General features: G+C 48.5%; 55 protein-coding genes and 2 riboswitches (2 of these 57 running past the window's edge). Of the genes, 19 read left to right on the top strand and 36 right to left on the bottom strand.

The window, feature by feature from the left end; all coding sequences use genetic code 11:
• A riboswitch (purine riboswitch) is annotated at window positions 1–2 on the bottom strand (it extends 100 nt beyond the left edge of the window).
• Between the two features lie 35 nt (window positions 3–37).
• The 16 genes from QMA39_RS13920 to QMA39_RS13845 form a co-directional block, all read right to left on the bottom strand.
• Window positions 38–2,233 (bottom strand): transglutaminase domain-containing protein, encoded by a 2,196-nt coding sequence (locus QMA39_RS13920; protein WP_281659079.1) that lies wholly within the window; start codon window positions 2,231–2,233, stop codon window positions 38–40.
• Complete coding sequence (locus tag QMA39_RS13915) at window positions 2,233–3,498, bottom strand: DUF58 domain-containing protein (RefSeq protein ID WP_281659078.1); 1,266 nt, start codon at window positions 3,496–3,498, stop codon at window positions 2,233–2,235. The genes QMA39_RS13920 and QMA39_RS13915 overlap by 1 nt, the downstream gene beginning before the upstream one ends.
• Window positions 3,495–4,460, bottom strand: coding sequence for a MoxR family ATPase (locus QMA39_RS13910; RefSeq protein ID WP_206933873.1), 966 nt, complete (start codon window positions 4,458–4,460; stop codon window positions 3,495–3,497). Before QMA39_RS13910 ends, QMA39_RS13915 begins: the two co-directional genes overlap by 4 nt.
• Before the next feature lie 392 nt (window positions 4,461–4,852).
• Window positions 4,853–5,578 carry an SDR family oxidoreductase gene (locus QMA39_RS13905; protein WP_281659077.1) on the bottom strand — a complete coding sequence of 242 codons (726 nt, stop codon included), beginning with the start codon at window positions 5,576–5,578 and terminating at the stop codon, window positions 4,853–4,855.
• Window positions 5,575–6,819, bottom strand: a complete 1,245-nt coding sequence (locus QMA39_RS13900; protein ID WP_281659076.1) for a fatty acid--CoA ligase family protein — start codon at window positions 6,817–6,819, stop codon at window positions 5,575–5,577. The genes QMA39_RS13905 and QMA39_RS13900 overlap by 4 nt, the downstream gene beginning before the upstream one ends.
• Window positions 6,816–7,052, bottom strand: a complete 237-nt coding sequence (locus QMA39_RS13895) for an acyl carrier protein (protein WP_027955704.1) — start codon at window positions 7,050–7,052, stop codon at window positions 6,816–6,818. The genes QMA39_RS13900 and QMA39_RS13895 overlap by 4 nt, the downstream gene beginning before the upstream one ends.
• 15 nt (window positions 7,053–7,067) lie before the next feature.
• Window positions 7,068–7,604 carry a UDP-4-amino-4,6-dideoxy-N-acetyl-beta-L-altrosamine N-acetyltransferase gene (gene pseH, locus QMA39_RS13890; RefSeq protein WP_206933865.1) on the bottom strand — a complete coding sequence of 179 codons (537 nt, stop codon included), beginning with the start codon at window positions 7,602–7,604 and terminating at the stop codon, window positions 7,068–7,070.
• On the bottom strand, window positions 7,604–8,341 hold the full coding sequence (locus QMA39_RS13885) for a glycosyltransferase family protein (RefSeq protein ID WP_281659075.1): 738 nt from the start codon (window positions 8,339–8,341) through the stop codon (window positions 7,604–7,606). Before QMA39_RS13885 ends, pseH begins: the two co-directional genes overlap by 1 nt.
• Complete coding sequence (pseI, locus tag QMA39_RS13880) at window positions 8,338–9,405, bottom strand: pseudaminic acid synthase (RefSeq protein ID WP_281659074.1); 1,068 nt, start codon at window positions 9,403–9,405, stop codon at window positions 8,338–8,340. The genes QMA39_RS13885 and pseI overlap by 4 nt, the downstream gene beginning before the upstream one ends.
• A 9-nt stretch (window positions 9,406–9,414) precedes the next feature.
• A complete protein-coding gene (gene pseG, locus QMA39_RS13875; RefSeq protein WP_281659073.1) occupies window positions 9,415–10,476 on the bottom strand; it encodes a UDP-2,4-diacetamido-2,4,6-trideoxy-beta-L-altropyranose hydrolase in 1,062 nt (353 codons plus the stop codon).
• A complete protein-coding gene (gene pseC / locus QMA39_RS13870) occupies window positions 10,473–11,675 on the bottom strand; it encodes a UDP-4-amino-4,6-dideoxy-N-acetyl-beta-L-altrosamine transaminase (protein ID WP_281659072.1) in 1,203 nt (400 codons plus the stop codon). Before pseC ends, pseG begins: the two co-directional genes overlap by 4 nt.
• 13 nt (window positions 11,676–11,688) lie before the next feature.
• The gene (locus tag QMA39_RS13865) at window positions 11,689–12,630 is read right to left on the bottom strand and encodes a GDP-mannose 4,6-dehydratase (RefSeq protein WP_281659245.1); all 942 of its coding nucleotides are present in this window, start codon (window positions 12,628–12,630) and stop codon (window positions 11,689–11,691) included.
• 82 nt (window positions 12,631–12,712) lie between these two features.
• Window positions 12,713–14,194 carry a hypothetical protein gene (locus tag QMA39_RS13860; protein WP_281659071.1) on the bottom strand — a complete coding sequence of 494 codons (1,482 nt, stop codon included), beginning with the start codon at window positions 14,192–14,194 and terminating at the stop codon, window positions 12,713–12,715.
• A 15-nt stretch (window positions 14,195–14,209) separates the two neighbouring features.
• Complete coding sequence (locus tag QMA39_RS13855; protein WP_206933853.1) at window positions 14,210–15,208, bottom strand: SDR family NAD(P)-dependent oxidoreductase; 999 nt, start codon at window positions 15,206–15,208, stop codon at window positions 14,210–14,212.
• Between the two features lie 122 nt (window positions 15,209–15,330).
• Window positions 15,331–16,572 (bottom strand): surface carbohydrate biosynthesis protein, encoded by a 1,242-nt coding sequence (locus tag QMA39_RS13850; RefSeq protein ID WP_281659070.1) that lies wholly within the window; start codon window positions 16,570–16,572, stop codon window positions 15,331–15,333.
• Window positions 16,573–16,678: 106 nt separating this feature from the next.
• Complete coding sequence (locus QMA39_RS13845) at window positions 16,679–17,662, bottom strand: ring-cleaving dioxygenase (protein ID WP_281659069.1); 984 nt, start codon at window positions 17,660–17,662, stop codon at window positions 16,679–16,681.
• 237 nt (window positions 17,663–17,899) lie between these two features.
• Here QMA39_RS13845 and QMA39_RS13840 point away from each other — a divergent pair, with 237 nt between their 5' ends.
• The 3 genes from QMA39_RS13840 to QMA39_RS13830 all read left to right on the top strand — a co-directional run bounded on the left by QMA39_RS13840 (window position 17,900) and on the right by QMA39_RS13830 (window position 22,381).
• A complete protein-coding gene (locus QMA39_RS13840) occupies window positions 17,900–19,294 on the top strand; it encodes an L-cystine transporter (RefSeq protein WP_027955694.1) in 1,395 nt (464 codons plus the stop codon).
• A 717-nt stretch (window positions 19,295–20,011) separates the two neighbouring features.
• On the top strand, window positions 20,012–21,340 hold the full coding sequence (locus QMA39_RS13835; protein ID WP_206933847.1) for a copper amine oxidase: 1,329 nt from the start codon (window positions 20,012–20,014) through the stop codon (window positions 21,338–21,340).
• Between the two features lie 63 nt (window positions 21,341–21,403).
• Window positions 21,404–22,381: a class F sortase gene (locus tag QMA39_RS13830; protein ID WP_206933845.1), complete on the top strand. Its 978-nt coding sequence runs from the start codon at window positions 21,404–21,406 to the stop codon at window positions 22,379–22,381.
• A 191-nt stretch (window positions 22,382–22,572) separates the two neighbouring features.
• Here the strand turns inward: QMA39_RS13830 and QMA39_RS13825 are convergent, their stop codons facing one another.
• The 17 genes from QMA39_RS13825 to QMA39_RS13745 form a co-directional block, all read right to left on the bottom strand.
• A complete protein-coding gene (locus tag QMA39_RS13825; protein WP_281659068.1) occupies window positions 22,573–24,552 on the bottom strand; it encodes a penicillin-binding transpeptidase domain-containing protein in 1,980 nt (659 codons plus the stop codon).
• A 444-nt stretch (window positions 24,553–24,996) separates the two neighbouring features.
• Window positions 24,997–25,611: a sulfite exporter TauE/SafE family protein gene (locus QMA39_RS13820; protein ID WP_281659067.1), complete on the bottom strand. Its 615-nt coding sequence runs from the start codon at window positions 25,609–25,611 to the stop codon at window positions 24,997–24,999.
• Window positions 25,612–25,623: 12 nt separating this feature from the next.
• Window positions 25,624–26,436, bottom strand: coding sequence for an urease accessory protein UreD (locus tag QMA39_RS13815; RefSeq protein WP_281659066.1), 813 nt, complete (start codon window positions 26,434–26,436; stop codon window positions 25,624–25,626).
• Window positions 26,433–27,047, bottom strand: coding sequence for an urease accessory protein UreG (ureG, locus tag QMA39_RS13810; protein WP_281659244.1), 615 nt, complete (start codon window positions 27,045–27,047; stop codon window positions 26,433–26,435). Before ureG ends, QMA39_RS13815 begins: the two co-directional genes overlap by 4 nt.
• A gap of 24 nt (window positions 27,048–27,071) precedes the next feature.
• Window positions 27,072–27,743: an urease accessory protein UreF gene (locus QMA39_RS13805; protein ID WP_281659065.1), complete on the bottom strand. Its 672-nt coding sequence runs from the start codon at window positions 27,741–27,743 to the stop codon at window positions 27,072–27,074.
• A 4-nt stretch (window positions 27,744–27,747) separates the two neighbouring features.
• Entirely contained in the window at window positions 27,748–28,197 is a 450-nt protein-coding gene (gene ureE, locus QMA39_RS13800; RefSeq protein WP_027955687.1) for an urease accessory protein UreE, read from the bottom strand.
• A 9-nt stretch (window positions 28,198–28,206) separates the two neighbouring features.
• Window positions 28,207–29,916 (bottom strand): urease subunit alpha, encoded by a 1,710-nt coding sequence (ureC, locus tag QMA39_RS13795; protein WP_281659064.1) that lies wholly within the window; start codon window positions 29,914–29,916, stop codon window positions 28,207–28,209.
• Entirely contained in the window at window positions 29,906–30,223 is a 318-nt protein-coding gene (locus QMA39_RS13790) for an urease subunit beta (RefSeq protein ID WP_027955685.1), read from the bottom strand. Before QMA39_RS13790 ends, ureC begins: the two co-directional genes overlap by 11 nt.
• Before the next feature lie 12 nt (window positions 30,224–30,235).
• A complete protein-coding gene (locus tag QMA39_RS13785) occupies window positions 30,236–30,538 on the bottom strand; it encodes an urease subunit gamma (RefSeq protein WP_027955684.1) in 303 nt (100 codons plus the stop codon).
• A 24-nt stretch (window positions 30,539–30,562) separates the two neighbouring features.
• Window positions 30,563–30,802 (bottom strand): hypothetical protein, encoded by a 240-nt coding sequence (locus QMA39_RS13780; protein WP_027955683.1) that lies wholly within the window; start codon window positions 30,800–30,802, stop codon window positions 30,563–30,565.
• Entirely contained in the window at window positions 30,774–32,330 is a 1,557-nt protein-coding gene (locus QMA39_RS13775; RefSeq protein ID WP_027955682.1) for a sodium:solute symporter family protein, read from the bottom strand. The genes QMA39_RS13780 and QMA39_RS13775 overlap by 29 nt, the downstream gene beginning before the upstream one ends.
• Window positions 32,331–32,520: 190 nt before the next feature.
• Window positions 32,521–32,892, bottom strand: a complete 372-nt coding sequence (locus tag QMA39_RS13770; protein WP_281659063.1) for a VOC family protein — start codon at window positions 32,890–32,892, stop codon at window positions 32,521–32,523.
• 55 nt (window positions 32,893–32,947) lie between these two features.
• Complete coding sequence (locus tag QMA39_RS13765; protein WP_281659062.1) at window positions 32,948–34,525, bottom strand: BCCT family transporter; 1,578 nt, start codon at window positions 34,523–34,525, stop codon at window positions 32,948–32,950.
• A gap of 164 nt (window positions 34,526–34,689) precedes the next feature.
• A complete protein-coding gene (locus QMA39_RS13760) occupies window positions 34,690–35,421 on the bottom strand; it encodes a ZIP family metal transporter (RefSeq protein ID WP_206933831.1) in 732 nt (243 codons plus the stop codon).
• A gap of 417 nt (window positions 35,422–35,838) precedes the next feature.
• Window positions 35,839–37,074: a hypothetical protein gene (locus tag QMA39_RS13755; protein ID WP_206933829.1), complete on the bottom strand. Its 1,236-nt coding sequence runs from the start codon at window positions 37,072–37,074 to the stop codon at window positions 35,839–35,841.
• A 43-nt stretch (window positions 37,075–37,117) separates the two neighbouring features.
• Window positions 37,118–37,843, bottom strand: a complete 726-nt coding sequence (locus QMA39_RS13750; protein ID WP_051254711.1) for a CsxC family protein — start codon at window positions 37,841–37,843, stop codon at window positions 37,118–37,120.
• 137 nt (window positions 37,844–37,980) lie between these two features.
• The gene (locus QMA39_RS13745) at window positions 37,981–38,742 is read right to left on the bottom strand and encodes a CsxC family protein (RefSeq protein WP_281659061.1); all 762 of its coding nucleotides are present in this window, start codon (window positions 38,740–38,742) and stop codon (window positions 37,981–37,983) included.
• A gap of 214 nt (window positions 38,743–38,956) precedes the next feature.
• Here QMA39_RS13745 and QMA39_RS13740 point away from each other — a divergent pair, with 214 nt between their 5' ends.
• The gene (locus QMA39_RS13740) at window positions 38,957–40,129 is read left to right on the top strand and encodes a ParM/StbA family protein (RefSeq protein ID WP_027955674.1); all 1,173 of its coding nucleotides are present in this window, start codon (window positions 38,957–38,959) and stop codon (window positions 40,127–40,129) included.
• An 18-nt stretch (window positions 40,130–40,147) separates the two neighbouring features.
• Entirely contained in the window at window positions 40,148–40,519 is a 372-nt protein-coding gene (locus tag QMA39_RS13735; protein ID WP_281659060.1) for a hypothetical protein, read from the top strand.
• 76 nt (window positions 40,520–40,595) lie between these two features.
• Here the strand turns inward: QMA39_RS13735 and QMA39_RS13730 are convergent, their stop codons facing one another.
• Window positions 40,596–41,135, bottom strand: coding sequence for a CotY/CotZ family spore coat protein (locus tag QMA39_RS13730; RefSeq protein ID WP_242520364.1), 540 nt, complete (start codon window positions 41,133–41,135; stop codon window positions 40,596–40,598).
• A 155-nt stretch (window positions 41,136–41,290) separates the two neighbouring features.
• Window positions 41,291–41,485, top strand: a riboswitch (cobalamin riboswitch).
• Window positions 41,486–41,643: 158 nt separating this feature from the next.
• On the opposite strand from QMA39_RS13730, the gene QMA39_RS13725 reads away from it, so the two are divergent.
• The 9 genes from QMA39_RS13725 to QMA39_RS13685 all read left to right on the top strand — a co-directional run bounded on the left by QMA39_RS13725 (window position 41,644) and on the right by QMA39_RS13685 (window position 49,916).
• On the top strand, window positions 41,644–41,832 hold the full coding sequence (locus tag QMA39_RS13725; protein ID WP_027955671.1) for a hypothetical protein: 189 nt from the start codon (window positions 41,644–41,646) through the stop codon (window positions 41,830–41,832).
• Between the two features lie 45 nt (window positions 41,833–41,877).
• The gene (gene mmgD / locus QMA39_RS13720; protein ID WP_206933822.1) at window positions 41,878–42,987 is read left to right on the top strand and encodes a citrate synthase; all 1,110 of its coding nucleotides are present in this window, start codon (window positions 41,878–41,880) and stop codon (window positions 42,985–42,987) included.
• Window positions 42,988–43,035: 48 nt separating this feature from the next.
• On the top strand, window positions 43,036–44,475 hold the full coding sequence (locus QMA39_RS13715; protein ID WP_281659059.1) for a bifunctional 2-methylcitrate dehydratase/aconitate hydratase: 1,440 nt from the start codon (window positions 43,036–43,038) through the stop codon (window positions 44,473–44,475).
• 17 nt (window positions 44,476–44,492) lie between these two features.
• Window positions 44,493–45,413, top strand: coding sequence for a methylisocitrate lyase (prpB, locus tag QMA39_RS13710; protein ID WP_206933818.1), 921 nt, complete (start codon window positions 44,493–44,495; stop codon window positions 45,411–45,413).
• A 394-nt stretch (window positions 45,414–45,807) separates the two neighbouring features.
• Complete coding sequence (locus QMA39_RS13705; protein ID WP_281659058.1) at window positions 45,808–47,181, top strand: M28 family peptidase; 1,374 nt, start codon at window positions 45,808–45,810, stop codon at window positions 47,179–47,181.
• Between the two features lie 129 nt (window positions 47,182–47,310).
• The gene (locus QMA39_RS13700; protein ID WP_206933815.1) at window positions 47,311–47,733 is read left to right on the top strand and encodes a hypothetical protein; all 423 of its coding nucleotides are present in this window, start codon (window positions 47,311–47,313) and stop codon (window positions 47,731–47,733) included.
• A gap of 197 nt (window positions 47,734–47,930) precedes the next feature.
• Complete coding sequence (locus tag QMA39_RS13695; RefSeq protein WP_027955665.1) at window positions 47,931–48,434, top strand: hypothetical protein; 504 nt, start codon at window positions 47,931–47,933, stop codon at window positions 48,432–48,434.
• Between the two features lie 295 nt (window positions 48,435–48,729).
• A complete protein-coding gene (locus tag QMA39_RS13690) occupies window positions 48,730–49,083 on the top strand; it encodes a hypothetical protein (protein ID WP_281659057.1) in 354 nt (117 codons plus the stop codon).
• A gap of 113 nt (window positions 49,084–49,196) precedes the next feature.
• Window positions 49,197–49,916, top strand: a complete 720-nt coding sequence (locus QMA39_RS13685; RefSeq protein ID WP_281659056.1) for a YheC/YheD family protein — start codon at window positions 49,197–49,199, stop codon at window positions 49,914–49,916.
• On the opposite strand, the gene QMA39_RS13680 is transcribed toward QMA39_RS13685, so the two are convergent.
• Window positions 49,913–51,244 carry a YheC/YheD family protein gene (locus QMA39_RS13680; RefSeq protein WP_281659055.1) on the bottom strand — a complete coding sequence of 444 codons (1,332 nt, stop codon included), beginning with the start codon at window positions 51,242–51,244 and terminating at the stop codon, window positions 49,913–49,915. The genes QMA39_RS13685 and QMA39_RS13680 overlap by 4 nt on opposite strands.
• Before the next feature lie 108 nt (window positions 51,245–51,352).
• Between QMA39_RS13680 and QMA39_RS13675 the strand changes: the two genes are divergently transcribed.
• The 5 genes from QMA39_RS13675 to murF are packed head-to-tail and all read left to right on the top strand — an operon-like array spanning window position 51,353 to window position 56,841.
• Window positions 51,353–52,702, top strand: coding sequence for a YheC/YheD family protein (locus QMA39_RS13675; RefSeq protein ID WP_281659054.1), 1,350 nt, complete (start codon window positions 51,353–51,355; stop codon window positions 52,700–52,702).
• An 18-nt stretch (window positions 52,703–52,720) separates the two neighbouring features.
• A complete protein-coding gene (locus tag QMA39_RS13670; protein WP_281659053.1) occupies window positions 52,721–53,944 on the top strand; it encodes an ATP-grasp domain-containing protein in 1,224 nt (407 codons plus the stop codon).
• A gap of 10 nt (window positions 53,945–53,954) precedes the next feature.
• Complete coding sequence (locus tag QMA39_RS13665; protein ID WP_281659052.1) at window positions 53,955–54,977, top strand: YheC/YheD family protein; 1,023 nt, start codon at window positions 53,955–53,957, stop codon at window positions 54,975–54,977.
• A 25-nt stretch (window positions 54,978–55,002) separates the two neighbouring features.
• Window positions 55,003–55,431, top strand: a complete 429-nt coding sequence (locus tag QMA39_RS13660) for a hypothetical protein (RefSeq protein ID WP_206933803.1) — start codon at window positions 55,003–55,005, stop codon at window positions 55,429–55,431.
• 30 nt (window positions 55,432–55,461) lie between these two features.
• Complete coding sequence (gene murF / locus QMA39_RS13655) at window positions 55,462–56,841, top strand: UDP-N-acetylmuramoyl-tripeptide--D-alanyl-D-alanine ligase (protein WP_281659051.1); 1,380 nt, start codon at window positions 55,462–55,464, stop codon at window positions 56,839–56,841.
• 656 nt (window positions 56,842–57,497) lie between these two features.
• Here murF and QMA39_RS13650 read toward each other — a convergent pair.
• Window positions 57,498–57,671, bottom strand: partial view of a YheC/YheD family protein gene (locus QMA39_RS13650; protein WP_281659050.1) — the 3' end only. The gene runs 1,143 nt beyond the window's last position; only the last 174 of its 1,317 coding nucleotides appear in the window; its start codon lies beyond the right edge, outside the window — the gene reads right to left on this strand; the stop codon is at window positions 57,498–57,500.

The following is a 57,671-nucleotide window of genomic DNA, read 5'->3' as shown; positions in this document are numbered from 1 at the left end:
TAATTTTCACTTATTCTATCAACCGTCTTGCAAGGAATCAAGACAATGTCTTTTTAATTAAATTTTCCCATAATTCCGTTACTTTCTGCCACTGGGCCTTCTGGGATTCATTCCCATAAATCACTCGCTCATAATTACTCGTCAACCGCCGCATTTCATTGGATTGAAAATGCTGGTCCACTTTCAAGGCGTAATCACGGAGTGTTTGATCAGGCTTCCGTTTCAGCCCTTTATGATTCAGTACTTTCAAAAGGAAGTGGTAGGCCTTTTCATACGTCTCTTCGTCTTCACTACGGCGGTAGCGGCGGATCAGAAGCGCGGCCATCCAGCGGTAGCGGGTGACATAAAGCAGAATCCCAGCGGCCAAAAGAACGGTACCTGTCAGGACTGCCGTAAAGGTCGTCGATCCAGAAGAAGAGGCTGCATCCGCATTTCCGGAGGCTTCATCTTCCTCCTCCACCTGCTGAGGATTCCCCATCGTTTCATCCTGCGTATCATCTGCAGCACCTGCTGCCGGATCTTCTTCGGTCTCCTCCACATCGACATCCGTGTAAAAATCAGCGTTGTTACTGAAGCCCTGTGTCGGTTCAAAAGGAACCCAGCCTACGTCGGGAAAGTACACTTCCACCCAGGAGTGCGCATTTCCACTCGTAACTTCATACACGTTCTGGACACCGTCTCCTTCTTCATTTTCCACGGAATCGATCCGCTCACCGCCTGTAAAGCCTTTGACCCAGCGGGCCGGGATCCCTTCTGAGCGGAGAAGGACAACCATGGACGTCGAGTAGTTGTCACAGTATCCAATCTGCGATTCAAACAAAAATTGATCCACATAGTCTTCGTCATCGCCTGGAACCGGGACATCCGTCGTTGAATATTCAAAGCCGTTGGCTGAAAAATAACGCTCCACGGCCTTTGCCTGATCATACCGGTTGTCCTCTCCCTCGACAATCTGGGAAGCCAGATTACGGACGCGCTCCGGCAGATTCTCCGGAAGCTGCAGGTATTGATCCCTGATTTCCTGTGGATCATTATTCCCGGATTCACGGAGCTGGCTGTACTCAAAAGAAGGAAACTCATACGTCAATTCAGCTGTACTGATTTTCGCAGGAGCATCCCCCTGGTACGTATCCATCTCCCCCGTGTTATTGTGGACGCGGAGGTTGAACTCCCCTTCTAAATTCCCGACGGAGGTAAGACCGTAGGGATAAACCAGTTTTCTAAACGAAGCGAACCTTGTCATTTCAATCTGCGCTGTCTGCGTTTCCGTTTCCACTTCTTCAGTGAACGTGGAGAATGGAATATCAAAAGGGTCTGTAGTCATGACCGGCTGCTCCAGCGTATCCGTCCAGCCTTTTCCTGTATACGTATCCTTTGATTCAATCCGCCAGTAGCGGTCCCCATCAACGGTCGCCGTGAAGATCGGCGTATCATCCTGCACAAACGATCCGCCGAGCTGGCTGTCATCCTCGCCATACCCGACCTTCTGGATTGTCCGCCCCCCTCCGGACCCTGTTCCTCCTGCGGCACTTTCCAAATATGGAACCGGATCCGGCCACTGTGGAGCAAACTTGGGAGACGCATAAGCCGCTGCGGAAGAAAACAAAATGACTCCAATCAAGGGGAAAAGCCAGACCTTGGCTTTATGAAGCCCTTTGAATACAATGGATTCCTTATCCATTTCTTTCGCAAAGCTCGACAGTCCGAGCGCCGCCATCCCGATCACGAAGGTCCGTATAATCGCCCAGCTGCCATCATAAACCGTAAATGTATCAACAACGGCAACGAAAAGAATCGTCAGAAGCACGAAAAAGAACATGCGGCGCGCAACTACGAACCAGTAATAAAGAAGGTAGCTCATAAGCCACAGTAAAATCAGGAACAGCAGGCTGCGGAAAAGCGGCGTCATCTGCCACCATTCCTGACCACTGATCATCTGAATATTAAAAGTGACCTGCTCGGTAAGAACGGCGAACCACCCCGGGGAAAAGATCAGTTCCCCGATGTACAGTCCGTCCAGAATAAATGCCACACCCAGTCCTTTTAACGGCATCGATAGATACCAGGGGACTTGTAAAAAAGAAACAAAAAAACAGAACGCCGCAAAGATAAAGAAAATCCGGACGTCATCCGTCTGGGAAATCATTTCAAGCGGCCGGAGCCATTCACAAAACAAAAGAAAACCGATGCCGTAGAGAATCATCCGGTAAACGGTTGAATGACGGTCCTGCATTACGTGTTCACCTCAAATTCCTTTTGTGTCATCTGCTCTTCGGACAAGAGATTGACCACCACACCACGGCTTTTCAGCTGCTTGATCAGCTGGTGGTCCTGAAAGGTCATCCGTTCATGCGGGCGTACATAAAAAAAGACGAGCCGCTTGCTTTTCTTCGCCAATTTCGAAAGCGCTGCCTGGACATCCCGGTCCAGCTCATGGCTGACAACCATCAAGAGAACACCGCTCGGCACAGAGGGGCGTTCGCGCTCAAGCTGACTGGCAAACGGCTGCATCCCCACCGGCCTTACCCGGGCCAGATGCCCCTGGATCTGCTGCTGGCGGGCCGGATCCTGGTGATAAGGGAAATACCGGCGGTCCTCACCAAGCGTCATGAATGACAGCGGGGAAGACTGCTGGTGAAACTCCTTCACAAGCGACGCTGAAAATTCGACCGCTCCTTCAAAGCTCAAAATGTCCATATCCGAATGGGCGCCCGTATTTAAGATCATCAGCATCTCCACGCTTTTTTCCTGTTCGAACTCTTTTGTCATCATTTCGTTTTTCTTCGCCGTCGTTTTCCAATCCACCCAGGCAAAGCGGTCACCCGGCATGTATTCCCGGACACCGGTGACGATATTGGTATTTTTCTCATTGAGTTTAAAAGAAGGACTTGTTCCCTGCTCAAAGCTGTAGACCCGGTCCTTCATTTTTACCGGCCGTACGTATGGGAACACGAGAAGTTCATTCGTATGCTTGTACACCTGTTCTTTTTTTACAAATCCGAAGAAGTCACCCGTTTTCACACGGATTGCCTTGAAAGCATGGGCACCGCGCGGGACCTTTTGAAGTTCGTAACGGTACGAAATCCGCCGGCTGAACCACGGAAAGACGACTTTCTTGATATTCCGATGTTCATGATACATTTCTGTTTTCGTCATATCCTTGTATTTCTCCAAGTGTTCATCCACCTTTTTCAAGGATGGCGGAAGATATTCTTCAATGACACAGTAATAAACCGGGAATGGGAACCGCCGCTTCAGCGTCACCTCCACTTCCACCGTTTCCCCGCCAAGGGCATAACGCCTGGACAACTGGTGCTCAACCTCCCATTTCCGGATCGGGTATACGAGAACACCGATCATATAAAGAAGGAACGGGAGAAACGCATAAAAAAGAAACCAGCTGACAAATCCGCCTTGAAACATCGCATACGAGAACAGGGCCGTAAACAACAGAACGACGACAGCCCCTTTGCCGGCAAGGCTGAACGTCTGCTTCATTCCCCGGTCGTCCTTTTCACCGGAATCGAAGTAGCCGTGAGAAGCTCCTCAATGATAGAGGCGGACGTCTTCCCTTCAAACCTCGCTTCGGACGTTAAAATCATCCGGTGGCCGAGCACATACGGAGCCATGAACTGCACATCGTCCGGAAGCACATAATCGCGATCATGGACAAACGCATAGGCTTTGGCCGCTTTCATCAAAGAAATCGATCCCCTCGGACTCACGCCTAAGTAGACTCCTTCATGGTTACGTGTTCCTGTAACAAGGTCTACGATATAACGATGGACGGAGCGGTCCACATAGACCTGGGCCGTTTCCTTTTGAAGCCCCACCAGTTCTTCTCTTGATATTACAGCTGAGATTTCTTCAATCGGATGACTGTTTGACGTACGGGCAAGCATTTCCATCTCCTGCTTCGGTGTAGGATAGCCCATTTCCATTTTCAAAAGAAAACGATCCAGCTGCGCTTCCGGCAGCGGGTAGGTTCCTTCATATTCGATAGGGTTCTGGGTTGCCATGACAAAGAAAGGCTCTCCGAGCTGGACTGTACTCCCATCCACGGTAATGCTCGTCTCCTCCATCCCTTCCAACAGGGCGGACTGCGTCTTCGGCGACGTCCGGTTGATTTCATCGGCCAGAACGATATTTCCGAGAATGGGGCCTGGACGGAACTCGAACTCCAATGTCTTCGGGTTATAAATGGAAACACCAGTCACATCTGACGGCAGCAGATCCGGTGTAAATTGAATTCTCTTAAAATCACAATCCAAGGATTTCGCAAGCGTTTTGACAAGCATCGTCTTCCCTACTCCAGGAACATCCTCAAGCAGAACATGCCCCTTTGCCAGAAGGGCCACAACGCTCAAAAGCGCTGCTTCTTCCTTTCCAATCATCACTTTTCTAATATTGTTAAGTACCTCGGTTACTTTCGGCTGATAGAGAAACGTTTGCTGAGACATTTGATGTACCCCTTCCTCCCTGACGCACTATTTTTCAGAATTATCACGCTCATTTCCACTATACTATATCCCTATCTATGGAACAAAGAAAGAAGCCGATGGGTATATCAGGAATTGAAGGGTCTTCTCCCTTTTCAACAAAAGTTAAAAAAGATTATATAAGTAATAAAATGAACCTAAAGACCTATGATTTTTTCCGACAATTTAGTTAACTTATCCCCCTTTATATGGTATCTTTAGTTTGAGCCATCTGAAGTAGAGATATAAAAGAACATAAGAGACGAACGTTTGTATAGGTATAGGTGGCGGAGGCTCCAGCATTCAGCTGGAGCTTACTTATGGGTTTAGCAGCCCCAGCCAAAAAACCGCAGATCCAGGGGATCTGCGGTTTTTTATATCGTTCCATTATCTACATGTATACCTGTTCCCGTGATCGAAGAGGACTGATCGGATAAAAGAAAAAGAACGGTGCGTACGACACTGGCCATCGCGGTTTCTTTCTTCATCGCATTTCTTCTGTAAATTCTCTCCTTCTGTTCGTCCGTTAAGGAAGCACTCATGGCTGTATTCATAAACCCGGGGATCACGCAGTTGGAACGGATGCCCCGTGCCCCCCATTCCCGCGCCGTATTTTTCGAGAACGCTTCGATGGCCCCTTTTGTAGACGCGTACATGCTTAATCCTTTGTATCCGGTGTGGGCACTGATGGAAGAGATGTGCACGATCGATCCTTCCGTTTTGTTCAAAAGCATATCCCGAATCACATATTTGGTCAGGTGCATGGGACTCAGGACGTTGATTCGGAACATCTTCTCAAGCGGATCGACGCGAAGGTTGGAAATAATGTCATCATAGGCCCATGCGGAATTGTTCACAAACCCATGAATGACCCCGATCTGTTTCAGCTGCTGCAGGTATAACGATTTGATCCCTTCCACGTTTTCTAAATCGTAGGTAAGGTGGACAAAGTGTTCCCCTCCCAGCTGCTTCAGATCTTCGACTTCGGCACCTTTCGATCGGCTGATGCCGATGACCCCATACGTTCCTTCCATTAGGATTTCTCTGGCAATGGCCTTTCCCACTCCTCTGGATTCACCAGTGACAATGACCCACTTCATTCTCTGACCTTCTTTCCTGTGCGCGTTTTCGGAATGTCTTCGACAAACGCCAGGATCCTCGGTACTTTCCACGGCTGCAGGGTGCGTGAGGCGTGCTCCCGGACCGCTTTCTTCACTTCATCCTCTTCAGCGTCTGCCTCCTTCACGATATCAGCGGTAAGGAGGTTTCCTGTTACACTATTTGTCTTCCCTTTCACCAACGCATCCTCCACTCCCGGGACCGCTGTCAGCACAGCTTCGACTTCCAACGGATTCACCCTGTACCCCCCGACATTAATAAAATCAGAATTTCTGGATACAAAAGCGAATTCATCTGCCCCGACTTTCTGTACAACATCTCCGGTATTCAGCCATTCGCTGCCGACCTCTGCGTTTTCCATTGTACCGACCAGCGACTGATGGATGAGCAGTTCCTGGTTTTCATTGATTTTCACCAAGTCTTTTATGGAGGAGGGTATGGTAAAGGTGCGGCCGTTTCCAGCAAATACACTACCTGCTTCTGTCGAGGCATACACATTCCTGATCTGGGCATGGGGGAAAACCTGCTTCATCTTCTCCGACAATCGTTCATCAAAGCCTTCGCCGCCAAATGTGATCCGCCTGACGCACGGATAGGTCTTCGACTGAAGCCTGGGAAAAATATTGCGATAGTAGGTAGCGGTAGCGGACAGATGCGTCATTTGATATGGCTCAATCAAATCAGGCAGCCGTTTCTGCTCTTCATTGAACACATAGATCATTGGATTTTTATTGCAGAAGGCTTGAAAGAAGACTTGCAGACCGGCCATGTGTGTAGGGTTATAGGCAAACCCCCACACATGGTCCTTCCATTGGCTGCCGGTTTTCACCTGCCGTGTTAACGATTCATACCGATGAGTGACTTTTTTCGGACGTCCGGTTGTTCCTGACGTATATAGGGACAAGGTCCAGTTTTTTGGATGAAGACGGGCCGTTACTTCCTCATGAGACGGGGGATGCTCAGGAAGACCGTCCAACAAAGCCGGCTGGAGGTCAGAGGCTTGGATCCCCATCCTTTTTAATTCTTCATCAGAGAAATCTCCGTCCAACAGCTCTACCGGATAATCGAGCCACAGACTATGGACGATCGCTGCGAAAATCTGATACGGGTCGTTCCCTTTCACAAAAATCCTGGAACACGCCATTTTCCTGCTGCCCACATCCCTAAAGAGCTCCTCGTACGTATACTGATGTCCTTTGGAAGCGAGGAAAAGATTCTTCATGGACCCTGATGCCCTTCGATTTTCCTGATGACGTCTCCCATCGTTTCAACAAGGCCATCCTCAAAGATATCCACGCCGAATTCACTCTCCACCCGGACCGTCAGTTCAGCGAGCATCAAGGAGTCCATGTTTAAATCATCCCTGAGATGCTGGTCGGCATCCAGCCGCTTCAAGGGTGGCAGGCCATTATCTTTACACATGTCGTTAACAATCACGATCAATTTATCCTGCACGTCTCCTCCTCCTTCTTAGCAAAAAGGTGCGGTATATTTTTTAAAGAGACTGCTTTTCTTCTCCCAGTCGGATTTCAGAAGCTCCATCAGGTGGACGTCATGACTTTTTCCATGCTTGATCACATGATCTTTACGAGTACCGACCATACGAAATCCATGGAAGGTATTGAGCTTCACAACCTTGTCGTTCCCCTCCATCACCTCTGCTGTCAGCTTATTCAAAGAAAGATTGCTGAAAACGTGGTTATATAGATAGAGAGGAAGGATTCCACCATAGATCCGGTATTTTTCCTCACCTATGTAATAACCGAAAACGGCCCGTTTATGGACAGCATGGATGTCACTTAGAGAAAGCACACCGACAGGCACCGCATCGATCGCAGCCACCCAGTAGAGGTCCGTGTCGGATTGGGAGACCGATTCGAACCAGGCCTGGTGTCTGCCTCGGTCCGGCTGTATATCTGTATACATGTACCGTGTTACAAATGAGGAGGTTCTCCACTGTAACACCAGATCGAGATGGGATTCTTTCAATCTCTCGAATTCAATCATCATCCTCCTCCTTTTTTCTGCTGGATATGATGGTTGATTTCCGCCCATTCGGGGTGGGCGTCCAACAAAGCGAGCGCGTCCTCCAAAGTAAAACGGGGATTCTGTGGGTAGAGATGTTCCAGGATCTTTGCAACCAGCTGGAAATCTTCTATAGTGTCCACCGTCCATCGGTGTCTGCTTTCATCCCTCTTATACAAGAGATGATTGTGTTTGAACAGGCGGGTATCGCGGATCATTTTTGCTGTCACATGCTCACGTGTGTAGCTGTCATCTGCAATCAAGTGAGAATGATAGAGAGCTTCGAATGTAAATACTTCGATGTCCATTCCTCTTGGATACGTACGAATTTTTGTATTGGATACATACGGATATTTCGGATAGTGATGGAGAAAGAGAGCGGTAACCTCATCAACAACGGCAGGGTCCATCAGAGGACAGTCCCCGGTAAGCCGGATCACAACGTCTGCCTGATAGTGGGAGGCCGTCAAGTAAAAGCGTTCCAATACATCCTTTTCCGATCCTCTGAAACAGGCCGTTCCAAGCTGGCTGCACAAGTGTTCAATCGCATCATCACCAGATTGAACAGTCGTACTCACGACAAGCTGATCGATACAGGACGCCCGTTGGACACGTTCAATCTGGTACTGCAGGAGAGGTTTTCCCGCTGCCATTTTCAGCACTTTCCCAGGCAGGCGCGTGGAGCCCATTCTCGCTTGGATGACAGCCACAACCTTCATACATCATTCCGCCTTCCCGTAAGCATATTCCAGCTCAGCGGGGTGCCTTTGGAGATGGCAAACGGCGCCCGCTTCCCAAGGAAGACGCTTTTGTATTTCGGGAGCAGGCCGTAGCCCGGGCGGACCGCTCGAATATTCTCGTCTGTAAATGTCTCCCCTTTCTTTACATCCTTCGAAATATAAAGAGACCTCCGGTAATTTCTCGCTCTTTCGTCTTCCGGAGTATCTCCATAAGAGACCCTCCCCATTGCCTGCCACACGTTTTTCGATTCTTGTACCAGCTGTTTCATTTCTGAGGGCTCCAGAGAAAAAGAAGCATCTACGCCTCCTTCAGACCGATCCAGCACGAAATGCTTTTCTATGACGGACGCGCCCAGGGCCACACTTCCAACGGCCGCCCCGATGCCGAGCGTGTGGTCGGAGAGGCCCACAGGGCAGGAAAATGTCTGTGCCATATGTGGAATCGTGCTGATGTTGGAGTGAGCGGGAGGTGCCGGATAGGTGCTTGTGCACTTCAGCAGGACAAATTGGCTGCCTCCACTGTCCCTTACCGTTTTCACCATATCCTCCACCTCACTTAAGGACGCCATTCCGGTGGAGATGATGACCGGCTTCCCTGTTTTCACCACTTTTTCAATTAAAGAGAGGTCTGTATTCTCAAAGGAGGATATCTTATATAACGGAACGTGACACGCTTCCAGGAAATCTACTGCTGATTCATCAAAAGGGGTGCTGAAACCAATAATCCCCGCTTCCCGGCATCTGCTGAACACCTTCTCATGCCATTCCCACGGGGTTTTCGCTTCCTCATACAAGTCATAAAGCTTTTTTCCATCCCACTGGCTTTGTTCATCCTTAATCACAAAATCCGGCCGGGTGCTGGAGAGCGTCATCGTCTCCGGTTTATATGTTTGTATTTTCAAAGCATCCACCCCGCATGCGGCGGCATGGTCGACCATGGTAAGGGCTCTCGTCAGCGATTGATTATGATTGCCTGACATCTCCGCAATGATGAATGGTGGATGACCGCTCCCGATGCGACGGCCTTGAATGCTGAATTCCATGGGGGAACCTTATCCCTTCTTCCTCCCCGGTAAGTCAGGAGAGTTATTCCAGTTAATTAAACAAGCCGCCGCACGCCCTGGGCGGTACCCATCCATGATTTGAGAAAATCGACCGGCCATTTCCCGGGCGGCGGCTGGGTTGTAGACAAGCTTTTCAACAGCCCTTTTCAACCGGTCTACCTGCACATCCACAGCCTTTCCCACATAGCAAACGGCTTTTCTCTCTTTCAAAGCAGCGATGGTGGCGGCCTGATTGGCAGCTGTTTGAATGACAATCACTGGAAGATTCATATAGCAGCACTCCCAGATGGATGAACCGCCAGCTCCTATGACGAGGTCAGCCTCTTCCATCAACCGTGCCATTTGACTGGTCTGCACGTGAAGAGTCATGTGTGGAAACCGGGACACGTATTTTCGAATGACCGCCTCCTTCTCGTTTGCTCCACCGACAACGATGGTCACAGTCAGATCTGTCATATGCTGGACAGCTTCGATCGCTTTCAACGTCTGACCGGAAGGATCGCTGCCTCCGAAGCTGATCAGAAGATGATGGATGTTTCCACTGCGCCCCTTACCTGCCTGGAGAAATTCCTTTCTTAAAAGAAGATAGTCCGGTCCGAGAAGACGGACAGCTGACGAAGGAATCAAATCGGTATACCGTTTATGAAGATTGCTGCAGACGTTTTGGTCCAACAGTACATCACAGGCATGCCGGCGGTCAGCCAGATCATCAATGACCATCAGTCCTTTCACCAACGGACGCACCTCTTCCTCCCAACTGGCGTCCAGTTGGTAATGGTCCACAATCAGCCAGTCGATGGGCCCCCATGATTGAAGCAGCTCCTTCGTCTGGTCTGCATCCTTTTTATAAGAAAATTCTCCGTTGTCCTCAAGCCTATACACAGAAAAAGACTGGTTCACAGCCACCTGCCCAAGACTTTCCGGACAGCTTCGGCATATGAAAAATACATGGGCTCCACGATCACGAAGATCTTCCGCCAAGGTCAGACAGCGCATCATATGCCCGGTCCCCCACTGGACCGATGCGTCGACACGTATGGCTGCTCTCATGAGCCCGCCCCATCCCGGTAATAATCCAAAACCTTCCGGACAGCTTCGATCACATCATTAAGGTCCTGTTGGTCCATGGCGGGAAAAAGCGGGAGGGTGAGGAATTGCTGATACAGCTTTTCTGCGGTTGGGCAGCTGACCTGATCAAAGCCGTTTTTCTGATAGTACGGCTGTTCATATACCGGCATGTAATGGACGTTTACCCCGATGTTCTCCGCTGTCAATGCCTCAAAAATCTCTTTCCGACGGTCAATCATCTCCTCATCAAGCTTAAGGATATACAAGTGCCAGCTCGAACGCCGGCCCTGTTCCTGATAAGGGATCGTTACACCTTTCACGGTCCTGAAGGCGTTGTTGTAATAATCCGCATAAGCTTCCCTCATTGAGGTGAACGTATCCAGCCGGTCCAGCTGGCTTTCCCCAAGAGCTGCCTGCAGATCGGTCATCCGATAGTTGAATCCGAGAAACTGCATTTCATACTCCCACGGCGCGCGTTCTTGTATAAAATCAGCGGCATGCTTCGTAATGCCATGAGTACGGAATTGAAGAAGCGTTTTGTACCAGTTCTCATCATTCGTCGTAATGATGCCACCTTCTCCGGTGGTCACTGGTTTCACGGGGTGAAAGCTGAACATCGTCATATCACTGAGAGCACCGACTTTCTGTGCGCGATAGGAAGCCCCCAGCGCATGAGCGGCGTCTTCGATGATAAGCAGATTGTATTTGTCCGCCACTTTTCTGATGGCTTCATAATCAGCCGGCTGTCCGGTGAAATCTACAGGAATGACCGCTTTCGTCCGCTCGGTAACAGCGGCTTCGATACTTTCTGGTGTAATCAGATATGTGCGGGGGTCTACATCAGCAAAAACCGGCGTGCCTCCGCAGTACAAGACACAGTTGGCACTGGCAGCAAAGGTGAGAGGGGAGGTGATGACTTCGTCCCCTTTCCCGATGCCGGCAGTAAAACAGGCGGCATGCAGCGCTGCCGTGCCACTGGAAAAGGAAACCGCATAGGCGGCCCCTGTATAAGCGGCTGTTTTTCTTTCAAAGCTGGCTACGGCAGGTCCTGTCGTTAAATAGGGACTGCTCAAAACCCTTTCCACAGCTTCTTTATCTTCCTTGGATATCCACTGACTTCCATAAGGGAGAAACGAATGACGTACAGGCTTTCCACCAAATACAGCAAGCTTGCCTCCCACCTGCCCAGCTCCTTTACATACGGTTGGATTTGATCCATTCCTCTGTCCGGCGGATTCCCTCCTCTAAACCTACTTCAGGCTCCCAGCCGAGGATCTCTTTGGCTTTGGAAAAATCGCACAACAGCTTGGAAATCTCACTTTGCGGGTGAATGTGTTCGATGTGGGTAATCGACGTCCGGCCGTCTGCAATCAGCTCAGCCAGCTGATTGATCGACACATCGCGCCCCAGACCCGCATTCAAAATTTCCCCAAAAGCCTCTTCATGGAGACCCGCCTCCACAACGAAGCGCGCACAGTCTTCCGCGTATAAAAGATCACGGGTCTGCTCCCCGTTTCCATAAATCTCAATCGGATCTTTGTTCAGCTTTTTCTTTATGAAAATAGGAACCACACCACCTTCTCCTCCTGTCTTTTGAAAAGGACCGTACGTGTTGAAAGGGCGTACGATCGTGACAGGCATCTGGTAGGCATGAAAGTAGGACAACACCATGTTTTCTGCAGCAATTTTCGAACCGGCATAGGGAGAAGCTGGTTTCACCGGGTCCTTTTCGGTAATCCCCTGAGGGTTGGATGCTTGATCATACACCATACACGTGCTCATGAATACAAATCTTACCTTGTGCTTTCTGCAGCTTTCCAGTAAATGAAAGGCCGCAACCGTATCGTTATAGAATGTTGTCTGCGGATCATCAATGCTGTCCTGGACATTGATACTTGCCGCTAGATGGTAGCAGATATCCACGGAGTCATTCATGACCTGTTCGATCACATCTTCTTTGCGTATATCGTCATGATAAAAAGCTTTGAAACGTTTGTGTGAAAGGAACTCCTCTATATTTCCGACGTCTCCGTTCGACAAATTATCAATCACCCAGACATTTTGCTGGTCTTCCAGTAACTTCTTCACGACCCATCGTCCGATAAACCCTGCTCCACCTGTAACAAGTACGTTCAGAAAGCTCCCTCCTCCTTAAAAAACGGCATTCCTATATACATATATTTCTAGATGCCGCTATGTATGAAAAAATCACAGGACTTCATTTCTTTATAAGCCCTGTGATAAAGGATAAAAGCCGACCTTCCGCCCCGTTCCCGAGCGGATAGGTGCGTTGTTTGAATGACTGCATCAAGGACTGATCGTGCGCGGAAACCCCGCCGTTTTTAAGAAAAACATTGACCAAACCCGCCAGCCGGACAGGGTCATCCTGCTTCAAACGTCCCAATGAATCAAAATATCCGCTGTATCCATAAAAGTTGTTATTCAGGATAAATACCGGTTTTCCGGCCATCAAGCCTTCAAGCCCGGCGGTTGAATGGTAACTGACGACCGCATCAGACAGCTGGATCAAATCACTTAACGCCTGGTTTTTGGAATGGAAGGTGGAAGGGAATTTTTTTGTTAAGTAATGGGGCGTGTGGTCTGGGAAATCTTTAATAATAAGATTGACTGAATCTGACAGGGTAAGGGATCTCAAAAACGACTCCCATTTTTTCATTTGATAGTTGCTTCGCACGATGATAAGAAGGTTTTTCTTATGAATGGGAAGCCCTATATGCTGTTTGATTCTGGCTGCGTTGGTCTGAACCGCTTTGTACATTTCATCAAACCGCGGATGTCCCATCACCACGATCCTCTTTTCAGGAACCCCGCGGGACAGGAACCAATGCTTCTCATAATGTCCAAAGACAAGCTTATAATCGGTGACGCATGGAAGATAACCGAATGCATCGGAAATGATGCCGTGCTGCAGGGCAGCTACAGGAACATTATGAACAGCTCCTAAGATGGAAAAGATCCGTGACTCCATATACTGCGAATACGGAACGATGACACACCCTACCCCTTCCCGCTGCAGTAAAGCCCCGATCTGTTCTACTCGATGAACGACCTGGTCAATCTGCTTCATCAATGCTTTTTCAAAGTAAGGAACCGCGTACACCGGGTGGCCGGCCGCTTTCTTACGGGCAAGGATCGCTTTCGCTTCATTCTGCAGACGCAGCACTTCTTTATGCACATTCACTTTATATTCGTCAAAGTAACGAGGAGGAAGGACACTCGCTGTTTTTTTCATACTGGCCGGTCTCTTCACTAACACCGTTTCATCCAGCGACTTGACCTTCGGCTTTTTCTCCCCTTTCTTCTGGCTGTGTTCCCGATCGACGATGTACAGCGTTTCAAAAGTCCGATTCAGCCTCAATAAAGTGGAAGATGGAAGCCTGAGAAGCCCGTAACCGTCATACAACACAAGCTTCTTTTTCTCCCCCCGTATTTTTTTCTTTTGAAACCGCGCCTTATACCCATCAAAACGCTGCTGAACAACTCGTACATCCGTCACATGGTTACGAACAAAAGAAACCCACCCCTTCTGCTGGTAGATTTCCATCAGTCCTTTATTACCCTGGATCAGCCCTCTGTAGTAACAAAGATAGGGGATGCTGTGCTCTTTATAATAGAGGGATTGAAAATCATCCAGAAAGTCCAGATACACGGACCAATATTTTTGTTCAATGATATCCATGGCTGCTTTCCTTCCTTAGATTAAATTCTGCTTCTGCACAAGCCGGCGCAGTTCTTCTTTGGAGACTGGTTTCTGATCGCTTGAGCTGTACGTTCCCACTTGAGTTCTGACAGCATCCGGATAGGAGACCTGTTTATCCCCTGGGATGACGTACATATCTTCAAATTCCCAGGCTGTCGTCGATTCTTCAAAGGTCATCAGCTCTTCGTACATTTTTTCTCCGACTCTCAACCCTATCTCCTGAACTGTGATTTCATGTGGGTCCAAGCCATAGGCAAGACAAACTTCTTCCCTGACCACTTCAATGAGGTCCTGCAGGGAAATGACCGGCATTTTCAGGACAAAAATTTCTCCCCCCTGCGCTCTGGTCAGCGAACGGATCGTTAAGGAAGCGGCTTCTTCAATAGTCATCATGAACCGTGACATCCGATCATCCGTCACGGTAATCCGCTTCTTCTCTACCATCTGCTTAACAAACAGAGGAATGACAGACCCTCTGGATCCCATGACATTTCCGAAACGTACACTGGCGAAGATCGTCCCTTCCTTTGATTTGTTTTGTTCGGATGATAAAAGGAGTCGTTCAGCAATCAGCTTGGAAGCTCCATACGTATTCGTCGGGGAAATCGCTTTATCTGTACTCGTGAACACAACCTTTTTGACACCTCGGGCCTTCGCTGCCCGCACCACGTGGCGCGTTCCTGCTATATTGGTAAGTACCGCTTCATATGGATTGTTTTCACAGAAAGGCACGTGCTTCATGGCTGCCAGGTGAAACACATAATCTACGTTATCCATTGCATCATAGACCGTTTCGTAATGACGGATGTCTCCTAGAATAAACTGCACCCGAGGATCGGACTTCAGTTCTTTTTCCAATTGATACTGCTTATATTCATCACGGCTCAACACCTTGATATATTTCGGGGATTCATTCAAAAGGGTCGTCACAATCCGCTTTCCAATTGTGCCCGTCCCACCAATTACCAGAATGCCCTTATCTTTGTAAAACACTCTCTTTCTCCTTCCCTCATATCTTTCTACCTGATCATGCTTATGTATATGCTATTTTTATAGAAAGGTGAAAATAATAGATAGAAACCCAGCCAGGAACCGGCTCTCGTCCCGGTCCCTGGTTACAGGCCCTCAAGCAGATATAACCGATCTGCCAAAGGGTGGATATGATAAGAGAGGTTTTTATTGGTAATCTTGTTCAGACCGGAGTAAAAGCGTACGATTTCTTCTGTCGTTAAGGATGGAAATAACCGCTTCATTTTTTCCCGCCGGTCTTTAACGAAACGCAGCCTTTTCAAAGAGGGGACAGGGGCAGGGGACACGTGTTGGTTGTTCAACACTTTCAGAATGGCTGTGCAGGCAGATGGGAGGGCTGGATGACTATAATAATGAAAGAACCCATCAGGAAGTTCAGGCTTTTCAGCGTGCCGCAGGATGTTAACGACTTCGTTCTCTGTGAACGCGTGGATGCTCAGCCTGTCGGGAAAGTCCATCATACCGGAGGAGTGAATCACAGGCTGGTAGGCAATGACCGGTTTTCTCAGCACACCCCCTTCAATTCCGGTCGTACAGCCGTTATGAATGACAGCCTCTGCCCCGAGAATCCAGTGAATCACACTGCGCTCCCGGTGGATGTGGATGTTATGGAATCCTTTAAACGCTTCCTTATAAACGTCGAGGCTCTCTCCGGGATGGGGACGGAAGATGATGTTTTTTCCGGGACAGGCCCGGCTCAACGTCTGAGCGAGCTGGATAAAAGCATGGCAGAGCCTTTTTATCTTCTCCATTTCCGGCAGATGGACGTTTTCTCTCACCCCGCCGATCGGATTATAAAACGTAAACCGGGTATTGATGAGGATATAAGAGCCGAAATCCGCCTGAATGTCTTCTACATCGGAGGCGTACAGCTCTTTATAGGTGTCATTCAGCAGGTCGAATCTGGGATTTCCGGTAATGGTACAGCTCTTTTCCATATGGGGATAAGCTTTTGTCAGGATGTTTTTTTGATGCTCCCCCCAGCAGCACACATGGGCAAGGCCGCGAATATGCTCCTTCCTCATCCGCCGGCTGATGTATTTCGGAGCATCGGGAATGAAAAACCCCTCTTCATCCAATTCTACAATCTTATGATGATATCTCCCTACGTTTTCCACTACTCTTCTGCCGTACCCTTTCGAATAACCCTTGGCCAGGAAAATACCAAGTGGCAGCTTTTCTGCTGCCTGCTCGACCATCCAGTGCTCTCCAATCACGACATGATATCCCTGACTTATGGCATGAAATGCAAGCAGTAACTTGGCATCCAGTTCTCTCACTTTCGTTTCAATCGGAAGATACAGCCACTTACGACTTCCGCTTTTCATTTCGTTGACCTCCTGCAAGACCTGCGAATAAAACATACGTATGTGCCCTCTTCGATTCGTATGCTGAAAAAAAGACCCCGGAAAGCATCTATCCGGGGTTCGTGATTCATTCATATTCTTTTTCAATCGTCTTCGTGCTTCTGACGGTATCAATCGGGCGGACGTAGTTTTCGATCTCCTCACGCTTCGGCAACAGCTTTGGCGGGAGGGACAGCATTTCACCCAGGGTTTCATACGGCTCGTCTCCCATAAAACCGGGCCCGTCGGTCGCAAACTCGAACAAAATCTGCGGTGCTACCTTCGCATAAAGAGACCCGAAATAGTGGCGGTCCACGAAACCGGACGTGCGGAACCCGAACGTTGGGAGATGATCGATCCATTCCTGGAGAGCTTCACGGTCATGGACACGGAAAGCCGCATGGTGGACCGTTCCGAAGCCCTGGCGCGCATCTGGAAGGACAGCGTTGTATTCGACAATCACTGCCGATCCGTTACCACCTTCCCCGACTTCGAATCTCGTAAAGGCTCCTTCTTCTGCTGTTTGACGGAAATGCATCACTTTTTGCAGCACGTCCTTGAAGTAATCCGCCTTATCTACGCGGACATACAAAGGCCCTAATCCAGTAATGGCATACTCGTTCGGTACAGGTCCGTTCTGCCATGGAATACCGGCAGCCACCCCTTCGTCTTTTTCATCCGAAATCAATTCATACGACTGATCATCGAAGTCGACGAACGGCAGAACCTTGTTCCCAAACCGCTCCTTAATCCCCTGGTGCTTCACATCCAGACGGTCAAAGCGTTTGACCCAGTAGTCCAAAGCCTCGTCATTTGGAACACGGAACGACGTCGTGGAAATTTCATTCGTCCCGTGAGCCCCTTTCGGAATACCCGGAAAATCAAAGAATGTCATATCTGTGCCGGGGTTTCCCCGGTCATCTGCAAAGAACAAGTGGTACGTTTCAATATCATCCTGGTTGACGGTCTTTTTGACAAGGCGCATCCCAAGCACATAAGTGAAGAATTCATAATTCTTTTCCGCACTGCTCGTAATTGCGGTGACATGGTGAATCCCTTTCAGTTCGTTCATGTCCATTCCTCCATTTATTTGTTAATCCGTTTGAAATTATCTCAGTTTCAAGATAAATATACCGTCTTCATCTAAAAATGTCAACTCCGCTGTTCTTAGCTCATTTGTCCTGCTCATAAAATAAGATATAGAAAGTTATGGAAAAACTATTGACTTTAAGTGGAAAATTGGATATTTTATAATCCTTAGTAATTTTATCAGTTTTATAGGATAAACCATTAAAGGAGGTCTTTTTTTATGGAAACATTGCTTGTTCTTTTGAACATTGTCCTTATTTCAGCTCTTATATTCGTATTAATTCGTATGCAGCAGAAACACGTCTCCTTCAGTAAGCGCGTGTTCACCGGTCTTGGTCTCGGGGTGCTGCTTGGGGTTTATCTGCAGACCGTATTCGGCGCGGACTCTGCCGTCACCTCCCAGACAACAGACTGGTATAACATTGCCGGACGCGGCTACGTGCGGCTGCTGATGATGATTGTCATTCCGTTGATCATGGTTTCGATCATCCAGTCCATCATCAACCTTGAGAAAACATCGGAACTCGGAAGGATTTCGCTCTGGATCATCGGAATATTAGTCGGCACAACAGCCATCGCCGCTCTCGTCGGTATTGGCAGCTCCTTCGTATTCGACCTGAATGCCAGTGAGATTGAAGCCGGCCAGGCCGAGTCGGACCGTGGAATATACTTGGAAGAAACGCTCACAGAAGTCCAGGACTTGTCCACACCGGAAAAAATTCTCGAATTCATCCCGGCCAACCCTTTCCTTGATATGACAGGGGATCGTGCTACATCCACCATTGCCGTGGTCATTTTCTCTGCGATTATCGGTATCGCTGTTCTTGGCGTACGCCGCAAACAGCCGGAGCATGCAGAAACATTCATCAACATCGTCAATGCTTTTTATGCGGTCGTCATGCGGATCGTCACGCTCGTTCTTCGTCTGACACCTATTGGTATTCTCGGTTTGATGGCAACTACAGTCGCCCAGACCAATATCGCCGGCATTTTGGAGCTCGGTAAATTCGTCCTCGCCTCCTATGCCGCCCTTGCTGTCATGTTCATCATCCATCTGGTTCTGATCAGTGTATTTGGTTTGAACCCGTTCACGTACTTGAAAAAAGTGCTGCCGGTTCTCACCTTTGCCTTCACTTCCAGATCCAGTGCCGGAACGATTCCACTGAATATATCAGCCCAGAAAAACAGCCTTGGCGTAGATGAAGGGGTTGCGAACATGTCAGCTTCCTTTGGTGCAACAATCGGCCAGAACGGCTGTGCCGGCATCTATCCAGCGATGCTGGCCGTGATGATTGCCCCGTCTGTCGGAATCGACCCGCTCAGCCCAGGATTCCTCGTGCAGCTTGTGCTGATTGTCGCCATCAGCTCCTTTGGTGTTGCAGGTGTCGGAGGCGGAGCGACCTTTGCTGCCTTGATCGTACTTTCGTCCATGAACCTGCCAGTCGCCTTGGCTGGACTGCTTATTTCCGTAGAGCCCCTGATTGACATGGGCCGGACGGCACTTAATGTCAACGGTTCTATGACATCAGGCACCTTGACTTCACGCGTCCTGAAAAAGCTGAATACCGAACGCTTCAATGATAAGGAAGCCGTTGAAAAAGATATTGCTGTCTAAACAAAAAGGATCTTCCCCATATGGGGAAGATCCTCAGCTTGTAGAGAAACCTCTGTTTCTTTACAAGCTTTTTTCTATCTTACCGCCAGGAGCGAAACCCCCTCCCCTTTCCGCGGACGAGCGACCGAGCTATCTCGCAAAACCCACGCTCGGCGATAGCGCATCCCATGACGTTCTTTTGAATCTGCGAGCCTGCTTAGTGCACAGTCTCTCTCCTCTATATTCTAACGTCGTCACGAGGAGCGTTCGGTGGTGATGCCTGCGGGAACAGCACGGGCCGAAGATCCACTTGGGCAGGTGACCTTCCTGACCAAGTTAGCTGAGGGCGTACCCGCGGCATTCATCCACCGATAAGCGGAAAGTGACCCTTCACACGACTAATGGACAACTCTAACTGGTTAACACAGGATTTTTCTACAGCCAAAGGATCTGCCCCATATGGGGCAGATCCTTCTGCTTGCAGATGAATGGTCTGCTTTTTTTTTATTCCTTCTGAAGCTCTCCCTGTCATGTACCACGGAAAACTATAACGAAGCCCTATATTTCAACGTTCATTATCCTCTAAAGGAATTTCTATTCCCTTGAAAATCTCGATTTCTCACTCCCTCTACACTGAGCTTCATCCATACTGTTTTTATTTTTTTAATGAAATTGTGATCCAATTTCATCACCGCTTCGTTAGCTGTGTAAGAAAATAAAAAAGAAGGAGAGTGTACCATGAAACAAATGAAAAGAATCCTGATCACATTAATGGCTTTGATGCTCCTTGTCCCATCCGTCGCCATGGCCGATCACCACAAATCAGCACAGACGGAGGCGGCCGATCTAAGATCGACGCTTGATCAATTATTGTCCGAGCACTTTGTCCTTGCTACAACGTTTATGATGAAATCGTATGAAGACGCACCAGATGCTGATGAAGTATGGAACAAACTTGATCAGAACGCACAGGATATGACCCCGGCGATCGCTTCTATTTACGGAGATGAAGCAGCTGCGCAGTTTGAAGAAATTTTCCGCGGACATAACGATTATTCCGATGGATTTGTAGAAGCAGCGAAAAATGATGATCCAGAAGCCCGTAAGATGGCAGAAGAGGAAGTTGAAGAATTCACGGAAGAATTCAGTACGTTCCTTGCATCTGCAACCGAAGGAAATCTTTCCAAAGACACAGCCAAAGAAGTCCTGAAAGCGCACGAACAAGATGTTCTGAACGTTTTTGACCACTATGTAAACGAAGAGTATCAGAAATCCTATACGGCTTTCCGTGAAGGTTTCAACCGTATGTTCGACATTAGTAAGGCCCTTTCTTCTGCCATTGTAACGCAGATGCCGGATTCCTTTAATGGAACAAAAGCGGATACACCAGCAGCAGATCTGCGTTCCAACATGAATGCTCTTGCTTCTGAACACTTCGCTTTAGCCGTTCTTGAAATGCAGAAAGGCTTTGACCAGGCGGAAGACTACGATTTCGTAACTTGGGCTGAGAACCAGCACACCGCTGATTTCAAAGCTGCTATCGGTTCTATTTATGGTGAAGAGGGTGCTGCCCAGTTTGAAAAAGTATGGCAGCAGGATCATATCAACGCCCAGTCTGATGTGATTACAGCAGCTCTTGAAGAAGATGAAGAAGCAAGGAAAATGGCTGAACAAAGCCTGATGGCCTTCTCTGAGGACTTCGGTGCCTTCCTTGGTACAGCTACTGAAGGAGACCTTCCACAGGAGGATGCTGTTGAAGCGGTCTGGACTCACGAGGAAGATGTCCTTCAGACCTTCGATCACTACGTGAATGAAGACTATACAGCCACTTACGACTCTTTCCGTGAAGGATATGCCTTCATGTTCGGAATTGGCGAAACATTGAGCAGTGCTGTCGTGACACAAATGCCGGATCAATTCGGTGGAGAAGTTATGCCGGAAGAAATGCCTAAGACAGGCTTTGGTGGAGCGAGCGATCAAGGAATGAACACATGGATGTGGATCGCCTTCGGAGTTATCGCTGCAGCTTCTGCCGGTTTCATTTCCATCCGCAAAGCCAAGCAGTAATGCTTACCATGGAAGAAGAGCCTCTGCTCTTCTTCCTTCCTTATGATAGAGAGGTGACAGTCCATGAAGCTCGATTGGAAAATGTACTTCACAATACTAGGCCTGACAGCGCTCGTTATGGTCGCCTATGAATTCAATGCGTTCACTTTTTGGAAGGACGATTCGGAGGTTGTCCGAATTGAAAATGCTACACAGGCGTCCTATCAAGAGACGGATGTGCCGGAGGATCAAAAAGAAGAGATTTTGGACGGCGAATTTACAGTGATTAATAAAAACGGAAATATGCGGTCCGCTGACGTTGTGAAAAACCAAAAGCAGGAAGAAACAGGGATAACCCCTGCCACCATCTCCATCCCTGCCATTGATGTAGAAGCCGCTGTAGAATCGGTGGGGATTCTGGATAATGGACAGATGGGTGTACCGGAGGACCCGCAGAAAGCCGGATGGTTTGAACCGGGGACGGAGCCCGGCAGTACAGGGAACTCTGTTATCGCAGGCCACGTGGACAGCCGGACAGGTCCTGCTGTTTTTTATGATTTGGATCAACTTGAAAAAGGAGACGAGATTACCGTCTCCGATGAAAACGGGGAAGAAAAGACCTATGTAGTCGAAAAACTCGAAAGTTATCCGATGGATGATTCCCCCATTGAAACGATTTTCGGATCTTCCGATGAAAAACGTCTCAACCTTATCACCTGTACAGGTGAATTTCTCAGCAGTATCGGAGGTCACGCGGACCGTCTCGTCGTGTATTCAAAACTGAAGGAACCGACGCAGAAACAGGAGGATATCCAGCCCCCTTCCAACGTGCAGATCCAGGGGACGATGATTACCTGGCATGCCGTACGTGAGGATTATGTGGCAGGATACCGCGTCTACCGCAGCCAGGACGGGGAAACATTCGAAAAGGTCGCCAGCATCTCCAAGCATGAACGGAAATCCTATACGGATTCCGAAGCATCCGATTACTCCTATTATGTAACGACAGTCAATGAAGAAGGTACAGAGTCTATGCCTTCCGATCCAACAGGAACAAAATAACCACGTCTGCCGGACAGACGTGGTTTTCAGCTTTTCTTATAAAAAGGTCGATCTTCTGTTCAGCAGAAAATCGACCTTTTTTCAACCCATCGTTAAGTCAGGGGGCGTAAAGTGTCCGATGGTGACGCCTGCGGCAGCCACCGATAAGCGGAACGGGATTCTACACACCATTTCTGCCGGAAGTGTATTTTCTATTTCAAATTCCCGAAGACATTTTTCACTTTAGGCACCACATCGTGACTGCCTTCTTCTGTATCTTCCATCATCATCGCCACAAGCAGATCCTGATCCTCGGTATCCCAGGCCACAAACCATCCATTCACAGGTCCCTCTTCATCCTGGGATTTTTTTAATTCCGCTGACCCTGTTTTCCCTGCGAGGGAAATTCCTTCCACAACCGGCTCATAAGCTGTTCCGTTCTTGTTCTGTACGACCGCTGTCAGATCATCACGGATCAAAGCCGCTGTTTCTCCACTGATGACCTCTTCTTTCCACACCTCAGATTCTTCCTCATTCAGCAGAAGCTGCGGTTTGATCAGTGTCCCATCGGTAATGAACGGCGTGTAGGCAGCAGCCAGGTGGACAGCGCTCATCTGCACCTGCCCCTGCCCATAGGCGGTCGCCGCAAGCAGAGATTCACTTTCAAATGTATCTTCGTTCATCAACTGGGAAGCTTCTATCGGATAGGAAAACGGCAGATCCTCACCAAAACCAAATCCTGCTGCTTCCTCCAGGAAAGAATCTCCGCCGATATCCACGATCTGGCGGGCGAAATAAATGTTATCCGACCGCATAAGTGCATCGCGCAGATTCACCTGACTGTCCGCTGCTGCCCCGGGTACACGGGTGACGGAATAGCCGGCATCCGCCTCATACGTTTCTCCGGATATCGACAGCTCCTCTTCCGGATTAATCGTTCCTGTTTCCAATCCAACCGCTGCGGTGATTGGCTTAAACGTGGACCCCGGAGAATACGTTCTCGAAAACTTGTTCAAGGTCACTTCTTCCCCTCCAAGCCCTAAAGAAAGAGCTGTCGGGTTGTAGGAAGGAGTACTGACAAGGGCCTCCACACTTCCGGTCTCAGGATGAATCGCAGCCGCTGTTCCGGATTCGTCTTTCAATTGTTCATATACTTCCGTCTGGACATCCGATGAAATGGTCAGCGTGACGTCTTCCCCGTCCTTCGCTTCCTGTTCTGCGAGCACTTCTTTCGTTTCATTTTCCTCATCGGCAATATACACACGCCAGCCCGGTTCGCCCCGAAGCTGGTCCTCCATGACAAGCTCTAACCCAGATTTCCCGATGTTATCGTTCGTACTGTAGCCTTCTCCTTCGCGCTCTTCCAGCTCTTCAGCCGTGATACTCCCCATATAGCCGGTCAAATGCGCGGCCGCTTCCCCTAAAGGATAAACCCGTGCTTCTTTCCCATCATTGATCATGTAGCCAGCTGGCAGATCTTCAAGGGCCGTCAGCCTCTCCTCATCATCTTCAGGAATCATTGCAAGCGGCACGAACACATCATCCTTCACCCAGGACTGCTCCAGTTTCTGATCGATTTGTTCAACCGAAAGCTTGAGAATATCTGCAAGTCCTTCCTTCAAGGCTTCTTCCTCTTCCATCTTCCCTGGTACAATACCAACTTCCTTCACCGGACCTTTGACAGCCAGCCCCTGCCCGTCGCGGTCGAAAATCTCTCCGCGTTCGGATTCCAGCCGGGTGACTCTCACTGTATCGCCTTCCACCATTTGGGAGAAAATAAGATCCGGCATCCATTCCACCGCCCAGCGACCTTCCTCGTCATTTTCCTCATAGACAAGTCCCGCCTGATGACTGAATTCAATCGCACCGGCTCTTGAATCTACCGAAGCCGTATATTCATAGGCAGGTGGATCCTCTTGATCATAGCTTTCTTCCTCTTCGGGAAGATCGTATGTAATCGATATCTCCTCCGCGCCGATCCCTTCAAAAATATCTTCATACCGGCTGACAAAATCCTCTTTCGTGATGGATTCTTTCGAAGATTCACTTAAATAGCTGTACATCGTTTCATACCCTTTCTTTTCCCATGCGTCCATGTACGCGGAAAACGTGTCCCGCGGCTCCGGCTGACTGCTGCAGGCAGAAAGCGCGGCCGTGGTCAGGAGGACGAGCAGGATCATCCATTTTTTCATCAAATCTCCCCTTATTTTTCTGTAATCAGACAAATTTTTCTAATTTCTATTATACCAGACACAAGCCTGGGAAAAAGAAAAACGCCCGGTTTATACCGGGCGTTACACTGCCGAAAACGTATTCGGCGTCTATTGTGATTTCTGCATGAAGGGTTTACGGTCACGTTCCGCTTATCGGTGGATGCTTGCCGCAGGCGTCACCACCAATAAGATCATCAAAGCCTCACCGAATGATGATTTTAAAAAGGAGATGATCTGTTTTTCAAAGCCCCCCTTGGCTCATGGGAGCGAATCCCCAAACTTTTTCATTCAGTTACAGTCAGAAAATAGTTGGCAGGCTTTTCATAGATTTGCAGCGATGGTCCTTTGCAAACGTTCATTGGCTCAAATGAACATTCCATTTCGTAAAGAAAGGAAATGGACGTTTGAACCTTATTTACAACCTTATCCAAGATAGATGCTTGATAAATAATAAACGCCAAATACAGCACTGATAACTCCAGCAGCCTGTGTCAATCCTTTATTAATCGTCCACTTTTTAGTCGTAAGTACAAAAGGAAGACCAATCACAGTCGTAAACAAAAGCATTCCGATAATTGTGCCTGCTCCAAAAATAAAAATGAATGCGGCTCCCTCAGCTGCGCTTTCCACAGAGCTCAGCGTTAATAGTACAAGGGCGGCACTTCCCGCCAGTCCATGGACGATCCCCATAAAAACAGATGCCTTATAACTGCGCCCTTCTTGCTTTAAAGAAGACTTTTTATAAGAAAGAAACGTCGTTGCTCCTACTATAATCAACATCACTCCAACAAGAGCTTCGAGCGACTGTGCCCACGTTTCAGGAATCTGCTCCTGCATGAGGATGACCACCATCCCAAATACAAACATAGTCAAGGTATGTCCAATTCCCCAATAGATCCCGGTCATCGCCGATTGAATCACCTTTCTGCTTTTTGCCGCTGATGTAGATACCGCAATCACATGATCCGGTTCGAGCGCGTGCTTAATCCCAAGCGCCAGTCCCAGTCCTAAAACGGCTAACAAACTCATATCCTCCATTGTTGAACCTCCTTAATACTTCCGCCAGATAACTTCTTTTTTCTGTAATAACGTTTCTCGATAAAAGGTGTGAACAACCGCTGTCACCGACTCAAGCTGTTGGGTGTTATCTCCCAGCATCCGCATAACGACGCCTCCCTTATCCATCGAAGAAAGACCGAAACGGACACCAGGAAACTGCTGTTCAAGGTGGTCAGAAAGCTTTTCGACAAAATCCACTCCTGCCTCCGGATGAAAAAGAACGACCGATCCAACATGTGAATGCCCCTCAAGTTCCAGTACCCCTTCTACTCCTTTTCCAGGATCAAGCAGCAAGTGATCATATAGAACAAGGCTGCCCCCGGAGGTCACCTTCAATTTGTTCCGGTACCAGTCATACCGGAATGGCTCTCCATCACGGGACCACCCTGGTGTTACAATATCGTTGTAGAAAAAAGAGGACGTTTCATCGATGTCCACGATCGTCATTTGATTGAATCGTGCTCCTTCATACATGATCAGAGGATCCATACAATAATCGAGGGAACTGCCGGCAGCGAGATGAATCCTTGTCACCTGCTCCACCGGCTTTGATATCGTTTTGTACACTTTGGATGCAGCCTGGCTCGTTACACTCAATTCCGCTCCTTCTTCCAGTGTCACTTCATTCACATAGGAATCCCCATCCACATAGCCTCCGCCAATATGAATCATATAAACGGACAACGTTTCCTCATCCAGGTAAACGGGACGGGTGAATTTGAAAGCCCCCTCATAAAAACCAGACAGGATCGTCCGGTTACGGCGTTTTTCTCCTTTCAGGTGAAGGACGCCGGTGTGTGTCATGCCTGCAGCCCTTTAAGAAAGGCATGGTCATAAATCCATTCAACGACCTCCGAAAGACCCTCTTTCGTTTTTAAGTTGGTAAACACGAAGGGCTTCTGTCCACGCGCTGTAATCGTATCCTGTTTCATCACATCAAGATCCGCTCCGACATGTGGAGCAAGGTCGGTTTTATTAATGACGAACAGATCGGATTTAATCATCCCCTGACCGCTCTTTCTGGGAATCTTCTCCCCTTGAGCCACGTCAATGATATAGATAGAGAAGTCCACCAGTTCCGGACTGAACGTCGCAGCCAGATTATCCCCTCCGCTCTCGACGAAAATTAAATCCAGATCATGATGACGCTCCTTCAGCTCATCAATAGCCGCAAAGTTCATCGAAGCATCCTCACGTATCGCCGTATGAGGACAACCTCCAGTTTCCACTCCAATGACGCGGTCACCAGGAAGCACTCCATTCTTAAGTAAAAACTGCGCATCCTCTTTTGTATAAATATCGTTCGTGATGACAGCCATATTCAATTCATCCTTCAGCTCCCGTGTGAGCCGTTCGACAAGCATCGTTTTTCCCGCCCCGACAGGGCCTCCCACTCCAATACATATCGGTTCCATCATTCCATTCCTCCCAATCTTTTTTTAAGACATAAACAACCGTACGTGCAGGCGCTCGTGCATCATCTGGGCGATTTCCAGCCCCGGGCTTCCAGCTCCCAGTTCCTCGATCGAAGCCCCCTGGATAACCCGGGCTGTTTTTTGCACATGAGGCTGCAAAGCGACGAGGATTTTCTGACCATCCGTCTGGCCGATAGGTATCCCTCGCACAGCGTTCTGCACCATTGAGCTCAATGAGGTGAATAAAAATGTTTCCAACGCCGCGGACCCGGATACCTCCATAGCCCCGTAAATCACAGCGAACACAAGGGCCGGGTGGCCGTAACCCTCTTTTTCCATCAGCCACTTATGATACTGCTCCAATGGATGAGAAGGGTACAAATCCAGACACAACTTTGCCAGCCGCTTCCCCACCCGCTGATTCCCCTCCCGTGTTTCTCTTGCTGGTGTAGACGCATAAAGAAGATGATCCAGTTCGAGGATGAGATCCACTCCATCATTTTTAACTTCCTGATAAGCCAGCCAGAAGGCCAGGCCATCATTGTATGCCAGCTGCCGGTCCAAAAAAGCGGTCAGGGCCTCCTTGAAGCTCTCTGCATCTGTGATGACATCCTGCTGAATATACGTTTCAAACCCAAACGAATGCGAGAACGCCCCGGATGGAAATTGAGAATCGCTGAGCTGCAGCAGTGGCATCCAATTAATCATCATGGCTGTGGCCGATATACCGGAAGGGCTCAGGCACCTTCCGTTCTTCCCTGGAGTAGTCCAGGCCTTCATTCTCCAACAGTTCTTCAATGAGGTAGTCATACTGAACAAGCATTTCTTCCCCTTCAAACTGCGCAGGCACGTGCCGGTTGCCGAGCTGATGAGCAATGTCTCCCATTTCGCGGATGTTTTTCGGACGTATGACAAGCACATCATCCTTATGAACGCTTACGACAATCATGTTCTTCTCATCGATATGTAAGATGTCCCCGTCCGAAAGCTCTTTGTTTTTTCCGAGCCGGATACCGATTTCACGGCCGTGATCCGTCGTCACTCGCTGGACTCGTTTGAGAAGCTGTTCACTCTCCAGCTTTACGTATTCGACGTGCGGAGCCCGATTATTCGTTTCTGAAATATTACCTGCTACCTTTTCAATAATCATCCAATCACCTCAAAATAAGAAATACCGCTGTCCCATAGCTACTGTCTCTGCCGGTTCGCAGTGGATAATTTCCCCATCCACTTTGACAACATAGGTCTGCGGGTCTACTTCAATAGACGGCGTTTCGCCGTTATGAATCATCGATTTTTTCGTTAAGTTCCGGACTCCTGAAATCGGCCGGACAATTTTTTCCAACCCGAGTGTTCGATGAACACCTTTTTGATAGGCGGATTGAGAGACGAATGTCATAGCTGTAGAGGCTTTCGCTTTCCCGAGGGAACCGAACATCTCCCTGTACAGCACCGGCTGTGGTGTCGGTATGCTTGCATTCGGATCGCCCATTAAACTATGAGCAATCAAGCCGCCCTTTAAAATCAGCTCAGGCTTCACTCCAAAAAATGCCGGATCCCAGAGCACTAAATCAGCAAACTTGCCTTCCTCTACAGAGCCGACATAGTCGGATATGCCATGCGTTATCGCCGGGTTTATCGTATATTTCGCTACGTAGCGCTTCGCCCGGGAGTTGTCACTGTGCTCATGGTCTCCCTCTAAAGGCCCCCGCTGCTTTTTCATTTTATCGGCCGTCTGCCACGTCCGGATAATTACTTCTCCGACCCTCCCCATCGCCTGGGAATCAGAGGAAATCATGCTGAACACTCCAAGGTCATGCATAATATCCTCAGCGGCAATCGTGTCTTTACGAATCCGCGAGTCCGCAAAAGCGATATCCTCCGGAACACTTGGATCCAGATGGTGACAAACCATCAGCATATCCAGATGCTCTTCCAGCGTGTTCACGGTGTAGGGACGGGTCGGGTTCGTGGAGGATGGAAGAATATTCGAATATCCGGCCGCCTCAATAATGTCAGGTGCATGACCACCGCCGGCCCCCTCTGTATGATAGGTATGAATGACCCGTCCCCCGATAGCTTCGAGCGTATGTTCTACGAATCCACCTTCGTTCAGCGTATCTGTATGAATGGCCACTTGAACGTCAAATTGATCAGCGACCTGCAGGCATGTATCAATCGTTGCCGCTGTCGTTCCCCAGTCTTCGTGAAGCTTCAGCCCTACGGCTCCAGCTTCAACCTGCTCCTTAATGGCTTCTGCACTTGTGGTATTTCCTTTTCCTAAGAATCCGAGATTCATCGGAAACTCTTCTGCTGCCTCCAGCATCCTCTCAATATTCCACGACCCAGGGGTGCACGTGGTTGCCTTTGTACCCGTGGCCGGGCCGGTCCCCCCTCCAATCATGGTTGTTACACCGGAAGATAAAGCCGTTTCAATCTGCTGAGGGGAAATGAAATGAACATGGGCATCAATCCCACCTGCCGTTACAATCATTCCTTCAGCGGCAATGACCTCTGTAGAGGCCCCGATCACGATATCCACGCCATCCATCAACAGTGGGTTTCCTGCTTTTCCAATCGTTTGAATCCACCCATCCTTGATCCCGATATCAGCTTTGATAATTCCGGAGTGATCCAGTATGACCGCATTGGTAATGACAAGGTCAACTGCTTCATTCCTTAATGCAAGAGGGTGCTGGCCCATCCCGTCACGGATGACCTTGCCTCCTCCGAATTTCACTTCATCTCCATACCTCGTATAGTCTTTTTCCACTTCAATAAAAAGGTCCGTATCAGCCAGCCGGACCGCATCCCCTTTTGTCGGTCCAAACATATCGGCATACTGGCGCCGCGGCATCTCAAAGCTCATCATCCAGCCTCCCATTGACAAGTTGATTCAATCCATACACTTTTCTCTCCCCGGAAAAAGCAACGAGAGGAACTGTTTTTTCATCTCCCGGCTCAAACCGGACAGCTGTCCCGGCCGGAATATTCAAATGACGCCCCCTGGCTTCTTCACGATCAAATTGCAGAAACGGGTTCACTTCAAAAAAGTGAAAGTGGGAGCCGATCTGGACCGGCCGGTCGCCTCTATTTAATACGGTGACTTCCACTACTTCCTTCCCTTCATTACAGCGGATCGTTTCCGACCTCAGGATAAACTCACCTGGTTTCACTTCATCTCCTCCTCATCGAATCGGCTCGTGAACGGTGACCAGCTTGACCCCGTCGGGAAACGTTGCTTCCACCTGGATATCGGGAATCATTTCAGGAACCCCTTCCATCACATCCTCCCGGGTCAATACAGCGGCACCATACTGCATCAAATCCGCCACCGTCCTTCCATCTCTCGCACCTTCCACCACTTCATAAGTAATAATCGATACCGCTTCAGGGTAATTCAGCTTCAAACCGCGCTCCTGTCTTCTTCGTGCCAGATCAGCAGCAAGCACAATCATCAACTTCTCTCTTTCCCGCGACGTCAGTTTCATAGTTTCCTCCCCAATCTCTTTGTCCTATCCAGCTTTCCGGTCCCTGACAAGTTCAATGACAGGCCTCAGCGTAATCATCAGTCCTGCGATGATCAGCCATCCAAAGGACAAGTACGTCCATCCTTTAAAAAAATCAAGGCTGTACTGATACCCCGTTAAAAACATAATGCCTGGAAAAATAATGATGAACACGGCCGTTAAGGATAAAGCCCATCTTGTACAAATAACGGCATCTTTACTCAGCTGACGCTCGTTTTCGCTCATAAGAATCCTCCTCTATGGGATCTGCTTCTTCATCGAAGCTGTGGAACTTATCTTTCAATGAGTCAAAATCAAACGATTGATTCGCATAAAGAGCATGACCAATGGATATGGCTCCACTCACTAAGAAAACTGTGATATTACCGAAGAACATCGGCTCCAGTTCCCCAAGCGACTGCACGGTGATTTCACCATAGATAGTGGAGGCGGAAACCAGCCATGCTGTAACACCAAGCACAAGCCCGGAGGACGCGCCGTAAAAAGTCCCGGCATTGGTCGCCTTTTTCCAAAGCAGACCGAGGGTAACCGGGATGACAGCACCGCTGACGAAAATCCCCATTGCCATATATACAAAGCTTAGACTGATACCAACCTTAAACAACAGAATCGAAAGGACGCCCATCATCAATCCGAATCCAAGGGTAACCTTTCTCGACATCGCTAATAACTGGTCACTCGAAGCACCCGGACGGATTGACGTCCGGTAAATATCCGTGACAATGATATTCGTAATAGCTGTCAGCTCGGCGGCTCCTGTAGACATAACCGCCATAAACAGCATGGCTAAAAATAAAATCGAACCGATACCACCCAGAAGGTAGGCCGCCATTTCCGGAGCCGCTGCATCCGGTGTCGATACCGCCACCCCAAGGCCGGCGGCACTGACACCAAGAAAAGTCGCAATCGCAAATGGAATGGAAAACCAGGCAAGCCCTCCGTATATATAAGCTTTGGAAGCGGCACTATCCTTACTCGCAATTGCTCGCTGCCAGTACGCCTGATCTACAAAGACCGCTCCAAAATTACCGATAATATTAACCATTCCGAACAAAAGACCCGGTATGGAAGCCATCGTCAGCATCGAGGCGGAAGAAGGCATGCTCTGCAATCCTTCATAAATCGGATCAATACCGAACTTCACATAAATGGCAGCAGCGAAGACAGCCAGGATGGCAAAAATCATAACAGTGTTGAAATAATCAGCGATGAAGGAAGCTTTCAATCCACCAATCATGGTGTAAATCGTGAATGTGAGAGGAATGAGGAAGGCGGCGGCATAAATATTCATGCCTGTCAGCGAGTTCAAGGCAATGGCTCCACCAAGGACGACCATCGCTGTCACAAGAATGTTGGTCATCAACGCAAAACCCATAATTAAACGGTGGTTCTTCTTATCAAAGCGCTGAGCAATGAATTCAAGAAACGTATGGGCTTTGGGGGCACGCTTTTTCAAGTTGATGGCTACTATCGCAAAAAGAAGCACTTGGATACAGGCACCAGCAGCATACCAATACGGTCCGCTGATGCCGTACTGAAATCCTGTAGCCGAGGACATCATTAACGTAGCCGCCCACGTCCAGGCAGCAATGATGGACGCACTTGCCAGACCGACACCAATGCTTCTGCCAGCGGTACTAAACTGTTCAGCGGTCATTTTCTGTTTTTTTCTGCGCTGCATCACAACCGTAACGACAGTGAAAAACAATCCAAACACAAGCAACAACAAATAACCAGCGTAAGTGGGAAGCATAATTTTCCTCCAATATTCTTAATATGCAGAATAATACAACAAATACTAACATACAATCAACACCCTATGTCAGAAAAACTAACATATTAATGTTAAGTAAGCGCTGACAACCCAGCCGTGCCATCGTTTCAAAAAAAAGGAAGAAAAAAACAAAAAAAAGACGATCGAATGATATCGACCGTCTCCAGCTTTATCTATTAAATTCAATAATGTTTCCATCGGGATCGGCGATGTACACCTGATGCCATTCCGTTTTATTGACAGGCTTGTTCAGCATCTCCACTCCGTGCTTTTCCATTCTTTCGATAAACGCCTCAACATCACGGACTCTGACCGCAAAATGTCCATCCCTGGAATCAATCTCGGTTGTACCGCGAAGCGTTTTTCCTTCTGCATAAGCAATCAAGTGAATCTGCGTTACGCCTACCTGATACCAGGCTCCGGGAAAGTCGAAATCAGGACGGTCCGGGCTTTCTTCAAATCCGAGCACCCCGCCATAAAAATGTTTGGCTTGTTCTATATCCGATACAATGATAGATACGTGGTGCAGTGATTCATACATGTACAGGTCCCCTTTCAAAAGTTACTCTGATATCAGTGTAATCCAATCTACCAGACTATTCCACTTTACGCTTCGCTTCATAAGCTTTTGAAGGCCTGTCTTTCTGACGGACGTTGGTCAGCCAGGCTTGATCGGCGTCGATCATTTTCTTCGCTGCGTATATCAGAATGAATTGAATGACGATGATCGGCAGACCCATAAGGCCTGATACGACATTCAATGGCGCCAGACCGCCGATCCTCATTAGAATCAAAGCAAAAGCAGTAATCACAGCCGCAATGATAATACGAAGCATCTTTGGCGGCTCAAAACGGCTCATATCCCGCGTACTTGTATAGGCGGCAATCGTATAAGTCGTGGAATCGAGGGTCGTCGTCAGGAAAATCAAGGCGACAATCATGAAGATGACAATGGCGATTTCTCCGAAAGGAAGCGTATTTAAAATTTCCGGTATCGCAGCCATACGCGCTTCTTCTTCAACGAAGTTCAAAATATCAAGATTTCCAGTCAGATAGCGGTGGACACCAAGCCCGCCAAGGACCCCTGTCGCCAGACAGGAAAGCAGCGTTGGAGCGAGCAGATAAGTGAGAATCATCTCCTTAATCGTCCGACCCTGTGAAATCTTTGCTGCAAACACACTGTGAAGCATGGCCCAGGTGGCGCTGTAGGCGAACCAGAAAATCGTGTTGCTTTGAATATGCGAAGTTTCCCCCTGATAGACCGATTCAGTGTTCAAGGAAAAATCCAGGTAGTTGGTCAAGAGCATCGATACACTATCCGTGAAGTAGTTCAGGATGAAAACACCTGGACCTCCGACGAGAATAAACAGGGCTAAAAAACCGGCAATATACATGTTCCATGTACTTAACCGTTTGATCCCTTTTTCGATGCCGAGATAAGCACTAAGGGAAAATAAAAAGACCCAGACGATGGTAACGATGATCGTCAGCGTGAAATCCACCTGGATACCGAGCAGATGAGAAAGGTTCTGCGTAATGATCGGCGCTCCCAGACCAAGCGTTACAGCTGCTCCGGAAAGAATACTGATTAAAAACAACACATCCAGCAACCGGCCTCCGATGCCGTCTGTGAACTTATCTCCGAACAAAATCCGGCAGGCCTCTGAAATTCTCATCAACGGGCGTTTTTTTACGTGAAGTATGTATCCCATCGCCGGTGCTATCATGACAAAAATAGCGAATACTTGAAAGCCCCATAAAAACATACTGTAGGCGTTCCCCCACAGCAGGGCTTCCGCAGAACCAGCCTCTACACCGGCCGGCGGGTCGTTGGCGACAGACGTCCACTGGAGCATTCCCGTCCGCATGATCGTCGATCCTACACCCATCGCGACCAGAATGGACGCGTACTCAAAAAGGGTGAACCTCGGCTTCTCCTTCGGATCCCCAAGAACCACTTTTCCGTATTTGGAAAATGCCAAGTAAAGACCTGCGGCGACCAGTAAAATGCCATACCATAAGTATCCCCAGCTGAATGATGACACAATCGAATCAAAGACTGTATTCATAAGTTCCAACGACTGTGATTCATACAGGGCAAAAGGGATACTGATGGCAGCCATCAGTAAAAGTGATGGAATGAATATTTTGTAATCAATCATTTTTTTATTCATGCTATCTCCTCCCAATTTCTGCATACCCGATGAAAAACGACCTATAACGATATTTTTCCAATAAAATATTTCCAACGAATCATTCCCCCTTGCCTTTCTTTGCTGATACGTTTACAAGAAAGAGTTGGGAGAACAAAAAAACCCGCCGGATCATCCGGCAGGATTCAGCGGAACCATTCCACAATTCCGATCATGCTGAGCAGCCCAAGTAGGAAAGAGAACGTAGCCAGACGCTCATAGCCATGACCATGGGTTTCCGGAATCAACTCCTTATAAACGATGAACAACATCGCACCAGCAGCAAAGGCGAGCCCGTAAGGAACGAGGAACAGAGAGATATGAACCACGTAAAACCCGATAAAACTGGAGACGCATTCGATCCCACCTGTCAGCACCGCCATAAAAAGGGCTGTCCGTCTTGAAACGTTTTGATGGAGAAGGAACAAAGCGACAAGGAACCCTTCCGGTGCGTTCTGAAGACCCATGGAAAAAGCGACGACCATTCCGAGATGCTCGACTTGACTGGCCAGGCTGGCACCGACCGACAACCCTTCCGGAATGTTATGGAGGGTCATCGCCGCTACAAGCATCAGCGATTGGTGCGGCAGCACGGGAGATTTCCTCGTATGATCCATATCTACATGGGGAAGAAGATACTCGAGCAGGTTCAAAATCAGCGCGCCTCCGAGTACACCAATACAAAGCACCGTTACATTGGTCAGCTTCAAAGAGGCCGGGATAAGGCCATAGGTAGATGCTGCCATCATCACACCAGCGGTATAGGCGAGAATGCTGTCCATTTTCCGGTGGGAGACCCGGCGGATCAGCAGGACCGGGAGGGCTCCCGCTCCCGTAGCCATGGCTGACAGGATCATAATCATCAGCGTCTCCTCCAACTGCTCCGCCCCCTTCCATCCATTGTTTTCTAGTATATGTACAGGCCTATGGAAAAGAACGTTCTATATCAGTATAGAAATCTACTTTCTCTTGATGGCTGCTAACCTAATTTTATAGTCTGCCGGCACCTGTCCATGCCAACCGTCCCTGGAGAACATATAGTAGTAGGGAGTCGAAAGGAACCTGTCTCATAGACAACCCTTTTGACTCGGACTCTCAAAGATGAAACATGCCTTGGTATTACAGAGGATTTTCCTCCAGGGCGGCGGCCTGAATCCCGGACATTTCCCCACCACCGTTCAACATGAACAGGCAGCCATTCCTCCACCTTCCATCATTGTAGAGAGCACTTTGAACGTGACCATTGAAAAGAGAGTTCCTTCCTGCGGAACCCTCTTTCTTTTTGTTTATTCGGTTCAAGATTCCCAGACATCCAAACGTTTGAACCGCTGCTGGTAAAGAAGCAGCTCCCCATGAAAAACCCCTTGCACGTGAAGGTCTCCTTTTCCATAACATTCCTGATGGACCAGGAAGGAAACGTTCTCCAGCTCCTTTTCCACCGGAGATGGATACGTTTGATAGATTTCCTTATGCATTTCCGCGCTTTTTGCTGTGTATTCCTTTTCCGAATAGGTGGGGAGTTCAGGAGTGATCATCGCGCCCACTTCCACCGTTTCCTCAAAAGGAACCCGTTTACAGATCCGCTTCAACTCCCCCCGTTCCTGATAATCCACGGATACAGTAAAACACCCGCGCAGAAATAGAAATGGGTACATAGGAGCAGAGATGTGAATGTCATGGACGGACCATTCCGTCTTCAGAATGGCACCGGAATGACAAGGAACAGGAATACTTTCCCGGATCTCCCATTCCAATGGAACATGAGCCAGAAGGACAGGCACTTTCACCGTTTTTTCTATGCTCTGGTCATTCCATGAATCCGACGAACCATCATCACAGACTGGACAGCTTGAAGAAGAGGATGAAGAAGAACTGGAAGAGGATTCACATGCAAATAAATCATCGATCCCACTGCCTGAAAAAGGGTCTTCACAGCTTTCGTCCTCTATAACGGACGAAACAGAACGGGGGTCTTCCGCAGGATGCCGTTCTACAGCCTTCTCCCCGGCATCAGAAGATTCTGTGGGCTGCGACATAGCTTTTTGAGAAAAGTAATGACTCTTGAACTCATTGGAGGATTCTACCATGGCAGAAGCAATATCTCCGAGGATGGGGTAATCATGATCGGCTTTAGAAACGAAGGACGCTTCTGCAGAATCCTCCGACTCTTCCAGAAGAGCAAATATTTCAGGGAGCACACCTCCCTCCTCTGCTGGTTCCGTCGTATCATCAAAGAACCCTCCGCTGGATTCATCAAGCATCGAAGAGAATTCAGCGGCAAGGGACGACTTTCGTTTTCTTATTTCGCCTTCATTCATTGGTATGCGGGTATTGTTTTCCACAGCCCTCTCCTCTTCCTCCGGTTTAAACAAGGCCATTTCCTCCTCTTCAACGGCAGAGGAAGGGAGAAACAACGGGCCGCCGCCCCTCGTTTCCTCTCCCCGCCCTGACAGATGACCGCCCAGGAAACTTCCACGATCCTTAGGATTGACCCAGTGTGTCTGTTGAAAAGTAATGACATCACGTTTCATAGATATGAAAGGACGCCTCCTTTCCTCCCTCTTTTCCTATGAATCAATCACCGTTGCTTGTAGATGCGACACGGATCTGCTGTTTCTGCAGGACGTTCACACAGATATCCAGCACCATCTTCTCCTCTATCTTTGTGAAATACCCTTCATGAAAAGGGGCTTTCCCTGGAAGAGGCATGCGGTCCAATGCTTCATCCCACTCCACGATCCGGCTCGACAGCAGTTCACAGTAAGGCAGTTCATTATAAAATTGACTGCTTTCCTGATGATACTGGGAAATGTCACTGCTGATATGCTGGTCTTTTTCCGGAAATCCCTCTGGTAAAGATTTGGATCGGACAAAATCAAATTCTTCCCGTGTATTGTTCTTCGGCATCACCGGCATGGAAAGAAAATCCTTAATTTCAGTCACCTGTTCGAAAGGGACATCCACCGTAAAGGAATGAAGGTCGGAAGCCACACTCTTATCTGTCGGCATTTCAATTTCACTGCACGGGCTGGCATATTGGATATTCTTTCGTACGAATCCTTTAATAAACAGTTTTTTAGATGGCAGCAGCAGGCGGCATTGGGTTAAGTGCACACGTTTCTTAATATCTTTGATCTCAAGCACCGGCTCTGGAAAAGTGATCGTTTCACTGACATGGATCTGAAGCTTCAGTTCTGCGAGTACGACAGGAACCTTCGTTACAATCTTGCCGATACTTACATGCGGTTTTCTTTCACAGTGAAGCTCCAAGCCGTCCTCTTCGTTAAACACACCTGTCATTTGTCTGCCCCCTAATCAAAATATACCCACATCGTATGTAGCTGCCTTTTCTGTGTCTGGGCTCTTATCCTGATTTCAAGACAATGGTGGAACAGCAAAAAAAGATAACAGCCCTGATGGACTGTCATCTTTTTCAATTATAGAGCGTCTACGCGTACCTGTTGGTTTTGAAGCACTTTAATGGTGAATCGCACCTGCATTTTTTCAACGATATGACGGAAGTACGCTTCATCAACCGGGCTGTCGCCAAAAGAGCCACGATCTGTCGCTTCGTCCCACTCAAGAATCTGACTGGAAACAAGCTCACAGAATGGCAGCTGGTTGTATCCTTGGAAACTTTCCTGATGGAACTGGGAAAGGTCACTGGACAGATACTGGTCTTTTTCCGGATATCCTTTACCAAGGTCCTGGGCTCTGAAAAAGTCGTATTCGTCTCTACGATTGCGAAGAGGCAGTTGAGCAGGTGAATCCAATTCGATGGTAGTCATGCACTCAAACGGCACTTTCACAGTAAGGGACTTGATTTCAGAAGACACACATTCGCCCTCAGTATCATGACAAGGTGTCGCGTATTGAATGTTTTTACGGACATACCCTTTCAGGAACAACGGGAACGGCCCTGCCGAAAACTGATCATCATCTCCTGTGGACGTACGCGTAAGCAGACGACACTGGGTAATGATGACACGCTTTTTGATATCTTTGATTTCAAGTACCGGGTGTGGGAAGGAGATGTTAGCGACGAGGTTAGTCGTAACATTATAGGCTCCCAGTTCAACCGGAATCCGGACGATACGCTCTCCACTTGGAGTGATCGGAGTATCCGCACTTGAATTTGTACACTGTTCAATAGAAGCTGATTCATTCAGGTTGACACAGTGACGGTCATTTTTTCTCATGATGTTTTCCTCCTTTATAGTAACCTCACTGTAGTCTATGCTCTATGATTTCGAAGGCATGGTCACTTGCATTAGTATAAACGTGGAACTTTTAAGACAAGTTCCTGTAAAAGATTTATAGAAATGGTCCGCCCAAATCTATCAGAGGCCCCCGGGGGGAGTACTGGCACAGCCTGGAAAGCTGCGCATATGCTTTAACGTCAGGAGGTAGAAAATGAAAAACGAGCATATTTTCTCTGTAGATATCGGGAACAGCTGGTATAAGATTCTCGCATCAGATGACGGTGGTTTCATGGATTATCAAATCCCGAACGCCGTCGCTTTGTTTGATGAAGAGTTTTATGAAATGCCATATGACGAGGAAGATGTGGATTATGAAGAAAACATGATTGTGGAAATCAAAAGCCCGGCCATCCAGGACCGACGGAACATTTACTACATCGGCAAGTCAGCGGTCAAACAGAGAAATGTCAGCCTGACTTCTTTTAACAATCAAAAGGTTGATGAAGAACGGACGTATATTCTTCTTTTTGCCGCTGCTGCTTACCACGCCCTGCTCGGCAGTGGTTCAGAAAAGGATGTCGAGTACACGATCGATCAACTGGCGGTTTCTCTGCCGACCACCCAGTACAAGCGCCGGAAGGATACGTTGAAAAACCGGCTCACCGGTACGCATACAATCATTTTCCATAAAGTGCCCGGGATCCGGGAACCGAAAGAAGCAGTGGTAACTCTTCATATTGAGGATGTGATTGTCGGGGCAGAAGGCGCCCTCGCCTATCTGGCCCTCACCCGCGATCCCGAAACGCTCGCCGTCTCCGATGAATCGCTGGTGAAAGAATCGGAGCGTGGAGTCATCATTGGAGACCTCGGAGGAGATTCCGTCGACTTTGTCGGTATCAAACACAATAAACCGGTAGCTTCTGTGGAAGGTGAGCCGTTCGGCATCAACCCTTTTCTCGATACCATCATACAAAAAGTAAGCCAGAATGAGCTGTACAGCTTCAACTCCAGATCGGAACTGGAAGAAAAACTGGCACGCGGCCAGTCTGAATGGTATGTAGAACCTTTTGCAGGCGTAAAAAAGGATATCAGCCGCTACATTCTCCCGCAGCTGCGATTGATGGCTGGAAAATATTTGGAGCACTTCGACCGCGTCCGTTCAAGTTCACACGAAATCAAGGGGGCAGCGCGCTATATCGCCGTCGGAGGCGCAGCCCAGATTGCCGAGCGTCAGATTCGTGAAGCTGCTGTGTCCTGGAGTGAAAAAGGCCGCCCGATTGAATTGACATTCCCGGAGGAAATGGCCAAATTGAACGTACGAGGGTTGATGATTCTTGCTAAAATGCAGCTCTTCAGTAAAAAACAGACCGCTGACAGGTCATAAGGGTGAGAAGGTGAAACGATGTCACACACCTACCGTGATTACTTCAACGAAACCGTTGTCACCATTCCTGAGAAATATATAGACGTCAGGACCGGACACGCGCAGACCGTCGAAGCGGATGTGATAAAAGAACTGGCCTACCACGCGGAAAATAATACGCTCCAGCACTTCCTTCTTTCTGCCCTGCACCAGTACTTATCCGCACCGGCAGCAGGAGGCACCCCTGGAGGAGACCCTGTACTCGACGAACTCCGCACCATCAAAGAAATGCTCACCAGAGGCGCCTTTTCATCCGGCCCTTCAAGCAGGAAAAGCGTCCCGCCCCTGGCTGCTTCTGCTTTCATTGATCAAAAAGAAATCGAAGACATGTTGGAAGCTTTCGGAGGCTGAATCAGAAAAGCCGGCTGCGGCCGGCTTTTTTGATGGAGTCGATTCAAAGCGACACTTTGTTTGAATTTTTTTCAGCTTAATGGAGTCGGACAGCCGGGAGACAGGTAACCGCACAGAAGCAGGATAAATCTACGGTGATGCAGATGCCCGTACCTGCCAGGTCACGAACGGCTTTTCCATCAATCTGGCTGCATGCGGAGTGCTTCTGTTTCGAGTCATCCTTCCAATCCGACTTAAATACTAGCAGTTCAAGGACCGCACACCCATCATGGACATCCTTCACTTTGAAAAGGTACGTGTGGACACACTTGAAGGTTTCTTTTTTCGCATGGCACGAATACGTTGTCACGCCTGTTCCCTTGAAGGGATCACAGCCACAGTAAAGAATGACCGGAACGGTGTTCTTCTTTACTTTATGATCCCCGAGCAGAGAATCAATGGATTGCTGGCATGACGTGTGACAGCTGTCATCTTCCACTCTGTCCTGAGCATAAACAATGGCCTCCAGTACATCTTCCACGCAGTTTTTATAATGCTTCATTTTTTTGGATTTTCCACAGTGGTCTTTATGTTTATGGTCGTAACCGTAACTTGAGCTTTCATAATCATAACTCATCTTTTTCACTCCTTATTCATTCAGTCCTGATAGTATACGCCGCACATCTCATTCTGTTTGATGTGTGCGCCCATGCGGGCATGAATAACTTTTTCCGGAATTTCAAATAAAATTGTTTATTTTCCAAATGTTTGCTATATTGAAAGAGAAAATTGAATAGCGTTGTAGATACAGGTTCCTTTTCTTTCAAAGAAAAGGACTAATAGGGAAACCGGTTAAAATCCGGTGCTGTCCCGCAACTGTAATTGGGAGTGTTCCGTACATACCACTGTCTTCACAAACGAAGATGGGAAGGTTCCGGAACGCCATGATCATAAGCCAGGAGACCTGCCTGTATCAGCAGACATCAAAACCTACGAGGATAGGAGGTGTTAAGTGCGGTCGGATGGTTTCCATATAGGCAGTTTTCTGCCTGTTTGTTTGCTTTTCAATACGTAAACTTAACAACTTCTAAAAGGAAGTTGTTTTTTTATGGTCGATATTTTGTAAGGGATGAGGTGAAGTCCTGTTGGCGTCGCTAAAAGAAGAATTTTTGAACCATTTGAGATCCGGCATCATGCTTTATGTTTGTAGTGGAGCGCCTCACACACTGGAGGATATGTATGAAACTCTTCAGGAGGGACTGACGGATAAAGACAGCGATCTTGCTCATTTGAAGGAAGCTTACCAACAGGTACGTCGGGAAATGATCGGCTGACCTCTCGTTTTTTGTAAGCGTTTACCTAACCAAAGGAGGAACCACATGGATAAAACGACGACGTTTCAACCCGGGTTGAACGGTGTGATTGCTGCGGAAACGAAACTTTCCTACCTGGATGTAGAAGCTGAAGAAATCGTCATCCGCGGCTATGATCTGATTGAGCTGGCTGAAAAACGGCAGTACATCGACTTGATTCAACTTCTTCTGAAAGGCCGCCTCCCTGACGGAGCGGAGCAGCAGGAACTTGAGGAAACCTTAAAATTAGAAGCTCCTCTTTCCGACAGTTTGGTTCAACTATTAGCTAAGCTCCCTAAAGACACTCATCCTATGGACGCCTTACGGACCGGAATCTCAGCCCTCGCCGGGTACGATAAAAACCTCGGTGAGCGAAAAAATCTGGAACAGACGATCCTGCGTCTGCTGGCGAAAATTCCTGTAATTACCGCCGGCAGCTATCACCTTCTGCAGGAGAAAAGTATTCTGGAGCCTGATCCAGACCTATCCTACAGTGCGAACTTTTTGTATATGCTGACTGGACGCGTTCCGGATGAGCAGGAAGCGTCGATTTTCGACCAATCCTTAATGGTCTACAGCGAACATGAAATGCCGAATTCCACGTTTACCGCCCGGGTCATTGCTTCCACCAATTCGGATTTATATGGAGCCCTCACGGGAGCTGTCGCTTCTCTTAAGGGGAACCTTCACGGAGGGGCCAACGAAGCCGTCATGCACATGCTGCTTGAAGGCAGATCTGTCGAAGGTTTTCGACAACTTCTGTTGGAAAAGCTCGCCCGCAAGGAGAAGGTGATGGGCTTCGGCCACCGGGTGTATATGAGGAAAATGGATCCCCGCGCCTCTTTAATGAAGGAAGCCCTGCGGAAGCTGGCAGCTGTAAAAAACAGAGAAGACCTGCTTGAGTGCTGTGAAGCAGGAGAAGAGTTGATGAAGGAAGAAAAAGGATTGTATCCGAATCTGGATTATTATGCCGCTCCTGTCTATTATCTGCTCGGCATCCCGATTGATTTGTATACACCGATTTTCTTTTCCGCACGCACGCTCGGCATCTGTGCTCATGTGGCCGAACAATATACGGATAACAAATTGTTCCGCCCTCGGGTTCATTACACAGGACCACGGGGACTGCACCCTTAAAGGGCTGCCTTCCCTCATCAAATATTCAAGCAAAGGTGGAGATGGAAGATGAATGAAACGCAAGTGCAGCAGACCGGGATCGATCCAGTTCTAAGAGAAATTGCTTCCTATGCGGTGCACGGGGAAATTACAAGTGAAGAGGCGATGGAAACGGCTCAATACGTCTTAATGGATACGCTCGGGTGCGGATTTTTAGCGCTCCGTTATCCGGAATGCACGAAACATCTGGGACCGATCGTTCCTGGAACGGTTGTGCCTGACGGGGCACGGGTTCCGGGGACATCTTATGTCCTCGACCCTGTCCATGCCGCGTTTAACATCGGGTGCATGATCCGGTGGCTCGACTACAACGACACATGGCTTGCTGCTGAATGGGGCCACCCTTCCGATAACATCGGAGGCATCCTTGCTGCAGCCGATTACATCAGCCGGACACGCCTCCGTTCGGGCCAGGAACCGATGACGATGCATGAAGTCCTCGAATACATCGTGAAGGCTCACGAAATTCAGGGGATTCTTGCCCTTGATAACAGCCTGAACCGGGAGGGACTTGACCATGTGCTCTTCGTAAAAGTAGCGACGACAGCTGTCGTGACTGCTATGCTTGGCGGGAAAACGGAAGACGTTACAAACGCTGTATCCCAGGCGTGGATTGATAACTCAAGCTTACGTACTTACCGGCATGCTCCGAACACCGGGTCAAGAAAATCATGGGCCGCCGGGGACGCCACAAGCCGCGGGGTGCGTCTGGCATTGATGACGATGAAAGGTGAAATGGGCTATCCTACCGCCCTTTCTGCTGACGGATGGGGATTTCAAGATGTCCTGTTCAGCGGAAAAGAACTGACCCTTTTACGTTCCTTCGGTTCTTACGTTATGGAGAATATTTTATTTAAAATCTCCTTCCCTGCTGAATTTCACGCTCAGACAGCAGCGGAAGCCGCGATCCATCTGCACAGTCAGGTGAAGGATAAACTGGATGAAATAGAAAAAATTACAATTACCACCCATGAGTCAGCCATCCGGATCATTGATAAAAAAGGGCCGCTCCACAACCCGGCGGACCGGGATCACTGCCTTCAGTACATTACCGCCATCGGCCTCCTGTACGGCGAATTGAACGCCGATCATTACGAAGATGAAACCGCCCGGAACCCGGCGATCGATAAACTGAGAGATTTGATGGAAACCATCGAGGAGGAGACCTATACCCGGGACTACCTGGATCCTGACAAGCGTTCCATCGCCAATGCCGTCCAAGTATTTTTCTCAGATGGGACTTCCACAGATCCGGTTGCTGTGGAATATCCAATTGGTCACCGCAGACGCCGGGACGAAGGCCTCCCGTTATTATTGAACAAGTTTCAAAACAATGTAAAAACCCGGTTTTCATTCAAACAGACGAATAAACTATTGAACCTGTGCGAAGATTACGAAGCTCTAACACGGACGACGGTCCCGCAGTTTATGAACGAATTCCAATTATGATGAAGGAGGAATGACCGATGACATGGCTCGTGCAGACCGCCTCAACACAGAAAGAACGTGCTCAGGAATTTCAACGTTTAATGAAAAGCGGGAACCTGTTGAAAATCCCCGGTGCCCATGACGGGATGAGTGCCAAAATCGCGAAGGACCTTGGCTTCCAGGCCCTCTACTTATCAGGAGCCGCTTATACGGCCAGTCAGGCCCTTCCTGATCTCGGCCTGATTTATTCCAATGAAATGGCTGGGAAAGCCCGGGAAATCGTCCGGGCTTCCGACCTTCCCCTTCTCGTTGATATCGATACGGGGTATGGAGGCGTGCTGAACGCGGCAAGAGCAGCGAAGGAGATGGTGGAAGCCGGAGCCGCAGCTGTACAGATTGAAGATCAGCTGATGCCTAAAAAGTGCGGCCACCTAAACGGAAAGCAATTGATTCCCCAGGAAGAAATGATGCAGAAAATCCAAGCCATCAAAGAAGCGGCTCCCGACTTAATTGTCGTGGCCAGGACGGATGCCAAAGCGGTCGAAGGAATCGATCAAGCAATCAACCGTAGCCAGGCTTATATAGAAGCCGGTGCCGACGCCATCTTCCCGGAAGCTTTCATAAGCGAGGAGGATTTCAGACGGGCCTCTTCTAATCTGAATGCTCCGATTCTCGCCAATATGACGGAGTTCGGACGGACACCCTACTACACAGATCAGCAGTTTGCCTCGTTCGGTGCGGACATGGTCATTTATCCAGTTACTTCCCTGCGTGCGGCAGCGAAAGCCTATGAACGGGTCTTTTCTGAAATTCTAGAAAAAGGTACGCAGGAGGAGAAGCTTCAGGATATGCAGACGAGACAGGAACTCTATGAAACCATTGATTATTATGACTACGAAGCCTTGGATGAAAAAGTAGCGAAAACCATCCTCCCGGAAATCGACAGCAGGAACAGATAACTCTTCCATGGATTTAAACAAGTGTTCCATATCATCATGTAAAAACCTGTCCGGTGTTGAAATTTCATCCGTGGACAGGTTTTACATTCACCGCTTCACCGCATCCTCCACTTTCCACTGATTATCATGAACATTTCCTTGAAGAAACCGGGCGGGTCATGACTGTTCTTTTAAAAATGAGCCGAACGTCGCGGACTGTCCTGTCTTTCCTATGTATTGAAAGACTCTTTAGGAATATGGATGGACACCTTCGACAACGAACGCCAGACTTTTCAGGTGGCCCCCTGTATAAAGTCGAGCCTCTTTCCCTTTTTCCTCTACCTGCACTCGAGACCCCTCTTTACAATATTTGCTAGAATGAGAGAGCATTCCATTATGTTCAGGGAGGATTCTTATGTCAAAAAAAACTGTGACTCTTTTATTGTCTGCCGGATTAGTTTTCAGCAGCCTGCCTTCTGCCGTCCTGGCAGATCCACCACCTGCGGGGAGCCAGGCCGACCACGCCTTTGATAACAAAGTCATCAAGAAAATCAATGCAGACCGCCTTTTCGAACGGGTGCGTGACCTTTCTCAAGTCCCTCGGGAAGCGGGAACACAAGGGGAATGGAGCGCTGTTCAGTACATTAAACAGGAATTCGAAAGCTATGGATACGAGACTGAGATCCAGCCCTTTACTTTTCAGGAGTGGGAGTCAGGTCAGCCATCCATTACCGTGAATGGCACCCCTTTTACCGGAGGCATCCACACGTTTTACGGATCCATCAACCGGACCGTTGATGCGCCTCTTTATGATGCTGGACTCGCTGGACCAGAAGATGTGACGGATGAAGCCGAAGGAAAAATTGCCTTGATCGAGCGGGGCGAATACAGTTTCTATGAAAAAATACAGAATGCCATTGAACATGGAGCCGTTGGGGTGATCATGTACAACCGCGAAGGATCGTCAGGACAGACATTCGGTTATACATACGAAAATCAGGATATCCCCGCCGCTGCCATCAGTCGGGAAGATGGTCTGAAACTCGCAGAGAAACTGAAAAAAGAAACACTCTCAACGAACTTGACGATTCAAGGAGCGGGCACGGTCGACAAAACCTCTTATAATGTGATCGCTTCCATGAAACCACACAAAAATAAAGATACCGGACAAATCGTTACCGTCGGAGCCCACCACGATTCTGTCGCAGATGGACCGGGGGCCAATGACGACGCTTCAGGAGTATCCGGTGTATTGGAGCTTGCCAAAATCATGGCCAAAACCCCTACAGACACGGAATTGCGCTTTATGACCTTCGGAGCTGAGGAAAAAGGGCTCGTCGGGTCCTATCATTATGCGGACTCTTTGAGTGAGGAAGAAGCCAGCCGCATCAGCGCCCACTTTCAAATGGATATGGTAGGCAGCAGGGACTCGGGGGATTTGATCATGTTCACTCCTGACGGGAACAAAAACCTTGTGACAGATTTAGGAGCATCCGCCGGTGCACGCGTAGCGGAAGTCGTAGAGTATGGACAGCTCGGCCGAAGCGACCACGTTCCTTTCTTTGAACGAGGCATCCCCTCTGCCTTATTCATCCATGCACCTCTTGAGCCATGGTATCACTCCCCACAGGATACTTTGGACAAAATCAGCCGTGAGAAGCTGAAGGAAACGACTGAAATTGTAGGAGCCGCCGTTTACCAAATCGCCCGTCCGGATACACCGGCCCTGGAAAATGCAAGAGTAGCTCCCGGACCGGTTCATTATGAATTTGACGACCGGCCACTATAAGTCAAGAAGTCCGTCTTCCGGCGGACTTTGCCTCTTTTTAAGGAGAAGAATGTAGTTTTAGCTTCAAACCTCCTGATCTTTTCTTTTATACTTAGAGGAAGTACAGAAAGAAAGGATAGGAAACTATTGATGTTATACATATGGAAAATCGAAGAAATCATCCAGCAGACGATCAGCGACCATCAACTGGATATCAGCTGGGCAGCAGACAATCAATTGAAGGCTCCGATGAGCTTTAACGTCTCCAACAATACACTGACCTTTAATTACCTTGAGGTGAACGGCTTCATGAGTAAAGCCCATCTGGGCATCGCAAAGGAAGCTTATGTACAGCTGATGATCTGTCATGAACTAGGGTATTACCTTACGTTCAAAAAGCATAAGCACGACCTCCGTACACTCATGTACGGGGAAGACGAAGAAGTTGCCGCATTGAAAGCGACGATTGAAACGAACGCCTGGGATTACGGACGGACGCTCGTGCCTGAGCCATTGAAGGAGGCGTACGATCAGCTCCGCCGGCAGAACGAACAGCTCCTGCGGGGGCTTTGATTGAATCCGTCCATTGGAACTATTCTTTCAGCCCTTTTTAAGGATTATAATAAAATCATCGTGTCGGAATAAAGTTCTTTTCCTACTTTTCTCATCTTTTTAGAGGATTTTTACTTTTTTTGGAGAAATAGTAAACTATAATACTTTGACTGTCACTGCTCTCATTGATTAGGCTTATAAAAAGGATGGTGGATGGTTTGTTCAAGAATCGTATATTCAAGAATATTCTATTCCAATGGATGCCGCATAAGGAACAGAGTGTTTGCGAGCGTAAACTCGTCAAGGCGATCAAGCGCTTGAAAATTGAAGATTTTCATTTCAACTGGGATCGGAACAGCTGTTTTATTGAGTTTTCCTACCAAGGAGAAGTGTACAGACTGGAACATTCGGTGGACAAAGCTAAAGAACGCGGGATTATCTTAAGAAACGGCCTGGACTGTCTGAATGAATTGACCCAGTCTCTGGAAGATCTCGGTGTCATCATCGACCGCGGAATGTACAATTTCGAAACATGGATCATCGGAATGAGGCAGCCGAAAGCAGGAATATCCGCTGCAGAGTATGAAGAGGAGTTTCATATCCGGTATAAATCATCCGCTCCTAAAGCCCCTTCAGAATTCGCACGCCCTGAGGATGCAGCCGCATTCCGTGAACCTTTACCTGAATACAACGATCAGGAAAAAAGCTACCAGCGCTTTTAAAAGATCGTGAGAAAAGATAAAATCCTGAAGGGATCTGCCAGCGATACGACTCGTTTTCAGCTGGAAAGGAAGCATATAAGAGGAGATTTTCTGCTGAACAGAAAATCTCCTCTTTTTTAAACCTTCCAACAGGGAGGTTGTAAGAAGCGGCCGGCAACGCCTGTGGGAAAAGCACAAGTCGATGGAATGTGCTCATAAAAAAGAAGAGTTTTCTAGCTTTCTTCATAAATCCCCTCCCCCATACAGACACTTCCACCCCCCTTACATATAGTGAATAAGTAAGGAGGTGTTGATCATGGGGGTCAATACAGGATGCAGCGCAGAATTCTGGGGGGCACTTCAAAATATCCCTCAGTGGCCGGAAGCTTATTCCATATGCGACCGCGTCAATACTGTTTTCGATGTCTGCATTTACAAAGATAACCTCAATCTTCTATTCGCTCTCAATCTTCCCATCCCTTCCACCCCGACACAGGAGCTGGCCCTGCAAGGAACGGCCGCTCTTCTCAATGCAGCGCATTCACTTGTGAACTATCCACTTACGGAAGATGAAGTCATTGCCATTTTCCAGGAAGCTGTTGAAACAGAAGATTATGAAGATGCCATAAGCCTGTTCGCTGCCTACAACAACCTCTTCTGTCCGCTGTAAATGATAGCAGTATGGGCCCATCCCCTGATATTCAGGGGATTTTTTTATCCGGTGACATACGCACGGAACCAGTTGAGATCACGGTTCCTGTGTCCAAGAAAGGAATGAAAAACGTGATAACGAGCAAATGGAGAAAACATGTATGGATGAAGCGGTCTCCCGTCATCCGCCCTTTTCTTCCGGAAACAAAACGGCTGACCCCTGATACGATGCTGGATATGATTCAAAGACATAAGCAGGTCATTTTAAAGCCTGCGCGCGGATATAAAGGCCGAGGGGTCATACAGCTGTCCGATCTAGGGAACGATTCCTTTGAATGGCACGTGAATCATAAAAAAATCCGGTCCTCCCGTTTATCCGGACTTTATGAGCATTTTACCAACACGTATAGCACCGGACGTTACCTGATCCAACAGAAAATCTCCCTCGCTGAATTCGACGGATGTCCGTTCGATTTCCGGGTTATGGTCCAGAGGAAATCAACGCAGACTGCCTGGCACGTGACAGGAAAGCTCGCCAGGGTCGCCGCCGCCCCTTTTATCGCCACCAACTATACAAAACAGGTGCTGACTGCGGAACAAGCCGCATCTGGGGCCTTTGGAGAAACAGCGGCCGTGGATCTTATGAAGCAGATGGATGAGCTCGGTTTACATGCTGCCCACCATATCGCTCCTTATTATGTGGAGCACCGCCTGTTCGGCCTCGATATAGCCATAGATAAGGACGGTCATTTATGGATCATTGAAGTGAATACGAAACCGGATATTGGGATGTTCAGAAATTTACCTGACCTTACTGCCTATAAGACGATCCGCTCCTACAAAAAGGGTTAAGCTTTACCTGAAAATCCGGTCAACGATTTTGCGTAGGCGAGCGGGGAACGGTAGACACTGTGCTTCAAAGATTCATCCCCGATCCTCACAAGGCTTGCGTGGCCGTAGTTGGCATTCACTTCGAGAAAATAAAGATCTCCCTTGTCACTAATGATGAAATCGAGGGCGATATCCCCAAAGTGACCCACGTCCTCATCCAGACGGGCGGCAGCCAGCAGACAGGCGGCCTCCACTTTCCTCTCCAGTCGCGCGCGCTCTTTTTTTCCGATCCCGTAAAACTGTTGGAGGGCGTCCGTCCCTTTCATTACCTTTTCGGTATACCTCAAATTGGTGATGACGCTCCCCGTCCGGGCGATTCGTCCGACAAATCCGCGCATCTTCCACGAAGAATCAGGATCTTTTTGAACGTAGGCTCTGAAGTCCACTTGTTTTCCATCCGCCGCATAAGGAACTCCTTGTTGAATCAGCCCTCTTTTCCTGTCGGGAATATCCGAGAGATACGCTTTCAACTGCCCCTCGCTGGAAAATACCTCCTGCTTCTGCTCTCCTTTCAGCACCCTCGTGACGATATAGCGGTCGGCTTCTTTCTTCATTTGAATCATGCCATACCCTTTGGCACCAAACTTCCGTTTCCAATAAACGATGGTATATTGATCAATCAACGCCATCAGCCGTTCGTCTGTGGAATATTTTTCTGTATGAGGTACAAGCTTTTCTGTCGCCGGGTCCTGTCTGAGCGCACAGTAAAACCCCCACTTCCCAGCTCCTCTTCGATTAAAAAAACGTCCGGAGGTCAAGTCATCCAACAATCGATAGGTCCGCTCTCCACCGGCACTCGGGCGGCTGAACACAGCACTTGGAAAAGGGAAAGTCCCCATACAGAAGCCCTTTTCCAAACCGGCAAAGCCATACCCCGTCACCGATTCCCCTTCCGATTGGACACCATTTCTAGGAAAAACAATGACAAGTCCTTTTAAATTTTTGTAATCCACCACCCAGCGGCGCATAATTCTTAAGACACTCGGGCGGATGTTTTCCAGAGAAGTCCCCCTCAAAATCCCAAGGACCGGACCAAGATGAAAGCCATCTTTTTCAGACATCCATTCAAAGTCAATATCCTCAGGAATGGTGAGACCATGAAGCAGGTCATAGGAAAATTCCACCACATCTTCATTCACATGATTGTGGTAAAAGACAGAGGTACTCCGCTTCCAAAGACCAAGGTGCACATCCAAAGAAGTCCCCCCCTCCTGTCCCAGAATGTCTTTCATAGATGGGTGGAAAGCAACGGATGCCTGGCTCAGCTCTGCATTCTTTTTTATAAACAAAGGGCTCCCTCCAACCTGTAAAAACCATCGTAGTAAAAGTTAGTCACACGCTTCTATTGTCCACGAATACCATATGCTGTACCTCAAACCAATGAGAGGGGATACAGGATGCACGGCGCCATTCACATTCAAAAAGAAAATGGGGAAGGGCGGGATTTCCACCTTCCACATCACATCCTTCAACAGCTGTCTATTCAGGAGGAAACTCCGATGATCGTCGAATTCGGTTCAAAAGCTGCGGCTGTCACAATAAAAGGAACGAAGGAACGACACGCACGCCTTTGCACACGGACCGCCGATGAACTGCTTTTCCCTGACCAGGGAAGCTTTCAACTGCGTAATGATGAAGGCCATCTCAGGATTGGTCCTCATTTAGGAATATTAGCGGCAGGCAGGGAAAAATACCTGCCGGGAAAAAGAAAACGATTCAACCGTGTGCTGCAGAATGATCCGCTCCAAAGCGGCATTCTCACCATTTTTTCTCTGGACGGCATTCAATCCAGACACACGCAGTTGAGCGGATACATGTATAACCCACTTGATGAAAGCTGGGAGAAAAGACTTCTCCCCTACCCCGATGTTGTGTATAAGCGTATGTCGTTAAAGAAAGAGCTGAAGTTGAGTTTCGAACGTCACGTAAACGGTGCCGTCTTTAATCAAGCTGTTTATTCGAAATGGCAGGTCTATCAGTACTTAAAGAAGGATCCGTCCCTTCTCCCGCACCTGCCTCCTACCGCTCTTTTTACAGGAGGTTCAGAAGCCGTCGATTGGATGAACCAGTGGGGATCGTTATTTTTAAAACCTGTCAAAGGGTCATTCGGACGTAAAACGATTCAAGTTTCACCTTCTGCCGGAAGCCGGACGTGGCATGTACGGACGAGAGAAGATGGAACGAACATGGAGAAATGCCTGACTCCGGAAGAAGCAGCCATCCACCTGAATAAATCCATCGGTCGAAAACCATACCTTGCACAGAAATGTCTGGACATTGCTTTCAATCACCAAGTGATCGATTACCGGATCTATCTGCATAAGGATAGGCAGGCTGAGTGGAAAGCTGCTGGATGGGTCGCTAAGACAGGTGCTCCACAAAGTATCATCAGCAATCTCGCCGGCGGTGGTCTTGCCTCTTCCGCAGAGGATGTGGTGAGGTCATGTTTTTCCCTTTCCAAAGAAGAGGTCGACCATCTCCGTGAAGAGGTTTTTTCTGTTTGCTGCCGGGCAGCTGAACGCTTAGAGCAGGAGTCCGGAACCGTTTTTGGCTACTTTGGTGTGGACATTGCTTTGGACCAAAAAAGAAAGATCTGGCTGATTGAAATGAATCACCGGTATGTGGATGACCGGCTTCCCCTTTATGCAGGAGAAAATGAGTTGTATTGGCACATACAAAAATCCTACGTAGATGCATTGAAAGGTATGTGTGGTTTTCCACAGGAACATATCCCGGACCCCCGGTAAAGAAAGGGACATGAGGTTATGGACTGCATCGTCTTTTTAGAAACACACAAATCCGGATCCAGTAGAGATGCCATTGAGGCAGCCGTGCAGATGGGCTATTTCACCATCCTTCTCACCCAGCAGATGAAGAAGATGAACCAGCGCGAAGAGTATCCCGATGTGCATCAAATGATTTTCGCCAAAGATTTACAGGATAAAGACGTCATTTACGAGCAGCTGGCGATTATAAATAAACAAGAAAAACAAATCAAAGCCTTCATTAGTTTCGTGGACCCTTTTGTTCGTCTAGCTGCAGAAATGGCAGCTGAACTGGGTTTAATTTCTCTGTCTGTCCCCGCTTTGTATCATATGGAAGATAAAACAAGGTTCAGGGAAATATTGAACGGACACCCCGCAGCTCCTAAGCATGCGGTTCTCTCATTGGAGAAAGATGCTGATACGTTGTTTCATACTTACGCCGAACAACTGCCCTTTATTTTGAAGTCCCCTGTTTCCAATGGCTCCAAAGACGTTCTCTTAATCAAAGACAAGGAGGCTTTCCTGGATGCCTGCACCTATTTCAAAAGGCAGTCTGGTCTGTCCTCCCTCCTACTAGAAGAATATGTGGAAGGTCCCCAGTATCTGATTGAGATCATTGTCGAACATGGAACGGTTCAGCTGGCCGCTGTCATTGAACAGATCATCTCTAAAGAAGCCCGCTTCATCATCACCGGTTATCTTATGCCGGCGCCGCTCTCTGATTCCAGTACCGAAGAACTGCAGACGACCATCGAAAATATCGTTCACCATCTTGGCCTCACACATGGCACATGCCACGCGGAAATGAGGAAGACGGACTCCGGGTGGAAACTGATTGAAATCAATCCCCGGATATCCGGGAGTGCTGTCAACCAGCTGATTTATGAATCCACCGGCATTTCCTTAGTAAAGGAAACGTTGAAGTTGAACCTGGGAGACAGGATTGACTGCATCCCGAAGAAACAGCTCTCCGCCTATGCTCACTTCATCACCATCCAAGGCAGGGGGAAGTTGATTAAAGTAACAGGAAAACAGAAAGCGAAAACTGTGGCGTCTATAAAAAAAGTCTACGTAAAGCCGCGCAGAGGGGCGATTTTGTCCGCTCCTGTATCCATGGGACACCGTTATGCGTATGTCATCGCTTCTTCACCGGATAAAGACGAAGCTGTCAACGCAGCAAAGTCAGCAGCGGAGAAAATCAAATTTCATTTAGAACCGATATAGGGTGTGGAATATGACACGGATCGGAATGCTTCATTACCGTCAAAAACCCCATCACGTCACGAAAGCTTTTGCTTATGCAGCTGCAGCAAAAATGCATGGATCAGATTTTTTCTATTTCTCTTATTCAGGGATTGATTTTGACCACAGACGCATCAAAGGGTGGATTTATCAGGAAGGATCCTGGCACGAAAAGGATCTCCCCTTCCCTGAGGTCATCATCAATATCAGTGCGCCCAGAACCTCTAAGCAGAAAGCCGTCAGCCGTGCTCTCCGCAGACAGATTCCGTTTATCAGCCGATCGATTGGCAGCAAGCTGACTGTCTATAACAAAATCAAACGAGGAAAAACGTTTGCGGGCCACCTGATTCCGAGCCATCCGCTTCAATCAACGGAAGATGTCCAGTTGTTTCTTCAAGATCACCCGGAAGCCGTCATCAAGCCTCACTCAGGCCGGAAAGGAGAATCCATCCACTTCATTACAAAGCTTGAGGATGGATCCGTTACCTGGCAGACCGGATTAGAGAAGCAGACCTGTCCGCGGGAGGTTTGGGAAAAGAAAGTCACCGACCTTCTTCAAAACAAAAAATATTTGATTCAGCCGTATATCGACAGTCGGACGAATGCGGGATTCAGCTATGACTTCCGCCTCCATGTCCATAAAAATGAAGAAGGCCGGTGGCAGACGGCCTTGATCTATCCACGAATCAGTGGAACCAAGCGATTAACAAGCAATGTCAGCCGGGGAGGCTACCGTGGAGAACTTGTGCCCTTCCTCAAGGAAGAATTCGGCCGTGAATACTACAATATCAAGCAGCTCCTTGAGTACTTTGCTGTGCAGTTCGCCACGCATTTCGAAACGTTATACCCCGGACGTTCTTTCGATGAAATCGGAATCGATGCAGCCGTTGACCGCCATCAAAAGCTGTGGATTTATGAAGTGAACTGGCGTCCTGGGAGCCGGCACAGGGAGTTTTCCATTGCCCGGCATATGATTCCTTATGCTTGTTACATGGCTCAGCAGTATAAGTCCTGAAGCTGATCGAAAGGGGATGGAAAGGTTGAAGGATCAAGCGAGTCTATTGAAAAGCATTGAAATACTTTATCAACAGCAGCTGGAACTTCAGGGAGACCCCTCAGATCCATGCAGCCCACTCCTCGCTAAACTCATGCGTATCGACACCATCCCTTTCTGCTTCTATGGACACCACTCCTCCATCCCGTTCTCTGCCGAGGGCGACATTGGTGGAGAAACGTTTCAAACGTGGTGTTTCCGCATTGAAGCCATTCATAAACAAGAAAAAAACGTTCTTCTATCCCTTCTTCAGCCTTTTACGATTTACGGGGAACCTGCGGGATGGATGGAAGAAATCTATGCCTTAAAAAGGACGGATTGTCTGATAACCCAGCCTGTTCCTTCTATTTCCTCCCTCTCCTGTTTGAATATCGATTTAATGAAACGTGACATTATCATGGAGCCGAAGTGGTAGAATTCCGGCTCCTGCGCAAAGGAGAATCCTGTGAGAAAACTATCAGTCAGTGACCTTGTGAAAGAATTGGATGGTGTGGTTGTACGTGAAGGATCCCTGTCCGTTGTAAAAAGTGTCGTCACCCGTGTGAAGAAAGTAAAGCCAGGCTGCTTATACTTCTGCCTGGATTCAAAAGCACCAGCGGTTCAGGAGACAGAGCAGCTGCCAGCGTGTGTGATGATCACAAGCCGTCCAAAAAGACTTCCCTCCCTCCGCGGTGACATTACGGTTATTCAAGTGAAAAAAACAAGGGAAGCCTACCATCACTTCCTTGCCTGGTACCGTCGCCTTCTTTCCACTCCCCACCTTGCCATCACCGGCAGTTATGGAAAAACGACGACGAAAGAGATGGTCAAGTATCTGTTAACTGAGAATCACCACGTAAAAGCAACAAAAGGCAACTACAATCTTTTCCGGTCGAACGCCGGGGTTTTAACAAGGATGAACGAGAATACCGATTTCGGAATCTTCGAATTCGGTGTTGGAAAGAAAGGGCACCTGGAGAAATGTGTCCGCTGTTTCAGCCCCTTTTCCGTGTTGATAACCGGGATCGGAACGGATCATATTGAACGCTATGGATCACAGCACCTGTATGCTGAGGAAAAAGCTAAATTACTCAAAGGTGCGGGAGTGGATCAACCTATTTTCCTGAATTCAGAATGTGACCATTCCAAGCGCTTCGCTCGATCACTCCCTCCCGGGCAGATCATCTGGTTCGGGACCGGTGAGCAGGCGGATTACAGAGGGTCCCACATCAAATATACGGATGAAGGGATGACGTTCACCCTCACCCATGCTGAAAAAAAATATGAAGCCTTCGTCCCTGCCTTTGGACTTCATATGGTCCGCAATGCCCTCGGAGCCATAGCTGCCGCCCATACCTTCGGGGTGGATATCGAAACCCTGCTGCAGCGGCTCCGAACCTTTCCACCATTGAAACGCCATTTGGAAATCACCAACGGCCTGAACGGGTCCACATTAATTGATGACTCCTGGAACTCCAACTCCGGTTCCATCGAAGCTGCCCTTGCCGTATTACAGGAAAAATCACGCGGCAAAAACAGTGTAGCTGTGCTCGGGCAGATCAATGAGCTGGGTCCTGAAGAAATTCAGGAGCATAAAAAAATCGGACGCCTCATTTACAACAACCAGCCCGGACGGCTCATCACTATCGGAGAGCGAGCGGCCGTCATGGCCAGAGAAGCTGTGAAATGCGGGATGAGAGCGCGCCATGTTTATATGTGCGGCACACCAGAACGTGCGCTTGAGCTCATTCAAAAATTTGCAGATGACCAAACCGTGTGTTTAATTAAAACATCGATGCGGGACTCCTATGGTCATTTCATCCGCGTCCTCAAAGACGAAACCTAAAAAGCAGCCCTTCCATTTATGGAAGGGCTGCTTTGGCTGTAGAAAAAGCCTGTGTTAGCCATTTAAAGTTGTTCATTTGTCGTGTGAAGGGCCACTTTCCGCTTATCGGTGGATGAATGCCGCGGGCACGCCCTCAGCTAACTTGGTCAGGAAGGTCGCCTGCCCAAGTGGATCTTCGGCCTGTGCTGTTCCCGCAGGCATCACCACCGAACGCTCCTCGTGCCGACGTTAGAATATAGAGGAGAGAGATTGTGCACTAAGCAGGTTCGCAGATTCAAAAGAACGGCATGGGCTGCGCTATTGCTGCTTGCGTGGAAAAGAAAAAGGGGAGGAACAGGCGCTGATGACGGCAGCCTGCCGGAATATGAAAAAGATTGTCCTCCATCCAGCAAGGGTGAGCTAAGTGAAGGAGAGTCTTTGTCGATGTTAAAGAACTCCCAAGGAGCGGTGCCCCTTCCACTCCTGCGGAAGAACGAGTGGTCCGAGATCACCGAGCGTGGGTTTTGCGAGGAAGCTCGGGCGCTCGTCCGCGGAAAGGGAAGGGGCTTTCGCTCCTGGCGGCAAGAAAGAAAAAAGCTCGTAAAGAAACAGAGGTTTCTCTACAAGCTGAGCAGCCCTTCCTTTCATGGAAGGGCTGCTTTTTTCCTGTGCTGCTCTTATTTAAAGCCCGCCACTCGTTTCGCATACAGCATATTGGCTGTACGAATACGGTTGGCAAGTTCTTTGTCTCCCGTAAAAGAAGCAACAAAATCATTCGGATTCCGATGATTGATTTCGATCAACCACACACGCCCGTGTCGATCCACACCGATATCGATGCCCAATTTACA

This window comes from Halobacillus sp. Cin3 (assembly GCF_947311855.1).
Lineage (GTDB): Bacteria > Bacillota > Bacilli > Bacillales > Halobacillaceae > Halobacillus > Halobacillus kuroshimensis.
The sequence above is the reverse complement of the archived record's forward strand: the minus strand, read 5'-3'. Positions and strand labels throughout refer to the sequence as shown.

Bases quoted from the DNA above. Each gene is read 5' to 3' on its own strand.
- QMA39_RS13920 (WP_281659079.1), bottom strand. From the start codon at position 2,233: ATGCAGGACCGTCATTCAACCGTTTACCGGATGATTCTCTACGGCATC.
- QMA39_RS13915 (WP_281659078.1), bottom strand. From the start codon at position 3,498: ATGAAGCAGACGTTCAGCCTTGCCGGCAAAGGGGCTGTCGTCGTTCTG.
- QMA39_RS13910 (WP_206933873.1), bottom strand. From the start codon at position 4,460: ATGTCTCAGCAAACGTTTCTCTATCAGCCGAAAGTAACCGAGGTACTT.
- QMA39_RS13905 (WP_281659077.1), bottom strand. From the start codon at position 5,578: ATGAAGTGGGTCATTGTCACTGGTGAATCCAGAGGAGTGGGAAAGGCC.
- QMA39_RS13900 (WP_281659076.1), bottom strand. From the start codon at position 6,819: ATGAAGAATCTTTTCCTCGCTTCCAAAGGACATCAGTATACGTACGAG.
- pseH (WP_206933865.1), bottom strand. From the start codon at position 7,604: ATGATTGAATTCGAGAGATTGAAAGAATCCCATCTCGATCTGGTGTTA.
- QMA39_RS13885 (WP_281659075.1), bottom strand. From the start codon at position 8,341: ATGAAGGTTGTGGCTGTCATCCAAGCGAGAATGGGCTCCACGCGCCTG.
- pseI (WP_281659074.1), bottom strand. From the start codon at position 9,405: ATGGAATTCAGCATTCAAGGCCGTCGCATCGGGAGCGGTCATCCACCA.
- pseG (WP_281659073.1), bottom strand. From the start codon at position 10,476: ATGAGAGCAGCCATACGTGTCGACGCATCGGTCCAGTGGGGGACCGGG.
- QMA39_RS13860 (WP_281659071.1), bottom strand. From the start codon at position 14,194: ATGGATATCATTGAACAAAAATATTGGTCCGTGTATCTGGACTTTCTG.
- QMA39_RS13850 (WP_281659070.1), bottom strand. From the start codon at position 16,572: ATGAAAAGCGGAAGTCGTAAGTGGCTGTATCTTCCGATTGAAACGAAA.
- QMA39_RS13845 (WP_281659069.1), bottom strand. From the start codon at position 17,662: ATGAACGAACTGAAAGGGATTCACCATGTCACCGCAATTACGAGCAGT.
- QMA39_RS13840 (WP_027955694.1), top strand. From the start codon at position 17,900: ATGGAAACATTGCTTGTTCTTTTGAACATTGTCCTTATTTCAGCTCTT.
- QMA39_RS13835 (WP_206933847.1), top strand. From the start codon at position 20,012: ATGAAACAAATGAAAAGAATCCTGATCACATTAATGGCTTTGATGCTC.
- QMA39_RS13830 (WP_206933845.1), top strand. From the start codon at position 21,404: ATGAAGCTCGATTGGAAAATGTACTTCACAATACTAGGCCTGACAGCG.
- QMA39_RS13825 (WP_281659068.1), bottom strand. From the start codon at position 24,552: ATGAAAAAATGGATGATCCTGCTCGTCCTCCTGACCACGGCCGCGCTT.
- QMA39_RS13820 (WP_281659067.1), bottom strand. From the start codon at position 25,611: ATGGAGGATATGAGTTTGTTAGCCGTTTTAGGACTGGGACTGGCGCTT.
- QMA39_RS13815 (WP_281659066.1), bottom strand. From the start codon at position 26,436: ATGACACACACCGGCGTCCTTCACCTGAAAGGAGAAAAACGCCGTAAC.
- ureG (WP_281659244.1), bottom strand. From the start codon at position 27,047: ATGGAACCGATATGTATTGGAGTGGGAGGCCCTGTCGGGGCGGGAAAA.
- QMA39_RS13805 (WP_281659065.1), bottom strand. From the start codon at position 27,743: ATGCCACTGCTGCAGCTCAGCGATTCTCAATTTCCATCCGGGGCGTTC.
- ureE (WP_027955687.1), bottom strand. From the start codon at position 28,197: ATGATTATTGAAAAGGTAGCAGGTAATATTTCAGAAACGAATAATCGG.
- ureC (WP_281659064.1), bottom strand. From the start codon at position 29,916: ATGAGCTTTGAGATGCCGCGGCGCCAGTATGCCGATATGTTTGGACCG.
- QMA39_RS13785 (WP_027955684.1), bottom strand. From the start codon at position 30,538: ATGAAACTGACGTCGCGGGAAAGAGAGAAGTTGATGATTGTGCTTGCT.
- QMA39_RS13780 (WP_027955683.1), bottom strand. From the start codon at position 30,802: ATGAGCGAAAACGAGCGTCAGCTGAGTAAAGATGCCGTTATTTGTACA.
- QMA39_RS13775 (WP_027955682.1), bottom strand. From the start codon at position 32,330: ATGCTTCCCACTTACGCTGGTTATTTGTTGTTGCTTGTGTTTGGATTG.
- QMA39_RS13770 (WP_281659063.1), bottom strand. From the start codon at position 32,892: ATGTATGAATCACTGCACCACGTATCTATCATTGTATCGGATATAGAA.
- QMA39_RS13765 (WP_281659062.1), bottom strand. From the start codon at position 34,525: ATGAATAAAAAAATGATTGATTACAAAATATTCATTCCATCACTTTTA.
- QMA39_RS13755 (WP_206933829.1), bottom strand. From the start codon at position 37,074: ATGAAACGTGATGTCATTACTTTTCAACAGACACACTGGGTCAATCCT.
- QMA39_RS13750 (WP_051254711.1), bottom strand. From the start codon at position 37,843: ATGACAGGTGTGTTTAACGAAGAGGACGGCTTGGAGCTTCACTGTGAA.
- QMA39_RS13745 (WP_281659061.1), bottom strand. From the start codon at position 38,742: ATGAGAAAAAATGACCGTCACTGTGTCAACCTGAATGAATCAGCTTCT.
- QMA39_RS13740 (WP_027955674.1), top strand. From the start codon at position 38,957: ATGAAAAACGAGCATATTTTCTCTGTAGATATCGGGAACAGCTGGTAT.
- QMA39_RS13735 (WP_281659060.1), top strand. From the start codon at position 40,148: ATGTCACACACCTACCGTGATTACTTCAACGAAACCGTTGTCACCATT.
- QMA39_RS13730 (WP_242520364.1), bottom strand. From the start codon at position 41,135: ATGAGTTATGATTATGAAAGCTCAAGTTACGGTTACGACCATAAACAT.
- mmgD (WP_206933822.1), top strand. From the start codon at position 41,878: ATGGATAAAACGACGACGTTTCAACCCGGGTTGAACGGTGTGATTGCT.
- QMA39_RS13715 (WP_281659059.1), top strand. From the start codon at position 43,036: ATGAATGAAACGCAAGTGCAGCAGACCGGGATCGATCCAGTTCTAAGA.
- prpB (WP_206933818.1), top strand. From the start codon at position 44,493: ATGACATGGCTCGTGCAGACCGCCTCAACACAGAAAGAACGTGCTCAG.
- QMA39_RS13705 (WP_281659058.1), top strand. From the start codon at position 45,808: ATGTCAAAAAAAACTGTGACTCTTTTATTGTCTGCCGGATTAGTTTTC.
- QMA39_RS13700 (WP_206933815.1), top strand. From the start codon at position 47,311: ATGTTATACATATGGAAAATCGAAGAAATCATCCAGCAGACGATCAGC.
- QMA39_RS13690 (WP_281659057.1), top strand. From the start codon at position 48,730: ATGGGGGTCAATACAGGATGCAGCGCAGAATTCTGGGGGGCACTTCAA.
- QMA39_RS13675 (WP_281659054.1), top strand. From the start codon at position 51,353: ATGCACGGCGCCATTCACATTCAAAAAGAAAATGGGGAAGGGCGGGAT.
- QMA39_RS13670 (WP_281659053.1), top strand. From the start codon at position 52,721: ATGGACTGCATCGTCTTTTTAGAAACACACAAATCCGGATCCAGTAGA.
- QMA39_RS13665 (WP_281659052.1), top strand. From the start codon at position 53,955: ATGACACGGATCGGAATGCTTCATTACCGTCAAAAACCCCATCACGTC.